Below are 57,671 nucleotides of genomic sequence, written 5' to 3' on the forward strand. Positions count from 1 at the left end.
ATCTTTGAACTTGTCAAGGTCAAGCATCATCACGGCAACCTTCTCGTTAAAGCGTTCAGCGTGGGCCATTGCCATAACAAGACGGTCATTAAAGAGTGAACGGTTGGGCAGGCCAGTCAGGGCATCATGGAACGCCATGTGTCTGATTGCCTCTTCCGTCCTCTTTCGTTCAGTGATATCACGAACTATCCCCTGGTATTGAGTAATCTTCCCTTTTTCGTCCCTTTTACATGTGACAGTTAAAAGACAGTCCATAACCGTCCCGTCCCTTTTTTTCAGTCTAATTTCAAAATCCCTTATAAAATCATTCTCTTTAATCACCTGTTTGAACCTTTCCCGGTCCTCATCTGTCAAATAAGCGGTTTTTACATTGAGTTTCAGGGTTTCATCCCTTGTATATCCAAATAGTTCGACAAACGCCTGATTCATATCTATAAAACTGCCCTTCCCTGTAACAATATAGATTGCATCCCGTGAGCTCTCAAAAAGGGAACGAAACCGCTCTTCGCTTTCCTTGAGTTTCCTTTCAATCTTTTTTAATTCGGTCACATCAGTTACTACCGTGACTGCACTCCCATCTTCCAGGTGTGTCGTCTTGAACTCTATGCCCTTTACCTGTCCATCCTGACATGCAACCTGGCATTCTAAACTCCTTCTTCTTCTTCCTGATAGTGCACCCTTTTTCCACTCATCAGTGACAAACTTCCTGTATGTGGAATCAGGATAGGCCTTCTGAAACCACTGTTTTCCATCGGGCACATCCTCTTTGGTATAACCCGTAATATGCGTAAATTCAGGGTTGACGTAATCAAATCTTCCCTGGCTGTCAACAAGCATAACACCGTCAGGGGAGTTTTCAATGATAGAGAAGAAGGTCTCCCGTTCTTTCCTCAGTTGTTCCTCGGCCCTCTTTAACTCTGTCAAATCCTCAACAAATATAAGCGCTTTTCGTTTACCATCCTCCTCAATGGGGATGCCGGTATATTTCCGTACCGTTTTCTTATCGCTGAGATGCGAGGTGTATTCAAAAGGTTCTGTTGAGAAGGGAGTTCCGTCCAAGGTGGATTTGATCTTTGCTGCTATCCCGAGGTTCAGATAGGTGGGGAGATTCAGGACATTAATGGTGTGAAACTGTTTATACTGTTCTATGCCGACACCTGATATCTTGCTCATCGGGAGGTTAGCATACTCAGCAAAGCCCTCCTCGTTGACGATATAAACCCCAAACGGCGCATTTTCAACGATGGAACGGGTTGTCTGGTATGCATTTTGAGTCGCAACTGCAGCCTCCTTGCGGCTCGTTATATCAACTATTGTGCCTTCGTAATGGCTTAATATCCCTGATTTATCAAAAATAGCCCGGGCGCTGATAGAAATCCAGATTTTAACGCCACCCTTACGATATACCTCGGCCTCAAAAGCCCGTACAAAACCATTTTCTTCAAGAAGCCTCCTGTATCTCATTCGTTCAGAAGGAATTACATAGTGTTGCCCGGCAATATCGGTGAAGGTTTTTACCATCTGGTCAGGTGAATCAAATCCCATCATCCCGGCAAGGGCGGGATTGACGCTGATAAACTGCCCGGCAGGTGTGGTCTGAAATATGCCTTCCACAGCATTTTCGAAGATACCCCTGTATTTTTCCTCACTCTCCAAAATGCGTGCTTCTGCATTTTTCCGCCCGGTGACATCACGGATGGATTCCAGGGCGCCGGTTATCTTGCCCTGAGAATCAAGGAGTTTTGAAGCTGATGCCCATAGATATGCACCCCTGCCGGCATACATGCCTGGAATAAAAATCTCCACAAAGTAAGTATTCCCGATCTTGTGCACAAAATCGTACTTTTTCTCAATCTCAACATCTGTTTCAAATAATAAATCAATAAGTATGGGGCGGCGCTCACCATAAAAAGGGACTGCATAGGCATAATTGCCTTTGCCAATCATCTCTTCCTTGGGTATTCCTGTCATCTCCTCAATTGCCCTGTTCCATGCAACCACCCTTCTGTCACGGTCAATCACGAGTGTTGCGTCAGGGAGAAAATCAATGATATCGAAAAGCTGTTTATGTGCTGAGCGTAATTCTTCATTAGCGTTTTTTCGCCCGGTGATGTCCTGAGAGGTGGTTTCATAGTAAAGCATGGTGCCTGACGAATCACGGATAACACGTGCATTCATGGAGACCCATATTTTATTGCCATCTTTGGTGTAATGCTCAACTTCTAAACCTTCAACAAATCCATTACTTTCTATCAGTTCTTTAAGCCGTTTCCGGTCTTCAGGGTGAACATATATCTGATGAGCCATGTCTGCGACTGATTGTATCATTTCTTCCTGCGATTTATAACCGTATAGCCTGGCTCCGGCAGGATTGGCACTTAAGTAACGACCATCAGGAGTGGTTCGGAAAATTCCCATGACAGCATTTTGAAAGATACCAAGGTATTTTTCTCTGCTCTCCCGCAGTGCCTCCTCCACCTGCTTGCGCTCGGTGATGTCGCGAACAGTAGACTGAAGGTAATATTTACCCATACTGCTGAAGGCGTTCAGACTGACCTCTGCATCAAATAGAGTCCCATCGTAACGACTGTGCGTCCATTCAACGAACTGCATCTGACCTCTGAGCGCCGCATCGATCTTCTCCTGTGCTTTATCCATGGATTTGCTTCCATCAGGCTGAACCTCCGGGGAGAACCGGTAAGGAGGCTGCCCGAGGATCTGTTCCCTGGTACAGCCAAACATCTCCAGGGTCTTTGTGTTGCAGTCAATAAAGATATCCTGATCCATCAAGAAAATAGCATCGTAGGCAGACTCGAAAAGGGTCCGGAATTTAAATTCGCTTTCCGAGAGCGCCTCCTCCGCCCGTTTAAAGTCAGTGATGTCGTAATCAGAACCACAGTAGCCGAGAAGCCTGCCGGTATCATCCAGGACAGGTGAGACGTTGGTTGAGACCCATACCTCCCTGCCATCCTTTGTTGCGATCGCATTACGAAGTTCACGGAACAGCTCTTTGCGCTCAAACACCTCGAAGGCTGCTCGTCTGAAAGCGTTCCGCCCTTCTTCCGGACAGAGATCGTAGAAGTGCATCTTTCCTGTAAGCTCTTCAGGGCTATATCCTGTAATCCGTTTACAGTTTGGGCTGACATAGGTATAAAGCCCATCTGCATCCACTTCCCATATCATCTCTCTGGATTGTTCAGCTATCCGGCTAAACCATTCTTTTTGCTCTCGGTCATCTTTCATAACAATAACCCCGTATTACTTGATAGCCACTATTTATTTCTCCCCGCTGTGACCGGCCGGCCCACTTTACCCCTGGCCAGCCTTAATTGAAAGCGTTTCCCCAGATTATCTACGGGCATGGATAAAAAACTCCTTGTTGCCGGCCGGCCCGGCCAGTTTTGACTCACAGACGCCGGCAACCTCAAGATCATTTTCCTGACAGAAACCGGTAATTTCTTCGATGACCCGGCGATGCAGGGCAGGATCATTCACCACCCCGCGCCGGCCCACCTCATTTTTGCCCACCTCGAACTGCGGTTTGATCAAAGCCAGTACCGAGGCATCGGCCGCGATAAGTTTCAGCACGGCAGGGATTACGAGCGTAAGAGAAATGAAGGAGGCGTCAATCGTGGCCAAACCGATGTTTTCCGCGATGCCTTCACCCGTAAAATAACGGATATTGGCCCTCTCGATGGGCACTACCCGGGGGTCATCTCTTAGTTTCCAGGCCAGTTGGCCGTAGCTGACATCCAGGGCGTAAACCTTGGCTGCCCCTTCCTGCAACAGACAATCAGTAAATCCGCCCGTGGAAGCACCTACATCGAGAACGACCAGATCGCGGACGGCGATGCGAAAGTTATCCAGAGCGCCCTTCAGCTTCACGCCTCCTCGGCTTACATAGGTAAGATCAGCTCCCTTGATCCGGATTGCTGCTTCCGGAGACACAAGAGCGCCAGCCTTATCCACCACGCTTTCTTTTACGAGCACGCTGCCGGCCATAATCAGCGCCTGCGCCCTCTCCAGGCTCGGCGCCATTCCTTTTTGCACCAGCAGGTTGTCTAACCTTACCTTGCTATTCATCGCGCATCATTTGCCGAATGGCAGCGCAGATCCCTTCTTCATCAATGCCGCACATGCTGCGCAATTCCCGCTGGGTGGCATGCTCGACAAAGGCATCCCGGATTCCCAATCGCCTGACCTGTACGTTGCGAATACCGCGGCTTTCGAAAAGTTCCAGCACGGCGCTGCCGAATCCCCCCATTAAAACATTTTCTTCCACCGTGAGGACGCGCGACACGGAAAGGGCGGTGTCGCAGAGCAACTGCTCATCCAGGGGTTTTACAAAGCGGGCATTGACGACTGTAATGCTGATGCCTTCTTTGAGGAGCGCCGCCGCTGCCTGCAAGGCCGGATAGACGCAGGCCCCGATCGCAAAAATAGCCAGATCGGAACCCGTGGCCAGAACCTCTCCCCCCCCCAGCCTCAATACCCGGGGCGCCTCGTCCATGGCTACACCAATGCCATGACCGCGCGGATAGCGAATGGAGGCCGGGTAGCCGCACTGCAAGGCGGTTATGAGCATGTGCTGGAGTTCATTTTCGTCCTTGGGCGCCATGACAACGATATTGGGAATGGAGCGTAAAAATGCATAATCAAAGATCCCGTGATGCGTGGCGCCATCTTCACCCACCAGGCCGCCCCGGTCCAGGGCAAACACTACCGGCAGCTTTTGCAGGCAGACATCATGGATGATCTGGTCGTAAGACCTTTGCAGAAAAGTGGAATAGATGGCCACGACGGGAAGCAAGGATTGGGTCGCCAGGCCGGCAGCGAAGGTCACCGCATGTTGTTCCGCGATCCCCACGTCAAAGAACCGCGCGGGGAATTTTTTCGCGAATTTATCCAGACCCGTACCTTCGCACATGGCGGCCGTAATGGCGACAATCCGCTCATCATCCGTGGCCAGCTTGACGAGGGTCTCGCCAAAAACCCTGGTATAGGAAGGTGGCACAGGGATAGTCCGGTCGGCAAGGTCCTCCCCCGTCTCGATATGGAAAGGCGCGATGCCGTGAAAGCGCAACGGATCGTTTTCGGAAAAATGATAGCCTTTCCCCTTCTTCGTGATCACGTGCACGAGGACAGGACCCCGCAAATGTTTAACGTTATCGAGGTTTTTGATCAGGTGATCCAGACGGTGTCCTTCCAGGGGACCCACATAGGTAAATCCCAACTCCTCAAAAAGTAGCCCCGGGACCACGAAGGCCTTCAAGGATTCCTCTATTTGCCGGGTAAACCTGAACATGGGCTCCCCGATGGTAGGAATGGATTTAAGAAAATTTTTAAACTCCGACTTCAACCTGGTGACCGTATGGCCGGTCATAATGCGATTCAGATAAGAAGACAGGGCGCCGACATTAGGGGAAATGGAAAGTTCATTGTCATTAAGGACGATGATCAAGTCTTTCTTGCGATCCCCGACCCAGTTCAAGCCTTCAAAGGCCATCCCCGCCGACATGGAGCCATCGCCAATGATGACCACCGTCTTAAAGTCACTGCCTTGCAGATGGCCGGCCTCCGCAATGCCGGCCGCCGCCGAGATGGAAGTGCCGCTATGTCCCACGTTGAAGACATCATAGACACTCTCTTCCCGCTTGGGAAAGCCGCTCAGGCCGTCTTTTTGCCGGAGAGTGTCGAACTTTTCCCTTCTGCCGGTCAATATCTTGTGGGCATAGGTCTGATGGCCGACATCCCAGATCAGCTTATCCTGCGGCGTATTAAATACATAGTGCAGGGCCATGGTCAGTTCCACCGCGCCGAGCGACGAAGCCAGATGACCGCCCCGGCGGGAAACAGTTTCAATAATCATGCTCCTGATCTCGGTGGCCAGGGCATTCAACTCCGGCAGACTCAAGTGTTTTATATCGTTGGGATAATTTACGTTCGGCAATAATTTTCTCTCGCTTGCCGTCTCTTTTAACAGGGGCGCCTTTTTCATTTTATGTTTTTCTCTCTATGATGTGCCTGACCAGCATGCGCAGCGGCTCGGTACGCCCGTCAAAGCCGGACAGTGACTGTAAAGCCTGCTCTGCCAGAGCGAGGGCTTTTTCCCGTGACCTGTCCAGTCCGAAAACGGCAGGGAAGGTTACCTTGCCGCGGGAAGCATCACTGCCGGTGCTCTTGCCGGTCGCGGATCTGTCGCCTTCCACATTAAGAATATCGTCGGCGATTTGAAATATCAGGCCGATATTGTAACCGTAGCGGGAAAGGGCAGCCAGCGCCTCCGGCCCGGCGCCCGCCAGTAATGCGCCCGCCCTGATTGAGGCCACGATCATCGCCCCCGTTTTATGGGTATGAATGTAATACAGGGTCTCCTCGTCCACCGCCATTCCCTCGGATCTTACGTCAACTACCTGCCCCCCGATCATGCCGAAACAACCCGCGGCTGTCGCGATTTCATGTATGACCGCCAGAATTCTTTCCGGAGGAATCCCGGCCATAAGTTCCCTTTTGGACAGGAGGCAAAAGGCCTCCGTCAGGAGGGCGTCTCCGGCCAGAATGGCAATATCCTCGCCGAACACCTTGTGGCTCGTCGGTATGCCCCGGCGGCGATCATCATCGTCCATCGCGGGCAGATCATCATGGATCAGGGAGTAGGTATGAATCATCTCCAGCGCGCAGGCCACGGGCAAAACCGAGCCCTGGAGACTTTCCGCTCCGAGGGCTTCCAGCGTGGCCAGGCACAGGACCGGCCGGATGCGTTTGCCACCCGCCATCAGACTGTACCGCATGGCTTCAAAAATTACGGGCGGGTAATTCGCCGGACCGGGCAGGTATTGTTCCAGGGCAGCGTCAATAATCTGCTTTTTTGTCTTGAGATAATCCTCCAGGCAAAAAGCGACCTCAGTCTTCACTTGCCTCTCCCGCAAAAGGTTTTATGACCGCCTTGTCATCTTCCCGGAGCAGAATCTCCACCCGCCGCTCCGCTTCGTCCAACCTTTCCGTACAAAGGCGGGATAGTCGGATGCCCTCCTCAAAGGCCTTCAGAGACTCTTCCAGGGCCAGATCCCCGCCTTCCATTTTTCTCAAGAGTTCTTCCAATTTTCTTAACGTATCTTCAAATTTTTCCCTGGCCATTCATCCTCACTCCCGTAGATTGCTGTAACCTGCGCCTCAAAACCACCCTTTGCCAGCGTGACGTCCACATTGGCGCCGGCCGTCAGCAGTTGCGTATCCTTTAAAACTATACCTTGCGGTGATAGTCTGGCAATACTGTACCCTCTGCTTAAAACTGCCAGGGGGCTTAATGTATCCAAGCCGATCAAGCCAGCTTCCAGACGTTTCTTACTTTCCGCCAAAATTGCAGCAGCCGCGGCGACAATATCTTTCCGCAAACTGACCAGGATGCCCCGCACCTTTCCGATCTGCCCCAGCGGACTTATATGTCGCAGACGCAACGAGGCCCGATCCATCTGCTGCCGGTGCCGCGCCTGAATCTGATCAATAACCGCCTGCATACGGTTCAGGCCGGCGCCGACCGTCAAGCACAGATCTGCTATCATTTTTCCGGGCGCAGGCAACCGCCCGGCAAGATAAAGCGCCTTTTCGCGGCGGCGTTCCAGCAGGCGTAACTGGTGATTTATTATCCTCGCCCGCGAGGCGGCCACAGTTGCCGCCAGGTCAATCTGCACCGGCACAACCAACTCCGCGGCGGCAGAGGGAGTAGGCGCCCGCAGATCGGCGACAAAATCAGCTATGGTAAAATCCGTTTCGTGGCCGACAGCGGAGACAATGGGGATACGGGCCTGGAAAATAGCCCGGGCCACTCCTTCGTCGTTGAAAGGGGCCAAGTCTTCCAGTGAACCGCCGCCACGCGCTAAAATGATCACCTCCACATCGCCATAGGCCTGCAAATCGGCAATGGCCCGGATAATCTCACCGGCCGCCTCGCTTCCCTGCACCCGGACGGGGGCGATTAAGATATCCACCGCGGGGAAGCGCCGCCGCGTAACATTCAGAATATCCCTGATGACGGCGCCCGTGGGCGAGGTAATCACTCCGATCCGTCGGGGCAGCAGGGGCGGCGTTTGTTTGTGAGCGGCATCAAACAATCCCTCGACCTGCAGGCGCGCCTTCAACTGTTCGAAAGCCTTCTGGAGGGCGCCTGTCCCCAAAGGTTCCAGATTATCAATCAGGAGCTGATAATCGCCCCGAGGCTGATAAACGGTCAGCCGGGCGCGGCAGATAATCCTCATCCCGTTTTCCAGATCAAACAACATCCCGGCCCGTGCAAACGGCCTGTTCCCAATGGCGGCGCGAAAGATGACGGCCCGGATCTGGCTGTTCTCGTCTTTCAGGGTAAAGTACACATGTCCCGAAGCAGGCCGATGCAGATTGGAAACCTCGCCTTCCACCCAGAAAAGATCAAAGCTTTCTTCCAGAAGCCGTTTGATCAGGCCATTTAATTCTGTGACGGAAAAAACTTTTTTCATAAAGGCTTAATTCTGCCTTTCACCTGAAATGCATATCAAATCCCCCCTTACTCTCCCTTTTCTAAAGGGGGACTCTATTGTTCCCCCTCTTTGGCAAAGAGGGGTTAGGGGAGATTTCCATTATCCTTTGTGACGCCGTACCGTCTTGAGTGTTTCATTGAATTACGGACCATAAAAAAATAGCCTTTGATTTATAGCAAGGGCCATATTAATTATCAAGGTTAAATGATCCAGCTATGGAAAATCTGGTCAGCTACATCATCCGGGCGTCCTTTTACCAAGAAAGAATGCGGGGATATTCCGGTGACATAATGCCATTATCATTGAATTTTATTTCTTTCTTCCCGCTTATTTAAGCTGCCTTTATTGAGGGTTGGCAATACTGCAAATACAAAGTTGCAATTTTGGCTATGAAGGTATATTTACCGGGCACCATTTGACTCATGAGATTGTATGGATATTTTTTTAATATGCTCACTCATCCAATTATAATATTCTAATCCTGACGAGGTGAAAACATGGATACTGGCACTATAGTAACTGGCTTCAATGGGCCCTTCATTTTTGCGTTCCTGAGCATTATCCTTATTAACTTGATCCTGTCGGGCGATAATGCGGTTGTCATCGCCATGGCGGTCCGTTCTCTTCCCGCTAAACAGCGGAGGCTCGGCATCGCGTTCGGCACCGCGGCGGCGGTAGTTCTAAGGATAGGTCTTACGTTTATTGCAGCAAAGTTGCTCACAGTACAGGGGCTTAAGCTCGGTGGCGGCATCCTCATCGCCTATGTCGCCGTCAAACTCTTCGTGGAGGGTGCACCTGACGAGAAGCTTTCAGAAGGAGCCGGCACGCTCAAACAGGCAATCATAACAATCATCATTGCTGACCTTGTCATGAGCCTCGATAACATTCTTGGTGTAGCGGGCGCCTGTAAGGGCAACCTGCCCCTTCTTATCTTCGGATTGGGGTTGAGCATTCCCTTTGTGGTTTTTACGAGTGGCCTTCTCACCACGCTTATGGACAAGTACTCCGCTATAGTCTATATCGGCGCAATGATACTGGGAAGAGTAGCGGGTGATATGATAATGACTGATCCTTACACCGAAAGGGTTCTTCATCCGGGTAAGTTTGCTGAATATGCCGTGCAGATTATTTTTGCGGTTGGTGTTATTATTGTGGGCAAACTCTGGATGAAGTGGAAGATAAAAAGAGAAGAACAACATTCTACCGAATGATATATAATTGTAATAAGGCTTTTTTAGTTGTGGGCGATCATATCTAATCAAGGAGGTCATATGCCAATTCTAACCATATCAAGGCAACATGGAAGTACCGGTAAAGAGATAGGGATGGAGATAGCCAAGGACATGGGTTACGAATACATAGCCCACGAGAGGATGATCCAGGATCTGCAAGAGGGCGGAAACGATTGGCAACAGCTGATCATGGAATTCGAGGAACACGATCCGACTATATGGGAAAGGCACGACTGGGGCTTCAAGGCCTTCATTGCCATTGTACACAGCCTTATTCTGAAATATGCGCTCAAGGACAACGTGGTCATAATTGGGAGAGGCGCCAATTTTCTCCTGGAGAACGTGCCGTATGCCCTTAGAGTCCGTTTTGAGGCCCCTCTGGACAAACGGATCAAATATATTATGGATAGAGAGGACATTGATGAGCGAACAGCAAAGTGGTTCATCCAAAAGATGGATAAGGAAAGCTGCGGATACGTGAAGGCCGTTTTTAGAAAGAGTTGGGATGACCCAAGATCATACGACCTCGTCATTAATACGGCAGCTCAATCTAAAGACTTAATTATAAAGGCGATAAAGGATGCCATAGCCGGGAAGAATCGGTACAACACAGAAGAAAACCGCAAAATCATGAAGCTATGGTCAGTTGCAGCAGATATACGGGCTGGCATCCTGACAAATGCAAAGATTCACTCCCCTACCCTGCAGGTCGAGCCTGTAGGAGAAGCCATAGTGCTGCGGGGTTTGACACACAGTCCGAAGGAACATAACGCAATCGAGGCGGAAGCCAAGAGGCTGGCCGGGAACATCCCTATAAAATGTTTGCTCTATTACCGCTGATTTAACGTTCCCCGATGGGGATTCTTCGAGCATTCCCTTGCTGCCTTATGGCAGGCACCGGCATAATGTCCGGTCTCGACAAAAGTTTCCATCAGGACCGAAATATTAGCTTGACATAGCTTGCGCAATAATGGTTATAACGCGGCCATGTAAATTATATGGAAGGAGCTTATTATGAGTTACAATGAAATTTGGGATTTGTTGGTCGGTACTTTTCAGACTACGGGTCTCCCCATGCTATTTGCGGCTATGGGGTGGAAGTATGTCATAATGTGGGTCATCGGTTGCTTTTTTCTGTATATGGCCATAGCCAAGAATTTTGAGCCGCTTCTCTTGCTGCCGATCGGTTTCGGTATCTTCCTGGTAAATTTTCCGAATACCCCCTTGATGGGGTTCAATGAACAAGGCGTCCCCCATCTGCTGCAATTCTTTTATAAGTACGGAATCTTGTGGGAGGTGATCCCCTGCCTGATCTTCCTCGGTCTCGGGGCCATGACGGATTTTGAGCCGCTGATCGCCAACCCGAAGATGCTCCTGATCGGCGCCGGTGCGCAACTCGGCGTCTTTGTTACCTTTACCGGAACGATTCTGCTTGGGTTCACCATTAAGGAGGCGGCCTCGGTGGGCATTATCGGCGGCGCCGACGGCCCGACGACCATCTACCTTACCGCAAAACTTGCCCCGCACCTTCTCAGCGCGAACACGCTGGCCGCTTACTCTTACATGTCCATGGTGCCGCTCATCCAACCACCGATTATGCGAATGATGACCAGCAGCAAGGAGCGGCTCATCAAGATGAAGGTATTGAGAAAGGTTTCCCCGACGGAAATAGTTCTTTTCCCCATCGTCTGTTCGGCCATCATCGCCCTGCTGGTGCCGGCCGTCATGCCGCTCATGGGCATGCTCATGTTCGGGAACCTGATGCGGGTAAGCGGCGTCGTGAAGCGCCTGGTTGATACCGCGGCCGGCCCCATGATGGACATGGTAACCATTTTTCTCGGCATCAGCGTCGGCGCTGCCATGCAGGCGGAGGTCTTTCTGACGTATAAACCCTTGGTGGTTTTCGGCCTCGGTTTACTCGATTTTGTCGTCTGCACGGCGGGCGGCATTTTGACCGTGAAGATTATCAACATCTTCGTCAAGGAAAAGATCAATCCGCTGATCGGCAATTCAGGTGTTTCTGCCCTCCCGATGGCGCCGCGGGTTTCCCAGTTGATCGGGCGGCAGTATGACAAACACAATTTCCTGCTCGGGCACGCAATGGCAGCTTGCCTGGCCGGTTCCCTCGGCTCGCCTGCTGCAGCAGGCATGCTTCTGTCCATGTTCCAGTAAACGAAGGAGGACCACATGAAGACAATAAAGTTCATATATGCGATATTCTTTAGTTTGATGGTTGTTGTTACCTTCTCAGCGGTTTTACTTGCCGCAGACGCTCCTCTGCAGGATAAGCAGTGGGAAGCGCCGGTGATGCCGGGGGGCACTCTCGTGAAGACCGAGGACACGGCGGTTTTAATATCTTATAACCTGACCTATGAGCAAGTGTTGGCGTGGTACAAGAAATCCCTGGAGAATTACAAGGATGAGAAGTACCGGGATTGGAAGGAACAGATGTACATAGAGGATCAGGGCGGTGCCAAGTGGCACTCGATCGGCATCTACAAGGATGGCGGAGCCAGTACTACCGTGAAAATCGTAACAGACAACTGGACGTGGATTTTCAGCACACTCTTTATCCGATTTGCCGGAGTTTTTGTTATCCTTATAATTCTGTGGATATTACTCAGTATCTCGAATGCTATTATGAAGAAGGCCTTCGCCAAGGAAGCGGTTAAACCTAAGGCCTGACGAGATGCATCACCTCTCATCCTCCGACAGGCTCAGGATGAGAGGGAACATACTTTATAAATTACCGCAATTAAAGAACTCCGTTCATGGTGAGCTTGTCGAGCCATAAATGGAGTTCTTTTTAATTTCGAAGCAGCCGTCATACCTTACTAAAAACCTTCATTCGAGTGTTCCGGTCCGCAGCAAGTGCTCCTGCTTTGCAGCTTTCTTTCGCCTCGATGAATCAATTCTTATGATTCCCATATAAACCAGGATTACTGTGACGACCAGGAAGAGCCTTAAAGGTATTTTATTAGGTATCAGTTTAGAAAAATTTGGCTTTCTCCAATTTATTTTACCAATTATTTTAGGTGGTTGATTTGCCGTATCGCTCTTTGTATCTTGCTTGATTTGAATACCTGCCTGGTAGAAGTTTTCAATAATGCCTTTATCCTTGGCGTATCCGGAAAGATACGGAAAGGTTGCAAGAGGGATGCAGATGCCGAGAATGATGAGTATAATACCTGTCTTTGTTTCTCTATCCATGTCTTTTATAACCCCACGTTAATATATTCTTTTTCAGTTATAATACCCTGTACCGCCAGATCGTATTTCTCCACCGGGGCTGTCGTAATGATCTGGCAGTCAAACGCCAGCCCGATCGTGGGAACATCCATGCCGGCCAGAAATCTATCGTAATAGCCGCCGCCGTACCCGACGCGGTATCCCCGCCTGTCAAATGCCACGGCCGGAACTGCCACAAGATCAATGACCTCCCTGGCGACAAGAGGGCGCAAGCCCCTTTTAGGTTCGCGAATGCCGAAATATCCCGTTTCCAGATCGGCAAAGTTGGCGATGGAAAAAATATCCATCCCCCGTGTCTCCGGTTTACACAAGGGGACCAAAACCCTTTTTTTCTGTTTCCACAACCACTCGATAATGTAATCCGTATTGATTTCACTGCCGAAACTTAAAAAAATCATGACAGACGCACAATCCGAGAGCGGCGACAAATTAGTAAAATTACTGCATATTATCCGGCTCATCGCTTCCCGCTCTGTCCGTGGCAAGGCATTTCTCACGGTCAGGATATCTTTTCTGATCTTTTTTTTATCCTCGTCCAGCATTCTGAGCCATGCCCCCTTGTTTTCCTTCTATAGGTATAGGAAAGAGCTCCGCGTATGTCAAGAAAAATGGACGCAGGATACCCGGTGATAAATTCTCGAAAAGATAGTCCATCAGGTGACATTATCATTGACATGTCACTACGCCTCTCATTATACTCGGCAACCCCGATAAACGGGAAAAGCGCGTTAACGGAGTTGCTTACTGCCGGTAAACAATTTCTAACTCACTAAGCACGCGGTGGAAAGGTTGGCTCATGGAATGGATTACCTGGTTAATTGATGTATTTCTACACCTTGATCGGTACTTGGACATGATCATTAAATATTTTGGCCTCTGGACGTATCTTATTGTTTTCTTAGTCATTTTTTGCGAAACTGGCCTTGTTGTGACGCCAATTCTTCCGGGCGACTCCTTCCTTTTTGCCCTCGGTACGATTGCCGCCCTGGGCAGCCTGGAAATCAGACTGCTCATGATAGTCCTGATCGTGGCGGCAATTGCCGGAGATTCGGTCAACTATACCCTGGGTAAATTTTTTGGTCCCCGCGTCTTTCATCAACCGGGCGGACGATTTTTCAAACGGGAATACCTCGATAAAACTCATAAATTCTATGAAAAGCACGGCGGCAAGACCATTTTTCTGGCCCGCTTCATCCCGATTATCCGCACCTTTGCCCCTTTTGTGGCCGGCATTGGGAGCATGCAATACCGTCGTTTCCTGTTTTACAATATTTCCGGCGGAGTCGCCTGGACTGTTTTTTTTGCCCTCGGCGGCTACTACTTTGGCAATATCCCCCTGGTAAAACGTAATTTCACGATAGTGATCATGGCGATAATAATTATTTCCATCCTTCCGGGGATCATTGAATTCTTTCGTCAGCGCAGGGCATCCGCAGTATCATAGCCCCCTGCACCAAGGAAGGACAGTTATTTTCTTATTTTTTAATTGAATAGAAAGGCAAACCGGGTATGAAAAAAGTTCTGTTCTGCGTATTAATCGCCGGGTGGTTAATCAGTTCCGGCGCTCCCGCCCGAGCTGAGAATAACAATATCGTGAAGATCGGCGGCGATGTCACGATTACGGAGGGCGTCAAGGTAAAAAATGCCGTCGCCGTGGGCGGACAAATCACGGTCCGGGGTACGATTACCGGTCACGTCATGTCCATCGGCGGTTCTGTCGTGTTGACCAAAACCGCCCTGGTGGAGGGTAACGCCATTTCCGTAGGCGGGGTCGTTATCATGGGAAAGGGCGCCCGGGTTTACGGCAGCATAAAGGAGATCAACGCCTCCGATCTCTCCCAGTCACTGGCCTCCGTGTTGAACGAGGATTGGGAAGGCTGGTCCTGGGTTTTTGCCATCCTTTCCTTGCTCGTTTTTATCGGTATTCTCCTCGTCGCCCTCCTCATCGTTACCCTGCTCCCCAGGCCTGTGCGCAGCGTGGCTGAGGCGATCAAATACTCCCTCTTCAAGGCCTTCCTGTGGGGCCTCGTGGTGCTAGTGTCGGTGGTGCCGCTGGCCATATTGTTGACCATTTCCGTCCTCGGGATCGTCCTCATTCCGCTGGAAATGGCTATCGTCGTCGGTTCGGCCCTGATCGGGTTCATTGCCGCCGCCCAGTTGGCCGGAGAAAAGTTTTTTGCCCTTCTGAAAAAGCGGGATCAGAGCGTAATCACCGATATTTTCTGGGGATTAGTCATATTTTGGGCCATCGGTTGGATACCCCAATTCGGCTGGACGATCAAGGTCATTGCCGTGGTAATCGGTTTGGGAGGCGTCCTGATCTCCTGTCTGGGCGCCAGACAAAAATGGAAGAAAACGCACAGCAGCGGGGGAGAAGCAGATGGAGGCGGAACGCTCAGCGCTTGAAAATCGCGCTCGCCCTTTTGCTCCACCAGAAACGCCAGAGCAAACCGTTAGCGGTGCAGATGTGTAGCCCCCCTTCCCGAAGCGGGGGCCAGCGTAAAATGACTCATTGCTTTACCACCTCAATCGCTTTGGCAAGAGCTGATTCCAGCATGCCCATATCTGGTTTCTTAATCAGACCATGCTCCATCATCAGGTCTATCCCCTGGCGGGCTTCCAGGATATCGTGCCGGGTTTGGTTGTAAACGGCATCCCTGGTGAGCTGAAGGCGTGCGACTCCGTTCTTGATAGCTTCCATGGCCACATCGGCGGCCACGTGGGCGAAGACATCGGTTTCATCCATGGTGGGCATGATGTAATCCGGGCTCAAACCTTTATTTTCGGCAAAACGCGCCACCGAATAGGAAGCTGCGATAGCCATTTCGTCGGTCACCTTGCGGGCGCGAACCAGAAGCGAGCCCTTCAGAATACCCGGAAACCCGATAGAGTTATTTACCTGGTTGGGGAAGTCACCCCGGCCGGTCGCCACCACGTATGCCCCGGCCTCCTTGGCGGCATAGGGGTAAATTTCGGGTATCGGATTGGCGCAGGCAAAAACAATGGATTTGTCAGCCATACTGCTGATCCAGGCGGGTTTTATCACATCAGGGCCCGACTGGCTGAGGGAAATAAGAACATCTGCCCCCCGGGAAGCCTCTTCAATAGCGTTTATTTTTTGCGGATTTGTGGCCTCACACAATTCCCATTTGCGGTAAAAACGGGCGTCGGCCTTGATATCCTCCCGTCCCGTATGTAAACCGCCGGTAGAATCGAACAGAATTATTCTACCGGGATCGCCACCGGCTTTGATGATCAGGCGGGCAATGGTGGCATTCGCTGCACCGGCCCCAAAGAAAACGATCCGTACCTTATCCAGGTCCTTGTGCACAATTTTCAAGGCATTGATAAGACCGGCCAAGGTTACGGAACCGGTCCCCTGAGCATCATCGTGCCAAACGGGTATTTGGCACTCTTCCCGTAAAACATCCAGTACTTTGTAACAGTTAGGCTGCGATATGTCCTCGAGGTTCACGGCGCCGAAACTGGGCTGAAGCATCTTGACAAAATCTATGATCTTGTCAGGATCGTGCTCGCCTTGTTTATTATAGCTGTCAATACAAAGGGCAACGGCATCTATACCTCCCAGATATTTCATCAAAAAGGCCTTCCCTTCCATTACCCCCAAACCACCGGACGGCGTACAATCCCCATCACCCAGAACACGGGTGGAATCGGAAACCACCGCCACCAGATTGCCTCGATTCGTTAAGTCAAACGAGGAGTCGCTGTGAGCGCGAATGTTGGTCGAAATCTCAGAAACTCCGGGGGTGTACCATACATTAAACCAGTTGAAACCATATACCCCGGCCTTAGGCATGGTTTGTATCTTGCCGCCGTAAAATTTGTGAGCCAGTAACGATAATTCTTTAAGAAAGACGGTTTGCGCCCGGGCAATCTGTTCCTGCGTAAAATTTTCCGGGAATAGCTCGTTGATGTTCTTGAGTGAAAAATCAATTTTCGACATAGTGCCTCCTAATAGATCATCTTTTAAGGTTCTGTTTGATTCTCTTGTTGATCTCCTGACTCGTCAATGCCCGTTACGTCCCGCCAGATTGTGGTGAGGATGGCGAAGAAAAGCGGCCCCAGAATCAGACCGATAAGGCCCATAGCAACCACTCCGCTCACCACTCCGAGGATGATAGCCAAAGCAGAAATATTGCTTTTCCCTCCGATGACCAGCGGACGAATCAAGTTATCGGAGAGACTAACAACAATAGCGCACCACAACAATAACGCCACCGCCTTGGCATAGGAAACGTTAATGGCAACAATGACGACGAGCGGCACCCAGATAATGGCCGTGCCCACGGTTGGCAAAACTGCCGCCACAGCCGTGAGGATGGCGCACAGAACCGGCGCCGGGACGTCGGCGAAAAAATAGCCGATTCCGGCGAGTGCCCCCTGCAAAAGGCAAGTCAGCAGGGTGCCGACAATGACCGATGTTGTTGTCTCTCGAATATTTTGCAGATAATGGATGATTTTTTTCTGGTGAGTGGCAAAGAGCTTGAGACCGGCAAACAAAATCTTTTCACCGTCACGGTAAATGAAAAAGAGGATAAACATCGACAGTACCAGCACAAAAAAAAGTTCTGCCATGTTTTTGGCTGTGCTGGTTGCCACATCGAGAAGAAATTGTGAGGCGTTGGCCGCATATTGTGCCGGATAACTGGTAAGGTCAATGCCAAGCTTTGTTCCCAAGGCGATGAGCTTGCCGCCCAGAGGAAGATGGCTGAGAAAGCTCGACACAGACTGAGTAAAAACCAGTACGAGCCGCTCGCTCTCGCTGTACCATTCGGTAGCGTTTTGAGCAATCATTACGAACGGGGCGGCTACCGGCAGCATGATACAGAGTGTTATGACAAGAACCATGATGCCGGCCGAACAATTGGGGTGACGGGGTAACTGGCGGGCCAGTTTCTCGTAATGGGGAATGGTCGCAATGCCGATGATGAGCGACCAGGCCAGCGACTTGCCAAAGGGCGCCACAAAAAAGGCGAGCAGCCAAAGGGCGGCGACCGTTGCCAGGGCAGCCATTATGCTCAGGTATATTTTCCTGTCCATGGATTTTGTCTCATAATCATAAAATAGTAGCGCACGCAACGGCGCTATCCCGGCTTTCGGTCCTTAGCCAGGAATAAGATAACCTCAGCATGATGGCTACCCCTATCCATACGGCCCCGGCAAGCAGCAGCAGAGCGCTTTTCGGCACACCCCGCTTCCAGGCTATTTTGGGATTATTGGCAGGCATCTCTTTACAGCAATGTTTTCCGACTTACTAAAAACGACGCCCGCCGCCACCGCCACGTCGTCCACCGCCTCTGCTACCCTCAACACGGGGACGAGCTTCATTGACGTCAAGGGCCTGGCCATTCATATCTTTGCCGTGCAGTTGACTCATCGCTGATTTGGCTTCCTCGGCGGAAGGCATCTCCACGAACCCGAATCCTTTCGACTGGCTGGTATACTTGTCTTTGATGATATTGACTGCATCAACCTTGCCGAAGGCCGCAAAGGCCGTGCGCAATTCATCTTCCGTGACACTCTGTGCCAACTTGCCTACATAGATATTCATTTGGGGCTCCTTTGGTAGCAAATTAAATGGTTATCGTTACTTAACATCACTTCTCTTAAATTTATTTACTGCAGCGACTCTAATTAGATATGCCGGCTCTGTCAAGCTTAATCGTGAAAATACTAAGTACGTTCAATCATGCTGATTGAAAATTTTCTCCTTTCCCTGCACGGGGTTTTTTATTGCCTGACAAGAAAAAAGGGATTGACCGTCAATCGGAAAATCCCTTTTAATTTCTTATGGCTGGGGGAGAGGGGCTCGAACCCCCATTCACGGAGTCAGAGTCCGTTGTCCTACCATTGAACGATCCCCCAGCAGTAATGGTCTGTTGCCGGCATCTATAACAAAAACTAATTTTATTATCAATAGTAAAAAACTCGCGGAATTTTACTTGACAAAAAGCTTAAATATTAAGAGAAAAACAGTATGAAAAAGAGAACTGTGGGGTTATTCTTTGGGGGCATAAGTAATGAGGCTGACATATCAATAATTTCGGCCAAGAATATAATTAAATATTTTGATTATAAAAAATATAATTTAGTTCTGGTTTATTGGCACAAAAATAATCAATTTTATATTTTGAAAAACGCAGAAGAAATAAATAGTATTTCTGAAAAAAATAATATTAATGTTGGAGATTTTTCAAGACTATTTGATGTCGCTCTGCCGATTACTCATGGTAAATATGGAGAAGATGGCGCATTACAAGGACTTTTAGAAATCCAGAAAGTGCCATATTGTGGCTGCCGGGTTTTGAGTTCGAGTTTATGTATGGATAAAGCTGTCTTCAAAACATTTTTGGCGGGATATAAGATCAATCAGGTAAATTTTGATTTTATAGATCTGCGGGACAAAACACAAAGCGATGTTGAAAAGTGGATAGCAAAAATAAAAAATAATTTTGAATTGCCAGTTTATATCAAGCCTTCAAATTCTGGTTCTTCAGTCGGTATTAATAAAGTTACTGATTTTAAAAATCTGAAAAAAGCCGTAAGGGATGCGGCTCGGCATGATGATAAAATATTGGTCGAGCAAGGGCTTGTAAACCCCAGGGAAATTGAGGTGGCAGTGTTAGGTAATGAAGAATTAACAATATCTGATCCAGGGGAACTTGTTTTGGATGGAGCTTTCTATGATTTTGATGAAAAATATGAAAAAAACAGGACACAGGTAGCAATTCCAGCCAAGCTTGATTCTAAAACTAAACAAGAAATTAAAAATCTGGCAGAGAAAGTTTATCATCTTTGTGACTGCAAAGGCTTTGCCAGAGTAGATTTTTTTATAAATAATAACAGAGTATATTTGAATGAAATAAACACACTGCCCGGTTTTACGGATATTTCTATGTTTCCGCTGCTAATGAAAAGTGCGGGTATCTATTATAAAAACCTGATAAATATAATTATCAAATTAGCGAATTAAGATTTGTTCCACAGACCCGCTATTTCTAACGGGTTTTGCACGGTATGAAACTGTGTTGGATTGTTAAATGGTGGCGGTGCAGGGAATCGGACCCCGGACACTACGGATATGAGCCGTATGCTCTAACCATCTGAGCTACACCGCCTTCCGAGCGTCCTTTATTATAGTTGGGGCTCCTTGTCAACCCCCGATTGACGCTTTTGGAAAGCAAAGCTAAGGCCGCAAAATTAAAGGATATTATTTCTGCCTGATAGTCGCCGCTGCAATTTGCCAATGAAGAAGACGGTTCGGCGAATTTTTGGATGGATACAAGGATTAATGAGCAAAATTAAAGGGAAACAATATCCATCCGTTACGCAGGCAACGAACGCCGAGCACATCGGCATGGTGAAGGAAATATTCGGCGCCATCACCGAGAGGTATGACTTTCTGAATCATTTCCTCAGCTTAAGACGTGACTTCTTTTGGCGGCGCTTTGCCGTTCAGCACATGCGTTTTTTCCAGACACAGCGGTTGCTGGATGTGGCCTGCGGCACCGGCGATCTGGCCATGGATGCCGCCATGCGCTACCCTCATATCGAGGCCGTGGGGCTGGATTTTGTGCGGGAAATGATCGTCAAGGCCCAGCCCAAGCTGGGCAAGGCCGGCCTTAACCGCCGCATCCGGCTGGTCCTGGGCGACGCCACCTGGATGCCTTTTGCCGATGACAGCTTTGACGTCGTTTCGACCGGCTTTGGCATCCGCAATATTCCCGATCGGCTCCGGGCGCTGCAGGAAATGATCCGGGTGGCGGCGCCAGGAGGGCAGGTGCTGGTCCTGGAGATGACCGTGCCCCGCAACAAAGTCTTCAGGATTTTGCACATTTTTTATCTGGAGCAAATACTACCCCGTCTGGCGAAGGCATTTACCGCCAACGCCAATGCCTATATTTATCTGGCCGATTCCATAAAAAATTTCCCGCCGCCCGATCAATTTGCCGCCCTGATGGCCGAGGCAGGCCTGATCGAGGTCAAAAAATACCCCTTGACCTTCGGCATTACCTATCTGTTTTCAGGCGTTAAACCCTCTGTTTGAGTTCGGCGGCATATTCGGCAATACTCTGGCAATGATCGGAAATTTGTTCCAGATAGATCATAATTTCCACAAATATCGGCCCCGCCTCGGCGTTGCACACCTTTTCGCAAAACCTCACCAGATGTGATTCTCGGGCTGATTTTACTCGGGCGTCAATCTCTTCTTCCAGCCGGAAAAGCAAGGCGCTCTCTGCTTCATCCGGCTTGGCCAGCAAGTGCCCGGCATGCGCCAGGTTGTCCGCCACCAGATGGGCGATCTCCTGCAACTGGATTTGGGCGACAGGAGAAAAATCTACGTTTTTCTCAGCCTTGTCCTTCATCAGCCCGACGACGACAACTATCTGGTCGCTGATCCGGGTGATGTCATCCACTAAGCCTGTGAAAGCAAATAACTTGGCCGAGAGCGCCGGTGTGAGGTGATAGGTTGACACCTGACGCAGGTACTGCACTATTTCCTTGCGTAAATGGCTGACCGCCCAGGCGATATAAAGCACCTTCCGGCCCTTGCCCTCCCGGTATTCATCAATCATATTGATCAGTTCGGCGTACATACTTTGAGTCAGCATCATTTCTCGCGCCAGCTCTTTATGAACGCAGTCCAGGGCCTCACCGGCGTTGGCTAAACATTTTTCGTCGAGATATTCGGGCCAGAGCGGCAGCACCTGGTCTTCACCCGGCAGATACTTTTCGACCATGCGGGCGAAGGGGCGCAAAAAAAAGATGAAAGTAAGGGCGATCAAGAGGTTGAATAAAAAATGCCCCAGAGCGATCTGTTGCGCCGGCTGGCTCGCCAGGAATTGTATCAGCCCGATGAAATAAGGCAGCGCTAAAAAACATATTATGGCCCCGGCTAACTTAAAAAGAAAGTGCGCCAGGGCGCTTTTTCTGGCGCTGAGGCTTCCGGAAACGGCGCCGGCCATCAACGCGGTGACAGTGGTGCCGATATTAGCCCCGATCACCACCGGCAGGGCATTGGGCAAGGTGACAAGGCCCTGTTGGGCCAGAATTACCAGGATACTGATCGGGATGGCCGAGGCATGGATAAGACCCGTAAAGAGCAGCCCGATGCCCAATCCCAGGAGGGGATTGTTCGTTTCCTGCAAAAACCGGATCAGGGCCGGATTGTCGCGTAAAGGCGCCGTGGCCTGAGCAGCCAGATGCAAACCAAAAAAAAGGAGTCCAAAGCAAAAAACCACCTCCCCGCCGGAAGCCCATTTAGTTTTTCCCGCTAACCAGAGCGTACCGCCGACAATGATAAAAAGCGGGGATAAATCGGTGACTTTCCAGACCACTAACTGTACGGTCAGGGTAGTGCCGATATCGGCGCCCAGGATCATCCCGAGGGAGTGGTAAAAACTGATCAAGCCCGCGCTGACCATGCCGATAATCAAAACGGTAGTGGCGGAACTGCTCTGCAGGGCGATAGTGGAAGCCACACCCGTAAGCAAACCATAGACCGGCTTCCGGACGGCGTATTTTATATAAGCGCGTATCCGGGCGGTAAAAAGCAGTTGCATCTTGGCGCTCAGCTTCATCATCCCGAAAAGGAACAAGACGATGCCGGTAGCGAGCAGCACTATCCCCTGCAGCACTATCCCCCCATCAAATTTGTTTTATTCCACTTTTTTAAAGGCCTTGCCCTTGGTGCCGCAGACGGGGCAGGTCTCCGGCGCCTCTTTTTCGGACGTGTAGCCGCAAAGAGGGCAGACGTAGTAAGCGTAGCTCTCCCCTGCTTTCCCCAGGTTGTCCAGCAGCGTCTGGTAAAGCGCGGCGTGAATCTTCTCCACTTCGTTGGCCCAATGGAAGGTTTGCCCGGCCTCCTTGTTGCTCTCCGCCTTGGCCGCAGCAATCATGTCGGGATACATGTGCTTGAATTCATGCGTCTCCCCGTTGACGGCGGCCTGCAAGTTTTCCTTCGTGCTTGAAATCCCCTTCAGCGCCTTCAAATGATTGAGGGCATGCACCGTTTCTGCCTCCGCCGCGGCACGAAAAAGTCTGGCTGCCTGCGGAAATCCCTCCTTGTCCGCCTTGGCGGCAAAGGCCAGATACTTCCTGTTAGCCTGTGACTCACCGGCAAAAGCCTCTCTTAAATTCTCCTCTGATTTTGACATGGCTGGTTTCTCCTTTCTGTTGATGAAAAATTTTCTTGTTTGCATCGCCTTTTTCATGATGGCACTAACTGGCGAAGATCATGACTGTTTTTCCCCAGACCTTGATCAACGTGGCCGTCACCAGAAAAGATGATCCTGCTTCCATACCGGAACTCATCCGGAGGCATTAAGGATGTGGACAATAAATTAGGCGCCGAGGGCCGGGTACTCGTCCGCTATTCGGGAACGCAAAATTTATGTCGCTTCATGGTCGAGGGGCCCAATGCCGATTTGACGGAGCGTCACTGCCGTCAGATCGCGGCTGTGGTGCAGGAAAAGCTTACCTGACGTCGTGGCGCTCGTCACGCTGGACCGGGCCATGGGAATAATGTATGACCCCATTCGTTAGCTCGGCAATATATAGCCGTCATCTTGAAATAGTTTCAGGCATGCATCCGCAACATCTCTATCATAGAGGATGCCCTTATCCTTGGCAATTTCACTCAGCGCCACGTCAATCCCAAGGGCAGGACGGTAGGGCCGGTGCGAAGCGATCGCCTCCACCACATCGGCCACTGCAATAATCCGGGATTCCAAGAGAATGTCATCTCCCCTGAGCCCACGCGGATATCCGGAACCATTCATCTTCTCGTGATGCTCCAGCACCATCCGTGCAACCGGCCAGGGGAAATCGATGTCTTTCAAAATGTCATATCCGGACTGGGAGTGAACTTTGATCAGGCTGAATTCAATCTTAGATAAAGTTGTGGGTTTGCTGAGGATCTCTGCGGGAACGGATATCTTGCCGATATCATGAATAGTGCCTGCCGTCCGGATGCCGTCAATCTGATCACTTCTGAGGCCAATCTTCGCCGCAATAGAGCGGGCAAGATCGGCTACTCTGCGTTGGTGACCGGCCGTATAGGGATCTCTGATTTCAGCAGTTACGGCCAGGGCCTGAACAGTTGCCCCCAAAGCCTTTCGCAAACTTTGAAAACTATCATCTCGATCTTTCTCTGCCTGTTGGCGCTTATATGAAATAGCGCGTTCCCGAAGAATGCGCTTCAATCTGATAATCAGCTCTGTGGGCCGCACGGGTTTTTCGATGAAGTCATTGGCGCCGTTCTCTATCGCCTGTTCATAGGTGAAATCTTCATAGTAGCCTGTAACGACTATAACTCCGGAATCATATTTTTCCTTGATAATCCTTGTCAACTCAAGCCCGCTCATATCGGGCATTTTAATGTCCGTTATAATCACATCGAAAACTTTCTCCTCCAAAGCCCGCAAGGCCTCTCCGGCGCTATTACAATAGATACAATCGAATCCGGTGCATTTGCTTATGAAATTCATAAGCATTTCCCCGAGCGACCTGTCGTCATCTACGATCAAAACATGAGCAGGATATAATTCGCTTTCATTTATGCTGAGTTTGTTCATGTTTCAGATTTCTCCGGAGATAAATTTTGGCTTGCGATCATAATTGTGTAGCATGAATGGGAGGAAAAGACAAATAAAGTACATTATTTCTGCAACCGGTACCGGATATCCTGCTTCAGCAGCGTCTCCAGAGAGGCATCAAAATATTCTTTTTTACAATCGAGTTTGTCGATGTTTCCGTCCCGAACATAGGTCATATACCGGCAACCGCCGAAACAAAGGGGCAAATACACGCAGGCGGCGCATTCCGGGTTTTTATAAATGCCCAGCTTAAGAGCTGCGTAATAATCACTGACTCCTGTTTCCAGATTTCCCGCGGCAAAATCTTTTTTACCGATAAAGGCCGGGCACTTATAGATAACCCCGTCATAATTGACCACATAAGCATCCGTGGTTTCGATCATGCAGGCCAGAGGGGTCGGCTTGGGCGTATGGTACCCCCGCTTGAGAATCTCTTCCCGCAAGAAGGCTCCCGCTTTTAGCAGCCAGGGTTCTTTAATGGAAACACAGCCGCTGGTATATTCGATGGGCGACATGCCGTCTTGCGGCCGGTTGACAACGGCGTCAAATTTCACATAGGCAATTTTATCCGGCGTAAGTCCTTCTGCCTCCAGATAATCGAGAAGCAGTACGAACCTTTCATAATTATGTTCCGTAAAATTTCCACCGATGCCGACCTTCACCAAGTCACAGGTAGCTTTAATATTCCTGATAATGGCGTCAAAACTGCCTGCGCCGGACTTAAAAGGACGCTGGGCGTTGTGAATTTCCGCCGGTCCATCTAGGGTGATCTTGACGCTTTTCAGGCCCAGGGGAACCAGTATGCCGGCCGCCTTTCTGGTAAAGAGCGATCCGTTGGTGACCAGCGTAAAAGAATACACCGCACCCCGGCTGGCGGCAAAAGATCTCGCTGCTTGAGAAATATATTGAATAAGATCAAGGCTGAGAAGGGGTTCTCCGCCGTAAAAATCAATGAGTAGCGTATCCTGATTATCTCTGAAATTGTCTTTGATAAAGGCAAGTAAGCGATCCGCCGTGGCCTCGGATAGGTATAGGTTTCCCTTGAGGCCTTCTTCAAAACAGTAGGGGCAGGCAAAATTGCAATCCAGGTTCAGGACGGCAATAATGTTTAACCCCCTATTGTGGGGATTCCGCTCATCCAAAAAACCGAGCATGACTCGTTTTTCCGCATCTCTATCCGCCACGACCATGCCTAATGATGCTAACTTGGCCTCAGCGGCGGGGGAAAGTGTTCCTCTCTCCATGGATTGATATGTTTCTCGATCCAGCAGAATTGCGGATGCTTTTTTGGTAGAAAAGACCAGGAGCTGACCGGGGTTATCCGGGTAGGGATATGTCTTCAGATAATAGGAGGGCTGCATATTCATTAAGAAAGGTTACATACCCGCATCAGCCTATAATACCCCGCCGCAAGAGGACGTATCCGCTCACGCACACTATACGCCACACAGGGCGGAGAGTAAAACCCCGGATGATTGAAAAAAGGGGCGCTTGATAGGCAGTTGCGCCCCTTTTTCCTTAATTCCCTCTATACGGCATGAATATCGACCAACAACATACCGACAGTGGCCCTATCAATGCCTCCATGTCGATCCCCTCATCGAGAACAATAATTTCCTGCTTGGTCTCTTTTTTTTCCTCTTTCATTTGTCCCTCCCGTTATAAGTGGTTAAGAGGCTGCCATGCCAAAATAGAAGTTATTCTGTCACGGCAAGTCCGATCCAATGTATAATTATGTACTCTTAGTAATTTACAGCATAAAAGGCAAGCTTAAAAGGTGGTTTTTATTCCTGCCTCGACCCAGCGTCCCGGATTCTTACTATCGGCCAGGGTATACTGATCGCCGTCAAAAATGTTGTGGGCCGTCAAAAAGAGTTGGGCGGCAAATTGCCGGGTATCTATAATCTTTCTCGCCAGATTCAGGTCCCAGATAAAGTCGCCATAATCGGCCTGAAAAGCCCCATCCAAGTCCCACCAGATATAGTGCCCGAACAACTGGGCCTGCCAGGATTTCCGGTCGTCATATTTCACCCCGAGGTTATAGGCGTACCTGCCTCGGGATTCTGTTTCACTGTCAGACTTGATCGCGACATAGGCGAACCCCGCGATCGCGGAGACGTTATGCCAGGGCAGCGTTTCCGCTTCCAGTTCCAGACCCTGTCGCCGGCTGTTGCCTTTATTGACGATCAGATCATTGTTGGTAGGCGGTCCGGCGGCGCCCGCTTCCCTCATCAGTTGATTATCCAGCTTGTGATAAAAGATGGTGCCCTTTATCCAGAGATAGTGGGTTATGGCGGATTCCAGGCCGGCCTGATAGGACCAGACGCTTTCATGCTGAAGGGCTGGGTTGGGCTCCAGAAACAAGCCGCCGGATGAAGTCGCCGATAGCGGCGGCAGCGTGAAGCCTCTGGCTACAGACGCCCGGGCCAGGGAATTTTCTCCCAGTTTGTAGGTAACACCCAGGCTCGGACTCACAAAGGAGCCGATAATGCTGTTGTAATCATACCGGATGCCCGGGGTTATGGTCCACCGGTCCAGGGCGATGGTGTCGTTGGCATAGAGGGCCCATTTGGTTATGGCCGGCTGGACAGCCGATGTTGCCGGAAGACCGAAGGATTGCAGAGTTGGCCCAGCCTGCAGCGTTTGATCAAGTGTCCCCCGGTCCGCATCAATCCCCAGCACGGCCGTGTGCAACCCCTTGGTCCACACCAGTTTACCCCTTGCCCCCGTGGTTCGCTCGTCGGCTGTATTCTCTAATAAAAACTGCGGCGTAGGGGATAAAATTCCCAGTCCCAATGTATCCGTGCTCAGACTGGTTTTCTGTTCCACCGTGTGCACCGAGAGGCTCAGGTCGAGATCCGGGGTCAGTGAGGCCCTAATCGTGGCAGCCAGGAAAGAGGAACGGGCATCCGATGACGTTGTTGTATCGCCGCTGGGAACATCACCAAAGTGGTTTTTCGGCTTGCTTATGCCCATGGTCAAGCCAAGGTCAATGCCCTTCGCCACGGGGATGCTGAACTTGGAAAAATAACTTTCGGAAGCAAATCCCTTGGAGGATTTCAGACCATCCGACTCCTGGCGACCGGCAAAGAGATAATACCCCACCGGCCCGGCCAGGCCGGAGACCTGGGCGCTGTAATCCTGGGTATTCCCCTTACCGTAGGAAGCTTTTACCATGCCGGTAGGTTTCTCCGTTGTTCCGGCGGACTTGGTCAGGATATTGATTACGCCGCCCAGGGAAGACCCCCAGGCCGACGACGCCGGTCCTTTAATGATCTCGATGCGCTCGATGATGCCGACGGGGATTGAATTGGTCTCGGCGCTGCCTTCGGACAGGAAATTCCAGGGGATGCCGTCAACGAGCACCAGGACGTGCCGTTGTTCGGAACCCTGAATACTAATCAGAGAATTTGCGCCGAAATCCTGGTTGAAATTGACGAAAAGGCCCGGTACCCGGTTCAATACCTCGGCCACGGTATGGGCATTCATCGCCTCGATGTCCTGGGCCCTGATCACGGTGACATTTTCCGCCACCTGGGAAACAGGTTTCGGATTTCTGGTGGCCGAGATCACCAGATCTTTTTCCTGATAAAAGAGGCGGAGGGTTTGCATCTCCTCCTGGGACTGGGCGGATGCGGTACGGCAAAAACCGATCCCCGTCAGAAAAAAAGCGGTTAAGAAAATACCGGTAGTTAATAAGCGACGCTGCACTATATTCCCCATGGAGAACAAGAGAAAAATTTTTATTTTCAGAACGATAAACTTGTGGTAGTTTATATAGCGTTCATTTAACTTTTTCAAGAGTTTATTTGCATCTGCATTTTTAAATTTTCAACACCGGTAACAAGGATTATAGTGGGAAAAAGGATCCTAACCCCGATAAACGGGATAAGTGCGTTAACGCATTTGCTTTCTGCTCGAAAGCAAATGCTAACTACTAATAAGTTTACAAAATTATTTTTTGCCGGAAAAACGCAAAAAATAATTTCTAACTTACTAATACTTCTGTTGCTTTTAGCATCCTTAATCGCGTCGGCAGAAGCCGGACAGAAGGTCCTGGCTATCCAGAGCGTCCCGGTTGCGCCCTATGAGCAAGCCATTAAGGGATTTGAGCATGTTTACGGCTCAGCGGTCGAACGGCTTCTTATCTCCGATTTGAAAGAAATAGATGTTCTTAAGAAGATTCGTGAGATCAGGCCGGATATGCTGCTTGCCGTGGGCAGGGATGCCCTGTTAAGTGTCAAACACCTTACAACCATACCGGTTATCTATTGTATGGTTTTGAATCCCCGCTCCCTCCTTTCCGATGAGAAAAATATCAGCGGCGTCAGCATGAATCTGCCGCCGGAGAAACAGTTGAGCGAGCTTTTAAAGATGCTTCCAGCCGCACGTGACATTGGCCTCCTCTATGATCCTGATCAAACCGGCATTTTCGTTCAGGGGGTGCGCAATGCCGCCGTCAGGATGAACGTCAATTTGACGGCAACGGCGGTGCACCGTTCCGGGGACGTCCCAGCGCTCCTCAATACGATGAAAGGCAAGGCAAACGTCTTTTGGATGCTTCCGGACATCACAGTGATAACTCCGGAAACACTTAAATCCATACTTCTCTTATCCCTGGAAAATAAAATGCCGATCCTCACATTTTCAGAAAAATACCTGGAACTCGGGGCCATGCTCTCTATCGGGATCGATCCCTTCGATGTGGGGTCCCAAGCGGGAGAGATGGCGCAAAAGATCTTTTCAGGCGGCAATTTTATGGAACCCCAGCATGTTGATGCCCGCAAGGCATCGCTGTCTATTAATGTAGGCATAGCCAGGAAATTCGGCATTGTTCTTGATCAACAAGTTATCAGAGACGTCAAGATCATCCGGTGAGGTATATTACATGCGGTTTAAGTTTATGAAGATCTTCAAGAAAAAATTTGGCGTTAAAATTTTCGTGATTTTTTCCTTATTCATGTTTGTCATCACATTCTCTTTTGCTGCCTTCTTTTATTATCATCAGAGTAAGTCGTTGACCGATGGGCTTGTACAAAACAACCTCTTGCTTACCGGCATCCTGGCCTACAATTCAAAAATCGGCGTGTTTTCTGAAAATGAAGAACTGCTCAAAACCCCTGTGGATGGGATATTTCAGCAGGAGGAGATCGTGGAAATATCCATCTACAATCAGCAAGGGCGTCTGCTCTTGAGGCGGGAAAGGTCCGGGACAGAGGCTGGGAAAAAACAGGCGCAAGCGGTGGAAAACGGTGGACGAGTTGAAGCCGGGATATTACTTAAGGCATCTAAGGCACCTTCCCCCTTTTATCTTGCCGGCGGGGATAAAATGGAATTCTGGTCGCCTGTCGTCGCAAGTTCAGGGTATAAGACCGCCGAATCCTTGTTTATAGATAAAGAATCGCTGGCAGGCGAGAAACGTATTATCGGATTTGTCCGGATAACTGTGGGTAAGGCGGCCCTTAATAAAAAGCTTGGCGCCCTTTTAGTGAAAAGCTCCTTGATCGGCATTGTCTTTTCGTTTGCCGGTTTTGGAATTATCTATTTCCTGGCGAAACGGATAGTGATTCCGCTTAACAGATTGATAGAAAAAGTGCAAATCGTGGGAAAAGGAAACTTTGGTGAAAGGGTCTCTGTCGAGATGGAGGATGAAATCGGCCAGTTGGCCATGGCCTTTAATCAAATGTCTGAATCCTTGCAGAGACGGGAGGAGGAAAAAAGGCGTCTTGAAGAACAGCTCAGGCATTCACAAAGGATGGAAGCGATCGGTACGCTTGCTGGAGGCATCGCCCACGACTTTAATAATATCATCGGAATTATTATGGGGTATGCGCAGTCGGGACTGCTGACTAATCCCGGGAAGACCGAGATGGACCATCATTTAAAAGAGATTTTCCAGGCCAGCAACCGCGCCAAAGACCTGGTAAAGCAGATCCTCACCTTCAGTCGTCAGGGCAAACAGGAACGAAACCCTATCCTGATCAGACCTATTGTCGAAGAAGCCCTGAAAATGGTGCGCACGGCATTGCCGGACACCATCGAGATACGCCCTGACTTCAAATCCGGTCTGTCCCCTGTTTTGTCCGATCCATCGCAGATCCATCAAGTGCTGATGAACCTGTGCACCAACGCAGGTCATGCCATGCAAGACAGCGGGGGGGTGTTGGAGGTGAAGCTGGACGAATGGGAGATCAATGCCGGCGATCCTGACCTGTCTATCGATATGAAGCCCGGACGATACCAGGCACTGACCATGAGCGACACTGGCCATGGCATGGATGCTTCCGTCAAGGAACGGATTTTTGATCCCTTTTTTACAACAAAAGGGCCGGGGAAGGGAACCGGCATGGGGCTGTCGGTCGTCCATGGAATCGTAAAAACCCATGGCGGCAACATTACCTGCCACAGCGAACCGGGAAAAGGGACGACCTTTAAAGTATTTTTCCCCACGATTTAACGAAGTTGCTTGCCACCGGCAAGCAACTTCTAACTTACTAAGAAACGAGGTAGCAGATGGGCAGATTGTTCGGGACAGACGGAATAAGAGGCCAGGCCAACTCCTATCCCTTGACGGTGGAGATGTTTATCAATATCGGCAGGGCCTTGGCCCACCTTTACCGTCAGCCCGGACAGCACGTTCCGCAGATAATCATCGGGCGGGATACGCGCCTCTCCAATGATATGCTGGAGAGTGCCCTCGCGGCCGGCATCTGTTCCGCCGGGGGCAATGCCTTGATAGCCGGTGTGCTGCCGACACCCGGGGTCGCTTTTTTGACCGGCAGACTGCCGGCTGATGCCGGGGTTGTCATCTCGGCCTCCCATAACCCCTTTGAGGATAACGGCATCAAAATATTCGGCCCGGGCGGATGGAAACTTGCCGATGAAAACGAGCTGGACATTGAATCGTGGCTGCTGGACCAGGATGCATCGTTCCTGAGCGTGGCGCCCGATCAGTGCGGCCGGATTTCCCGGCTTGTTGACGCCGAAACGCGCTATATGGATTTTGTCAAAAGATCCTTTCTGCCGACCACCAATCTCGACGGGGTCAACATCGTTCTGGATTGCTCCCACGGCGCCGCATCGTACATAGCGCCCGAGACTTTCCGGCAGTTAGGCGTGCGGGTCTCGACTCTCTTTAACACGCCCAACGGCGTCAATATTAATCTGCACTGCGGTTCTCAGCATCCGGAGGCCCTGGCCCGGGCCGTGGTGGAACAGGGCGCCGCCGCGGGTTTTGCCTTCGATGGCGACGCCGATCGGTTGATTGCCGTGGATGAAAAAGGGACCGTGCTGACGGGGGACCAGATTTTGACCATCTGCGCGGCAGCGCTGAAAAAGGCCGGGCGGCTCACAAACAATCTGGTTGTCCGGACAGTCATGAGCAATTGCGGCATGGGGGTTGCCTTGCAGTCCCTGGGCATTGATTCGGTCATGACCGATGTGGGAGATCGGGCGGTTCTCCTGGCAATGCAGAACCGGGGCGCCGTCATCGGCGGCGAAGATTCGGGACATCTCATATTTTTAGAACATCATAACACGGGGGACGGTATGATTACCGCGTTGCAGGTGCTGGCCGTCATGCTGCAGGAAGGCCGCCCCCTGTCGGAACTGGCGCAGGTCATGACTGTTTTCCCCCAGACCTTGATAAACGTGGCCGTCACCAGAAAAGATGACCCCGATACGATACCGGAACTTGTCAAAATCATTAAAGATGTGGAAAATAAACTGGGTGCGGCGGGCCGGGTGCTCGTCCGCTATTCGGGCACGCAGAATTTATGCCGTGTCATGGTTGAGGGGCCGAACGCCGATTTCACGGAACGTTACTGCCGTCAGATCGCCGCCGTGGCGCAGGAAAAACTGGCCTGACAACGCATAAGGAGGACACGCGTGCACTCATCCGGTTCCTGGAAGGAGCGGGCGCGGGTCTTGAAGCAAGAGACCTTCACGCTCGTCGTCGCCTGCCGTCACCCCCGCGTCCCCTGGTATGCAAAGGCGCTGGCCCTGCTCGTCGTCGGCTACGCCCTCTCCCCGATTGATCTCATCCCCGACTTCATCCCCGTCCTTGGCTATCTGGACGATCTGGTTTTGATACCGCTGGGAATCCTGCTCGTCATCCGACTGATCCCGGAGGAGGTCCTCGCAGAGTGCCGCCGGCAAGCGGAGGAGATCGTCGGACGGGCGACGCGGGCGGGCAAGATTGCGGCGGTGGTCATCGTAGCTATCTGGGTCGTGACTGCGGCCCTGCTCCTCTGGTTGATATTCCGGGCGCTAAATCGCCCCTGATCTTACCGGAAGCATATAAGCCATCCTGAAGATCATAATTTCCTTGCAATATAATGTGTTTAGGGGTAGCCGTAGCCATGGTAACGGAACGATTGCCGGCTAAGGCTGGAAGCGAACTATTTATCGTTGACAACAGCGATAAGGACTGGAAGGTCCGGAACTACTTGGAACAGTGGGCCGACCTGTCCGTCTCTTTCGATATTGCCACCGGCTACTTTGAGATCGGCGCCCTGCTCGCCCTGGACGGCCAATGGCAGAAGCTCGAAAAGCTGCGCATCCTCATGGGTGATGAAGTTTCACGGCGGACAAAGCAAGCCCTGATGGCCGGCGTCCAAACAGCCGGGACGATCCTCGACGCCAGTATTGAGAAGGAAAAGGAACGCGACGATTTTCTGTCAGGTGTGCCTCCCATTGTTGATGCCCTCCGGAAGCGGCAGATCGAATGCCGTATCTATACCAAAGAAAAATTTCACGCCAAAGCCTATATCACCCATGCGAAGCACGCCGTCGTCGGTTCGGCGGCCCTCGTTGGTTCCAGCAACTTCACCCATCCCGGACTGACGGACAACGTGGAGCTGAACATCCAGGTGCGGCGGGAGGTTGAGTTGCTTCAGGAGTGGTATGACCGGCACTGGAACGAAGCCCATGAAATAACGGAAGAAATCCTCCGGATTATCGAGCGTCACACAAGGGAATACAGCCCGTTCGAGATCTATGCCAAGGCCCTGCAGGAATTTTTCCGCGCTCATGAGATGACGACGGGCGAATGGGAAAATGGCACTTCCCGCATGTATCCCGTCCTCGACCAATATCAAAAGGAAGGCTACCAATCCCTGATGAAAATCTCCGGCCAGCACGGCGGCGCCTTTCTATGCGACGGCGTCGGTTTGGGGAAGACCTTTATCGGCCTGATGGTCATCGAGCGGCTTGTCGTTTACGAGCGGAAACGGGTTATGCTGCTCGTGCCGAAGGCGGCGCGCAAGCCCGTCTGGGAGAGCGCCATCCGTCGCTACCTGCCCCATCTTGGCGGCGGGGATTTTAGCAATCTGGCGATCTACAACCATACCGATCTGCTCCGTGCGGGTGAATTTCCGGCCCGTCTCGAACGCATCAAGGAGATGGCCGATGCCATAGTCATTGACGAAGCCCATCACTTTCGCAATCCGGGTGTCAAAGGGGAAAAATCAGGCAGGATCACCCGTTATCGCCACCTGTACGATATTGCAGATGGCAAAAGCATGTTTCTGCTGACGGCCACGCCCATAAACAACCGCCTCCTTGACCTCCAGCACATGATCGAACTATTTACCCGCCTCAAACCCGATTTTTTTAAATCTACCCTGGGAATCCACTCCCTCGCCGGCCACTTCCGCAAGATGGAAAAAGATCTGGAACAGATCGTTTTTGGGCAAGCGGCAGAGAATGACGGCATGGAAACCAATGCCGTGGAAGCGGAGAGGGTTCTGCTGAACGACAATCTATTCCGAGCGCTCGTTGTGCAACGCAGCCGTGCCTACGTGAAGGCCAGCCAGCTCCAGCAAGGCGGCTATGCAGCCCTATTCCCCCGGCGGGGAGATCCCCAGGTTGCTCACTACTCCATCAAGAAGACGTACGGCCGGCTCCTGTCCATGCTGGAAGAGGCTTTCTCCAGGGAGAAACCTCTGTTTTCACTGGCGATGTACTATCCCCTGGCCTATTACAAAGGCCCCGACACCACGATTGATCCCCTGAAGGCAGGGCGGCAGCGGGAAGTGGTGGGACTGATCAGGACTCTGTTCCTCAAGCGCTTTGAGAGTTCCGTCTATGCTTTCAATCTATCATGCAACGCCCTGCTGGTTAAGCTCCTGGCCTTCGCCACGAAGAACAGCAAAACCTCCTCGGAATCCAACCGTCTGGACCGCTGGAAGGCCCAGCATGGGGATTCTATCCGTCATGTAAGCGAACAACGGAATGACTTCTTCGGAGGGGATCGGGAGGAACTGGGCGAAGATGAACTCGTCACCGAGGAGATGCTGGAGGACGTGGAAGAGCTCAACCGGGATGAATACCGCGTGGAAGAGATCCTGACCGAGATTTTTCTCGACATGGATCAGCTCACCGAATTTATTAAAGAACTTGAGAAATTCAAGCCCTCTCACGATGACAAGCTCCTCGCCCTGATTCGCCTGCTTAAAAACGATGCCGTCCTCAAGAAACATAAGGTCATGATCTTCACGGAGTATCTGTCCACGGCGCGCTATCTGAAGAAAGAGCTCCTGGAAGCCGGAATAGAGGGCATTGACGAGGTGGACAGCGCCACGTCGCGTGATCGGGGCGAGATCATTCGGCAATTCGCGCCCTATTACAATGATGCCTCGTCTGCCACGCTAAAAGAGGAAAGCCTCACTGAATCCAGAGTTCTCATCGCCACGGATGTGCTTTCCGAAGGCCTGAACCTGCAGGATGCAACGCGCCTGATCAATTACGATATTCACTGGAACCCGGTCCGCCTCATGCAGCGCATCGGCCGTGTTGATCGGCGGCTGAACCCGGAGATCGAAGAAAAAATTCTGACCGACCACCCCGACCAGAAAATGATCCGGGGCGCCGTGGCGTACTGGAACTTCCTGCCGCCTGATGAACTGAATATCCTGCTGAGCCTGTACAGCAGGGTCACCCACAAGACATTGCGGATATCCAAGACCTTCGGCATCGAAGGCAAGAAGCTTCTAACCCCGGAAGACGATTACGATGCCCTGAAGGATTTCAATCATGCCTATGAAGGAACGACATCCATTCTCGAGGGTATGCACCTCGAATACCAGCAACTCCTGAAGGACTACCCCGATCTCGCGGCGCGCCTGGCGCTTCTGCCCGGCCGGGTCTTCAGCGGCAAGGCCCACCCCCAAACCGATGCCAGAGCGGTCTTTTTCTGCTGGGCGCTTCCCGCCCTGAGCAAGAAACCGGATGGATCGGAGACCTGGAGCGAAGAAAACGGCACAACGGGCTGGTACCTCTACGATCTCATCGGAGAGCGCATCATTTCGGAGCCGGCGGACATCATTGGCCTGATCCGCAGCAAGCCGGAAACACCGCGTAAGCGGGCAATACCGGACAAAACTCTCGCTGAAATAAGAACATCCGTGGAAAAGCACATCAAGAATACCTACTTCAAGCGGGTGCAGGCCCCTATCGGCGTGAAGGCCATCCTCAAGGCCTGGATGGAGCTGGGATGAAGTATTGCGAACCTTGGCCTGACAGATGATAAAGAAAACTAATTTTGATCAATACTTGGAGGAGAAGCTCCAGGACGAGGACTTCAACGATCGCTTTCGGAAGGCAGATAAAAATTGGGATAAGATTCTGAAGGTGAAGTCTTCCCCTGAAAAGGATATTCAGGAACCCGGAGGCATTGATGACCCCTGACCCTCTCGACCGCATCCGTTCCATCCGTGACATTCCCGCCCTGATCGCATATCTCCGCGACGAACTGGACTGGCCCATCGAAGCGGACGATTTTGATAAGTTTACTTTCGACTATGAGCCTGAAGAACTGGGTATTGATGCTTCAACCGCCACGCAAATCGAAGAGATCAAGCAACTGCGCCCCCTCGTTTCAAACCAGCCCTGGGGTATTTTCTTTATCCGCTTTGAACCAAAACGCCTGCCGGTCGTTGTCCTCCGCCGGATACTGAGCCAACTGGTTGTCCGGAAGCGCGCCTCGGCAAGTAAATCAGATCTGGCCACCTGGAACCTCCATGACCTTCTCTTCATTTCCAATTACGGGGAAGACGACCAGCGCCAGATCACCTTTGCCCATTTCACTCAGGATGCCACCTCCGGCGATCTGCCTACCCTGAAGGTGCTCGGCTGGGACGATGCCGCCACGGCCCTCCACATTAGCAACGTTCACCACGAACTGAAGGAAAAGCTCCACTGGCCGGAGAATGAAAAGGACCTGGACAGCTGGCGGGAGAGATGGTCATCCGCCTTTACCCTGCGTCATCGGCAGGTCATCACGACGTCGAAAGATTTGGCCATCCGTCTTGCCGACCTGGCCCGCCGCATCCGCCGCCGCGCCGGTCAGGTGCTGGCCGTGGAAACGGAACGCGGCCCGCTGCGCAAGCTGCACAAAGCCTTCCGCGCTGCCCTGATTCATGACCTTTCGGAAGACGACTTTGCCGACATGTACGCCCAGACCATCGCCTACGGCCTGCTGGCGGCCCGCGTCTCCCGCCCGATGGGTATCATCGCGGAAAACGTGACCGACATGGTCCCGGTGACCAATCCTTTTCTTCGGGAGATGCTGGGGACATTTCTCACCATCGGCGGCCGGAAGGGCAAGATGGATTTCGACGAGTTGGGCATTCAGGACGTCGTTGATCTCCTCAACAGCCCGGACACCCATATGGAGGCGATCCTCCGCGACTTCGGCAATCGCACCCGACAGGAGGACCCCGTCATTCACTTTTACGAGCTCTTCCTGGCCGAATACGACAAGAAAATGAAAGTTAAGCGGGGCGTCTTCTACACCCCGCAACCCGTGGTCTCCTATATCGTCCGCAGTGTCCACGAACTCCTGCAAACTGAATTCGGTCTCGCCGACGGCCTGGCCGACACGACTACCTGGGGCGAGATGGCAAAAAGAAACCCTGCCATCAAAATCCCGGAGGGCGTATCCGAGGAGGAACCTTTTGTTCAGATCCTTGATGTTGCCACCGGCACGGCCACCTTTCTCGTGGAAGTGATTGATATCATCCACAAAACAATGACGGCCAAATGGGAAAGGGAGAAACGTCTGGAGCTGGAATTCGATCGGCTCTGGAATGAGTATGTGCCGAAACATCTCCTCCCCCGGCTCTACGGCTACGAACTGATGATGGCTCCCTACGCCATTGCCCACATGAAGATCGGCCTGAAACTCTTTGAAACGGGCTACCGTTTCGGCTCCAACGAACGTGCCCATGTCTACCTGACCAATGCCCTCGAACCGCCGTCAATACTGGCTGAGCAGGCTGCCGCGAACTTGTTCGAGGCGCTTGGCCACGAGGCACAGGCCGTCAATGCAATCAAAAGCAACAAACGCTTCACCGTCATCATCGGCAATCCGCCGTATTCCAATTTATCAGCTAATCTAAGCCCTGAATTACGTGTTCCTGTTGAAAAATACAAGTTTATTGATGAGGAACGTATTAGAGAACGTGGTGCATTGTCTCTTGAGAAAAACATTAACGACGACTACGTGAAATTTGTCCGCTATGCACAATTAGCTGTTCAGCAGATGGGAATTTATGGCCTCGTTACAAACAATGGATTTATGGCTAACCCAACATTGCGGGGCATGCGTTACAGCTTGATCAACTCGTTCCCAAAGTTCTATATTTTGAATCTTCTCGGATATGCAGGCACAAGTACACGTAGAATGAGCGAAACGCCTGATGTAAATATTTTCGATATAGCAAACGCCGGCGTTGCTATTCATTTAGGATGTCGCGGGCCAAAGGAGCACGCTTTTGTCGGGTATGCAGAGATGATAGGTTCAAGAGAAGCAAAATATAGATTTCTCTCTGATCACACGGTACAATCAACACCATTTGTCTCTGTTAACCCCGAGCTACCTTTCTTTTTGATGGAACCAACAGATACAATAACAAAGAAAGAGTACGAAACTGGCATGCCTCTTCTCCAACTTTTTAAAGTTAACAGCACAGGCATAAGAACGCTTAGAGATGATTTTGTAGTAGACTTTGAGGAAAAACCAATTCTTGACCGAGTATCGAGATTTAGAGACTCTAATGCATCGGATAAGGATTTATGCGGCGAACTAGGGCTTGAAATGCCCGGATGGTGGAACATCGCGAAATCACGGCAAAGTATTCGCCGGGAAAGTGGCCCAAAGCAATTTATTCGGCTCTTCAACTATCGCCCTTTTGACGTTCGGCGGTTATTCTACCATGATTCTCTTGTTGGCTCTCCAAGGCGACCTATTATGCAGCATATGGAGCCAAGAAGTAAGAATTTAGCCCTTCATATATGCAGACAGCTTTCAAGCCCAACGTGGCAGCATGTCTTTATAACACGAGGGTTGACAGATGACTGCTACGTTTCAAACCGGACTAAAGAGCGCGGTTATACTCTCCCACTTTACTTGACTTCAGCAACCGGACAACTTGGATTAGGTGATATAGCGACGAATTTTAATCTAGAATTCTTTAAGAACAAACTGCCACATGAGTTTAGCGAAGCCTCAGAAAAGACAATCCTATATTATGTGTACTGCATTCTTTTCAGTCCATCTTACCGTTGCCGGTATTCCGATTTTCTTAAGAGAGACTTCCCCTGCCTGCCACTAACAAGCAGCATAGAACTGTTCAATTCGCTTGCAGAACTCGGCAGCGAGCTTGTCGCCCTCCACCTCGTCGAAGCCCCGGTGCAGACGGGCATTTCCATCCAGTATGATAAGATCGACGGCTGGACCTTTGCTTACACCACACCGCCACCTGTTTGCATCGCCTTCGCCGGCCCGGCGGAACCGGTGGTTGACAAGGTAGGCTGGTCCGACAGTACCGTCTGGATCAATGCCATCAAGCCGAAGAAGGGCGCAACTGACATAAAAGTCACCGGCACGGTCGGCTTCCGCGGCGTGCCGGAGGAGGTCTGGAACTTCCATATCGGCGGCTACCAGGTCTGCCAAAAATGGCTCAAGGACCGGAAGGGAAGGACGCTCGGCGCCGACGATCTCGTCCATTACCATCGCATCGTCGTGGCCCTCCACGAAACGATCCGCCTCATGGCCGAGATCGACCGCGTCATCGACGCCCACGGCGGCTGGCCGATAAAATAACGCTGGAGTCTGACGGTGTTTTATAGGAAACTTGATTTAAACCACTTCAAATTGGGGATAGACTAAATGATTACAAAACTGACTCTGCGCAATTTTAAGAGCATAAATGAACAATCATATGAATTTACAAAATTTGATTTGCTGGTGGGAAGAAATAATTGTGGTAAAAGTACCATTCTGCAGGCCCTTGCCATATGGCAGTTTTGTCTCGATGAATTTCATCGATCCAATCGGAGCGGATCGAAAGGTATCCAGGTTATTTTACCCAACTTTACTGCATTACCATTACCGGAATTCAATTTATTATGGCGCAATCGCACGGATCGTGAATGGCCACCTGATGAAAAGGGTGTAAAACGTCAAAAATACATTCTTATTGAGATTCATGTGGATTGGCAGGGTATAGATGGAAAGTCAGATACATTTGGCGTTCAACTGAGATATAGCTCGCCCCAAACCATATATGCCATCCCCACAGAGGGTTGGGAAAAATTCAGGGATTTAGAAAAAAAGGGATCCCTACCAATTATTGCATATGTCCCCCCATTCTCCGGTCTTGAACCTTCTGAGGAATGGCGCGACGATGGCCCCCTGAGGAAACAAGTGGGTAAAGCCCAGCCCGGCAGCGTCCTTCGCAATCTTCTCTTACGTGTGGCACAAAAGGATGTGGCTGATCCTTCAACGCCCACAAAAAAAACTTACAAAGCGCCACCCGACTGGAATGAAATCAAAGAAATGATTTTAAAATGGTTTTCCGTTAAATTGAGAGAACCAAAGTATATACGTGGAGTTGATACGCAGATCACTTGTGAGTACATTCAAAATGATAAAGCTTATGACTTGATAGCAGGCGGCAGCGGTTTTCATCAGACCCTGACCCTGCTGGCATTTCTCTACGGATATTGTCCAACTACAATACTTCTTGATGAACCGGATGCACATCTGCATGTAAATCTACAGAGAGAAATTCTCGATTATTTCAAACGCAAATCGAATGAACGAAACGTGCAGTTCCTGATTGGTACGCATGCTGAGGAATTTGTCCGAGGTGTTGATGTCAGCCAGTTAATCTCCATGCTTGGTCAGATCCCCAAACGGGTGGAATCCACCCCTCAAGTTCTTCAAGCGATGGCTGAAGTGTCCAATGCCGAATTAGCTCAATTATGGTCTTCTCCAGTTATCCTATACGTTGAGGGAGAAAGTGATGAACGCATCTTACGTGGATGGGCAAAAACATGCGGAGCGGAAGAGGCCTTTGATAAGGTTTGCTTTAGATCAATGGGTGGCGGCAGCAAAAGCCAAATGAAAGACAATGCGGACAGGCATTTTAATGCTTTAAGACAAATTATCCCCAAGGTGCAGCGTATAATGCTGTTTGATTATGACGACAGCGAAAGCGCATTTCACCCAGATACTGATAACCTTGCATTATACGAATGGAAACGTAAGAATATTGAGAATTATTTACTGGTACCCGATGCATGGATACGAGCAACGGCCAAACAACTTGGCATTGAAAATGATGATCTCTTTGTCCAACCTTTCATAGATCGAATACGTGATTTTTTTAGTAGTGAAAACCTAACCCTGCCTGAAGGTAAAAGTTGGGGAAATCTCAAGGCGAATATTTTTATGGTTGTAGATGGGAAAAAAATACTATTTGAAAACAAAGACGCTCTCTTTCAGCAACTGCGCAAAGAAAATCCATCAGTAGAATTAATCAGAGAAGCCGTAGCAACAAACATGAACTTTAATGAAATTCATGAGGACGTCAAAGTTTTTTTTGAAAGGCTTAAAAAAGTGGTCGAAGAAATTTCATAGACATAAGGTTTCCGGGTGTGCCGGAGGAGGTCTGGAACTTCCACATTGGCGGCACCAAACATTTTTTTCAAGTAATAGACAATGGATTCGGTGGCTGCAATATCGCCGCCAAGTGTGTGAAGAATTAAGTCGAGGCTCAGATAAAACTTTGTTCCAAGTTGGCATATTCTCCGCCTATTTAAAGCCGAAGGGGGGGTTGGTTGGGTGGTATAGGGAAAAAATTTTTGTATGTCAATGCAAAACTGGATTTTGTTCAGGTCAAAATGTCTACGCCATCAGGGACGGATGCCTATCTGGCCCTCTTAATTTCATCGGGAAGCTTAAAAAGCTGAACTGTTTCCTACTTCTGACAGCCCGGACAAAAAAAGGTGCCCCTCCCTCCCAACTTGAGCCGCGTTACGGTACCCCCACAATGTGAACAAGGCTCCCCGGCCCGCCCATAAACCTGCAGGTGGTGCTGGTATTCCCCCTGCTGTCCAAAGAGGTCGCGCCAATCCGAGACGCTTGTGCCGCGGCAGACTATGGCCTTCCGCAAAATCGCCTTGGCCGTCTTGGCCAGCTTCTGCCATTCCGCGAGCGACAAATCGCTGGTGGGTCGCCAGGGATTGATGGAGGCGCGGTGGAGGATCTCACAGGCATAAATATTGCCGATCCCGGCAACGGCGCGCTGATCCAGGAGAAATGATTTAATAGGCAGTCTTTTACTGCGCACACTTGACCACAAAAGGCGGGGCGAGAATTTCTCCAGGGGATCAAAGGGCGCCCGCGTAGGAGGAGTATCGTCCGTCAAGGCCAGCGTGGCAAAGCGACGCGGATCAATCAAGGCCAACCGGCCGTGGCTGAAGGTCATTACGAAGCGGGTATGGGGCAGTTCGGGGGGTGGCTGGTCCGCCGACTGATTCGGCAGCCACAGCAGCCGGCCCGTCATGCGCAGATGCAACCGGAGCGCCTTTCCGTCGCCCAGAGGCAGATTGAGACCTTTGCCGGTGCGATAGGGCGCGGCCATAGTTCGGCCGGCCAATTTTCCCAACCGGCCCAACTTGGAGTCAAGTATGCGTGCTGACAGGATTATCTCCCCGGATACAACCTCTTGCAGTTGTCTGCATAACGTCTCAACTTCGGGCAGCTCAGGCACCTGTTTTCCTCCTATTTTGCTCTTTTGACCTCCTTTCATTTTCCCCCGGTTCATGTCAAGAAATTTTCTTTAAAAAAATGCAAAATATATATTGACACGCCGATTCAATGAGAGTAGAGCGACGCAAAGAAAACGATGAGTTATGAACGGTAGCCGGTGCTCTATTTCAAGTCCGTTCATAAGAAAAAAGCGGCATCGTGTAGGGGTGGTTTAACAAGAGGAGGTAGAATTTTACAATAACATGGTAAAGGAGGTAAAATAATGGAAGAAGACCCCCTGTTTGTAGAAGAGGCAGAGCCTCCAGGTAGGTCAACCAGTTCGCAAGATTTAATAAACTCCGGGGCAGATTTTTTTCCAACTCCACCTGTTCTGTCCCATCCCCCCGCTTTTCTTATGAAAACTAAGGGTAAGCCCGTAGTTTTCCAAGAAAACCCCGTATCTCGCAGCTTTCGTAAACGTTTTTACCCCACCACCACTTACCAGGCCTGGAATGATTGGCGCTGGCAATTACGAAACCGCATCACCAATGTAGCCAAGTTAGCAGAATTGATAAGCCTCTCCGGCATGGAACGATTTGCCGTGGCGAATGGCACGTCACTGCCTTTAGCGATTACGCCTTACTATGCCAGTCTGCTCAGTGTCTCCGAGGCCGATGATCGCCTGCGTCGCACGGTCATCCCCTCCCTGGAGGAAGGCACGTTAAGCAGCGGAGAGCAGGATGATCCGCTGGCAGAAGAACGTGACAGCCCCGTCCCCGGCATCGTCCACCGCTATCCCGATCGCGTCCTGTTTCTGGTCACTGATTACTGTTCAACTTATTGCCGCTACTGCACGCGCTCGCGGATGGTGGGCGGCAGCCATCAGTACCATGACGATGCCCGGCAGTGGGAGCAAGGCCTCGCCTACATAGCGGGCAATCCCGATATTCGTGATGTGCTGCTTTCCGGCGGTGATCCGCTGACTTTAAGCGATGAAAAGCTGGATTGGCTTTTGTCGCGTCTGCAAATGATCCCGCATGTGGAAATAGTGAGGATCGGCACCAAGGTACCGGCCGTAATGCCGCAGCGCATCACGCCGGACTTGATTCGCGTCCTCAAACGTCATCATCCGTTGTGGATGAGCATCCACGTAACCCATCCCGATGAGTTGACGCCCGAGATGTATCGGGCCTGCAAGCGCCTGGCCGATGCCGGTATTCCGCTCGGCTCGCAGACGGTCCTTTTGGCCGGAATCAACGACGATGTAGAGACGATGAAGCGCTTGATGCGCGGCCTGCTTCAGTTCCGGGTCAAGCCGTACTATCTCTACCAGTGCGATCCCATTCCCGGTTCGTCGCATTTTCGCACCCCCATCAGTAAGGGGTTGGAAATAATCGAGGGATTACGCGGACATACGACCGGTTATGCCGTTCCCTCCTATGTGATTGACGCTCCCGGCGGCGGCGGCAAGATCCCCCTGTTACCGGAATACTTAGTGGGCAGGGAGGGTAATGATTTGATCCTCCGGAATTATGTCGGCGGATTTTACCGTTATACGGACTGCATCCAGCCCCAGGTGATTGTTCATTGAGGAACATCGGCATCACCTATGACCTGCGCGACGATTATCTGGCTGCTGGATACTCTAAAGAGGAAACCGCGGAATTTGATCGCGTGGATACGATTGATGCGCTGGAAGGATCTCTTTTGGAGCATGGTTACTCCGTGCAGCGCATCGGCAATATCAGAGCTCTCGTAGAACATCTGGCGGCCGGTGAACGCTGGGATATGGTCTTCAATATTGCTGAAGGTCTGCACGGCTTCGGCCGGGAGGCCCAGATACCGGCCTTGCTGGAGGCTTACCGCATCCCTTATACTTTTTCCGATTCCTTGGTGCTGAGTCTGACACTCCATAAAGGGATGACCAAGGACGTTGTCCGCGCCCTGGGCATTCCCACGCCTGATTTTTTCGTTTTGCATACCCTTGATGACCTTCCGCTGGTGCAGCTACCCTTCCCGCTCTTCGCCAAGCCCGTGGCGGAAGGAACAGGGAAGGGCATCAATGCCGCGTCCAGGATATCTTCGCCCGCAGACCTGGAGATGATTTGCCGGCAGTTGCTCGAAAAATTCGATCAGCCGGTCCTGGTGGAGACTTACCTGCCCGGACGGGAATTTACCGTGGGCATCGTGGGTACAGGCCCTGAGGCGGTGGTGCTGGGCGTGGTGGAGGTTATGCTCAAGGACAATGCCGAGCAAAACGCCTATTCCTACGTTAATAAGGAACGTTACGCAGAGCTCGTGGAGTACCGTCTTGTTGATGATGAGGCCGCCGGGCGGGCGGCGGAGATTGCCCTCGCGGCCTGGCGCGGGCTCGGCTGCCGTGATGGGGGCCGGGTAGACCTGCGTGCCGACGCTGAGGGACAGCCCTGCTTTATCGAAGTAAATCCATTAGCGGGCTTGCATCCCCGGCATTCTGATCTGCCCATTATTTGCACCCTGAAGGGCATCAGTTACCACCAGTTGATCGGGTTTATCATGGATTCGGCCTGGAAGCGCCAGGGTATGCTTAGGGGCAATGCTGCGTGAAGGTCGCCGTTCTACATGGCAAGGTTATGGCCGGCGCCGCCCAGGACGAGCAGGATGTGCTGGTGCAAGTTGCCTGCGTTTCCCAGGCCCTGGCCCAATTGGGATATGAGCCTGTCCCGGTTGCCCTCTCCCTGAACATGACCGAGGCGGCCGATAATTTGCTGGCCGTAAAACCTGCTTTTGTCTTTAACCTAGTGGAGGCAATCGAAGGCCGGGGCAACTTGATCCCCTGTGCGCCTCTGCTCCTGGACGCCCTCCAGTTGCCCTATACGGGGGCCCAAGCCGAGGCCATGTTCTTGAGCTCGGGAAAAATCACGGCTAAAAACATCATGCGCATGGCCGGAATCGCCACACCGGACTGTTTATCTGTTGACGGCCCCTGGCCGGCCGCGCTGAAGATGACCCGGTACATCATTAAGTCAGAGTGGGAGCATGCCTCCCTGGGGCTCGATGAGAGCGCTGTATTCTATCCCTCTGACATCGAACAATTACGGAGTAAAATCCTGGCCTTGCGTGAGCGTCTCGGTGGCGCCTGCTTTGCAGAGGCCTTTGTAGACGGCAGAGAGCTGAATATTGCCCTGCTGGCCCGTGCAGCAGGCGTCGAGGTTTTGCCCCCGGCCGAAATAATCTTTGCCGATTATCCCCCCGACAAGGTGCGCATGCTTTGCTACGACGCCAAATGGACGCCTGATTCTTTTGAATACGAACACACCCGGCGCACGTTTGATTTCCCCCCGCAGGATGAACCATTGTTGAGACAACTATCCGCTATTTCCACTCACTGCTGGGAAGTATTTAAGCTGCGCGGTTATGCCCGCGTTGATTTTCGGATTGACGAGGCCGGCCAACCCTGGGTACTGGAGATAAACGCCAATCCCTGCCTGTCGCCCGACGGCGGTTTTGTGGCGGCCGCGGCGAGGGACGGCCTGGACTATAACGGACTGATCGGCAGGATCATCCAGGATATCCCGCAGAAAGAAGGGGCATGAAGGCATCCGGTTTAACTTATCGCGAGGAAGTTATTGCCGCAGACCAGGAGGCCGTCCGCGCCATCGTCAAGGCCAGCGGCTTTTTTTCGGACGACGAGGTCGCCATTGCCGCCGAGTTAGTGGAAGCACGATTGTCAGAGGGCGAGGAGAGCGGCTACTATTTTCTCTTTGCCGAACAGGCGGGCAAAGTGGCCGGTTATACCTGTTTCGGACCCATACCGGGCAGCCTCCATAGCTATGATTTATACTGGATCGCCGTAGCCAACCATCTTCGCCAGCGCGGCATCGGAAAGGACCTCCTGTCACGGAGTGAAGCCCTGATCCGGAAGCGGGGCGGCAGCAGGATTTACATCGAGACCTCGGCCCGCCCGCAATATGAAAAGACGGTGGCCTTTTATCTCGCCTGCGGCTACCGTCAGGAGGCCTTTCTGGAAGATTTTTACGCCCCCGGCGATAGCAAGATTATCTTTGTGAAGGCCCTTTAAGCGCCATCAAACAATTATCCTGTGGAGTCCCTCGGCACAAAAACATATTGCTTTTTTTAGGATAATTGGATAGAAATCACCCTATATATTTGGCACAGATTATTTAATTACCTGCCGACGATTACCAACAGTTTTTGCAAATGAGAAGGAGATAGGGGATGCGTTTTATACCCAAAGAGGAGAAGTTTTTTGATCTTTTTGAGGAACTGGCCGCGAAGATCGAAGAAGGGGTAAAATTCTTTCTGGCCATGGTAGAGAAGTACGAATATTCCGATGAGGATATTGCCCGCCTGAAGCAGATAGAGCATGAGGCCGATAGTATCACCCATAAAACGTACGAGAAGATGCATAAAACCTTTCTCACCCCGTTGGATCGCGAGGATATTTACGCCCTGGTCAACAAGATGGACAGTGTAATAGATATGATCGAGGCATCCGCCATGCGGCTGAACCTTTATAAAGTCAAGCGTCCGTCGGAAGCGATTATCTTGCTGGCCCGGATACTCGACAAGGCCGTGCAAAAGATAATAATCATTGTCCATGGCATGCGAGACATGAAGAATGCGCGAATGATTCTGGATGCCTGCGTGGAAGTCAATACCCTGGAAAACGATGGCGATGTAGTTTTAAGAACGACTATTGCCGAATTGTTTGAAAAGGAAAAAGACGTCTTTGAGTTGATCAAGTGGAAGGAAATCTACGAAAGGCTCGAAGAAGCCATTGATGTCTGTGAAGATGTTTCCAACATTGCCGAGGGTATCGTTCTGAAAAATGGATAACTCCCTGCTGTTCGTCATTTTTGTGGTTCTGGTGGCCTTATCCTTCGATTATATCAATGGCTTCCACGACTCGGCCAACTCCATTTCCACGATAGTTTCCACCCGGGTGCTGTCCCCCCGGTATGCCGTCATCTGGGCGGCTTTTTTTAATTTTGCGGCTGCCTTTCTCGTCGGCACCAGCGTGGCCGAGACCATCGGAACCGGCATCATCCATCCCGACATGATTGAAGATCATCTGATCCTGGCTGCCTTGGGCGGCGCGATTATCTGGAACCTGTTGACCTGGTACTTCGGATTGCCCAGTAGTTCGTCCCACGCCCTGATCGGGGGCCTCATCGGCGTCGGGCTGGTCAAAGGCGGCACGGGGGCCCTCGTTTTTGCCGGAATAGCCAAGACGACCATTTTTATTATTCTTTCCCCTGCGATAGGTCTTGTTCTGGGCCTGTTGATGATGGTTGCGGTTCTGAATCTCAGTCGTAATTCCAACGTTGCCAAAGCGGATAAACTGTTCCGCAAGCTGCAGTTATTATCGGCGGCGATGTACAGCCTCGGCCACGGCATGAACGACGCCCAGAAAACCATGGGTATCATCGCCATGATTCTCTTCAGCCGTGGTTACCTGGGACCCAAGTTCTATATACCTTTCTGGATTGTGCTGCTCTGCTATGTCTTTATTGCCCTGGGAACGATGGCCGGCGGCTGGCGGATTGTCAAAACCATGGGTACAAAAATCACCAAGCTCCGACCCATGGGGGGGTTCTGCGCCGAAACGGCGGCCGCTGTCGCCCTCTTCGGGGCATCATATGCCGGCATTCCCGTCAGCACGACCCACACCATTACCGGCGCCATCATGGGGGTCGGTGCTACCCATAGACTTACCGCCGTCCGCTGGGGAATAGTCGGCGCCATCATCTGGGCATGGGTGTTAACCATTCCCGTCTGCGCCATGCTTGCCGCTTCTCTTTTCCTGATCCTGGAAAGCTTCTTTTAATAATCCGATAATCATGTCGCAGGTTGTTTCAGATATGAGGCTCCGGGTGGTCAAACATGTATCCGACGGAGCGGAGGCTCTTGAAATAGACTGGGTTTTGCGGATCCGCTTCGAAATATTTGCGGAGCCGGACGACGAAGTTGTCCACGGTACGGGTGGTGACGATCCCCGTGTATCCCCAGCCTATTTCCAGGATCTGCTTTCTTGAGAGCGGCTGGCCCCGGTGGGAAATGAAGAGCTTTAAAAGCTTCACTTCCTGTTCCGTAAGTGCGATCTGGCTGCCGCGGACATAGGCCGTGGCAGTGCTGAAATCAATCCGGTTGCTGCCGAAGTTGTATTCGGGGGGTGTCGAAATGTTTTTGTCCCCGTTGTCGGCCCAGGAGGCGCGGGCCAGGAGTCTTTCCACGCGCAGCAAGAACTCTTCCAGATTGAACGGTTTGGCCAGATAGTCGTCCACGCCGCAGGTCAGGCCCTTGACCCGGTCTTCCAGGCTGCCGCGGGCCGAGAGAATAAGGACCGGCAACCGCTCATCCTGCAGTCGGATGCTCTGCAAGACAGAAAAGCCGTCCATACCGGGCATCATGATGTCGAGGATAATCAAATGGGGCTGGCCGGTCTGCCATTTCTGCAAGCCTGCGACCCCGTCCGGGGCGATATCCACCTCATACCCCTGCAGCAGGAGATTCAGCTTGATGCCCTCGGCAATATGGCTGTCGTCTTCAATGATGAGGATACGTTTTTTGCCTGAAGATTCCATGTTTTCAACCCCTGTTATATTTCGTGACGCAACCGACCCCCACGACCAATCAGACCCGCTGAGCAGGCAGGATGAGGGTAAACACCGCCCCCGCTTCCGGCCGATTGGCCGCGATGACCTTTCCCTTGTGCATCCGGGCGATATTCTGGACCAGATAAAGACCCAGCCCGCTGCCCCTGGGCAACAAACTTTCCGGCCGACCGGCGGCGGCCTGGTAAAATTTCCGAAAAATCTTTTTTAAGTCCCCCTTTTCTATGCCGATGCCGTTATCTTCAAACCGGATGTGCAGTTTATTTTTTATCCGCACAAAACGAATATCAATAACGGGCTGCTCACTGTCGTTGTATTTAATGCCATTAGTGAGGATATTCATCACGAGCATCTCAAAGAGGGGTTGGTTAATCGGGTATAAGAAAGCCTTACCAGGATCGTGTATCCGGATAATGCAATTCCTGAAGAGATGAATGTTGTGCTGTTGGAATTGCTGCACCGTTTGCACCAGGTCGGCAGTGACAAACTCCCCCCCGTAGGTCTTCGTTTCGATCTTGGCTAGATTCAGGATCCGGTTGATATGTTCCGCCAGACGTTCCGTATCCTGAAGCATATAACGGATGTATTTGATCTGTTCTTCTCGCGTCAGTTCATGCTTTAAAAACGTTTCTAAATAGAGCTTCAGGGAAGTGACCGGAGTTTTCAATTCATGCGTGAAGTTATTGATGAATTCGTGCTGCAGCCAGTTAAGACGCACCATCTTCTGGCTGTAAATAAAGATGATGAGGGTGCCGGTCAGGATGATAGCGACCAGGATCGAGAGGACGAGAATGACCACCCAAGTTTGGGCCTCCAGGAACTGGCTGGCGTCAAGATTGTAACGGCGCACCAGGGCCTGCAGCCCCGTGCTGACTCTGATGTACCAGTAGATATAAAGAAAGAGAGAAGTCGCCAGCGCCAGGATGGAAAAAATAAAAATAAAAACTGGGTGTAAAAACCATGGAAATCGCTTGACCATGGTTTATTTTTACACAATCGAAAAAAAGAGTCAACTGGTAACCCGATAATCTGATTTGTAAAACTTTTGTAAAACGTAAATTACCGCTTTCATTAGATAATCACTCCTTGTAGGATGTCCGAAAGTCACCAGGGAATATTCGGCGCCTCCCTTTAGTAGTAAATGGGGGAGGCGGTATTGGCAGGTTGAACAGACAAGCGATCAGGAGGCAAACATGAATTCGGAGGTAACCATTTCCCCCCGGGGGAAAGAGACGCGTATTTTACTGGCGAGTGTTTTCGGGCCTTATGCCCGGGATGACGAATATGGCAGCCGTGCCATCAACCCCATGGAACTCTATCAGAATCAGGTCACCAGGGAGCAGGGCGGCTTTTCGTTGCGCATGTTTCATCGCACCTTTGGACTGCTAATGATCCAGGCCAACATTGACGCCCCCTGTACGCTGCTGGATTTTCCTTCCCAGGAACGTTTTATCCAAGAAATCAGAGAACATGAGTATGATGTCATCGGTATTGGCGCCATTATTCCCAATGTGGGGAAGGTGCAACGGATGTGCAAACTAATCCGGCAATACAGCCCGCAGACCCTGATTGTGATCGGAGGCCATATTGCCGGTAAGGACGACATCGGCCAGATGATTGACGCCGATGTCATTGTCAAGGGCGACGGCATCCGCTGGTTCCGCCGTTTCTTAGGAGAAGCGGAAGACGCTGCGATTCGCCATCCAGCGGTCATTTCCGGTTTGGGCGGCCGGATGATGGGCATTAATCTTAACGCGAGACCGGGCGGAACAGCGGCCATCCTCATCCCTTCCGTCGGCTGTCCGGTGGGCTGTAATTTCTGTTCCACCTCGGCCCTCTTCGGCGGCAAAGGCAATTTCATTAACTTTTTTGAAACGGGCGACGAGCTTTTTGCCACTATGTCCCGGATTGCCGACGAACTGAAAACCAACTCCTTTTTTGTTCTCGATGAAAATTTTCTGCTCCACAAAAAGCGGGCCCTGCGTCTCCTGGAATTGATGGCCAGCCATCAGAAAAGCTGGTCTCTATACGTTTTCAGTTCCGCGCGAGTTCTGGAATCATATACCATCGAGCAATTGGTAGAGCTGGGGATCGGCTGGGTCTGGATGGGGCTGGAAGGCAAGCAGAGCAGTTATCAGAAGCTCAGCGGGGTGGATACGCATCAGCTCGTGCAGCGTATGCAGGCGCACGGGATCCGGGTGCTCGGCTCCTCCATCATCGGCCTGGACGATCATACCCCGGAGAATATCGAGGCCGTTATCGAGCATGCCGTGAGCCACAACACGGTCTTTCACCAGTTCATGCTCTATATGCCGAACCCGGGGACGCCCCTCTACGAAACACGCCGCCGCGAGGGCACGCTTTTCCCGGAGACCGAATTTCCTCTGGCCGACGGACATGGTCAATATCGTTTCAGTTATCGCCACAATAATATCAAAAACGGAGATGAAGAACGCTTCCTCCTCGCCGCCTTTAAGCGGGATTTTGCGCTGAATGGTCCCAGTCTGGCCCGTCTGATTGACGTCCTGCTGCGGGGTTGGCAGCGGTATAAAGATCATCCGGATCGGCGGGTGCGGCAGCGTTTTGCACGGGAGGTCTTTCCCGTCCGTTCGACCTATGCGGGCGCCGTCTGGGCCATGAAAAAGTGGTATCGCGGCAATGACCGTCTGGCCGGCAAGATGGATGCACTGCTGCAGGATATCTATGCCACCTTTGGTTTGGTAACAAGAATAGCCGCTCCACTGATCGGGCGCTTTGCCTACTGGTCTTTGAGAAAAGAGGAGGCCCGTCTGGCTAAAGGTTTGACCTATGAGCCTGCTTGCGCCTATGAGAAGAATGCCGCCGCCCTGACGCTGGAAAATCGTCACCCCGGGCGCGTAAAAATACCCGTGCCGCAAACAACCTGGGATTCCGGAAGCCCGGCGCCGGTGCTGGAAAGCTCCACATGAGCAGTTTGCCGATCGGCCCGGACCTCTTAAAAAAAAGTATTGGCTTGGTATTTTTACAACTTTACCTATAGGATAGACGTAACATCATGCGAGACGAATGGCCAAGGAAATGGGACCGCTCGTGAGCGGCTGTATAATTTCCTTAACCAATCGCATCGCCAACCCCTGCTTTTTGATACCAAAATATCCCTTGACAAGCCAAAACGGCCGCCCTATACTCGCCAAACAGCGAAAGCAATACCTTATTAGAAAAACAGAACATTTAACGGAATAAGAAAGGGGTGAACGAAAAATGATTGAGTATCCAAAGTACAAAAAAGTGCTCTTCTGTACCGATTTTTCTGAAAATTCGGATTGTGCCTTTGATTATGCTTTCGGTATTGCCAAGAGAGATGAGGCTGTCCTCTATATCCTTCACATTATATCCGTCAATCCCCATTCGAGCTATGTAGACAATTACATGACCAGGGATTATTGGGACAAATTAAAGGTAACCATTCAGGAAGATATTGATAAAAAATATAACGATCAATATTTGAATAAGATCAAAGATAAGACTAAAGTCAAATTTGTTTCCAAATCCGGTCGAGAAGATGAGGAAATCCTTAAATTCTGTCGGGAGGAAAATATGGATATTATCGTAATAGGCACGCACGGGAGAACGGGAGTGGACTATCTCTTTATTGGAAGCGTAGCCGAAAAAATCGTCAGACGCAGTCCCATCCCGGTCTTTATCATCCCCTGCAAAAATAAAGCTTAACCTCGACTCATCCAGATGAACACCCCTATTTTAGGGCGGATTGAGTAAGAAACAGGGCTCCCGGTTGGCATGCAGACCAACAAGGGAGCCTTTTTTTGAGACAGGATGGTCAAGTTAGAAAAATACGGATGGAATGAAAACGCTTGGCCCTGTTTTTTCTTCAAAACCGATCTTACGCCGTGTTTTCAACGACGGCAACTCATGATAAGAGATTCCTCCGCTTCGCAAAATGGAAACGATGCAAGATGGCAGACAATATCATGACCGACGCAGATTTGCAGCAGCTTAAAAAAATAGGCATATCCCCCGACCAGGTGCGCACCCAGGTTGCCCTGCTGAAAAGCGGGTTGCCGCCGCTCAGGCTGAACCGGCCCGCCACGCGCGGCGACGGGATCGTTGTCATTTCCGAGGCCGAGCAGGCGGAGTTGGTTAAGCTCCATGACGCCGCCGCCAGTCGCGGCAGGTTTATGAAATTCGTACCCGCTTCCGGGGCGGCCAGCCGCATGTTCATCAATTGGCAGAGCGCCATGGTCCGGGGCGGCTTTGGAAAAACAACCGGGGCGGCTGAATTTGCCGGCAATTTGCCCAGGTTTGCCTTCTTTCCGGAACTGCAGGAAGCAGTCGCGCTCCGGGGCGAAAACATGGAAACCCTGCTCCAAGACGGAAATATGGCGCAGATTCTGCGATATATCCTGACCCCGCAGGGGCTAAACTATACCAAGCTGCCAAAAGCACTGATTAAATTCCACGCCTATGATCACGGCCGCCACAGCCGCACGGCCCTTGAGGAGCACTTGGTCGAAGCGGCCCTGTACGCGGCCGACAACCGCAAGGAATGTAGCCTCCATTTCACCGTTTCCGAAGAGCATCTGTCCGTCATCTCCCCTTTCCTGGAAGAGATAAGGCCCGGCTACGAACAGCAATTCGGCGTGACATTCCATTCAGAACTTTCCTGTCAGTCCGGCGCCAGCAACACGGTTGCCCTCGAGGGGCAGGAACTTTACCGCGACGGCGCGGGACGTCTCATCCTGCGGCCCGGAGGACACGGGGCGCTGCTTTCGAACTTGCAGGCCCTCGACGGGGATATCGTTTTTATAAAAAACATTGACAATGTTGCGCCGGACCGGTTGAAGCCTGCCATAATATTACACAAGAAAATTCTGGGGGGATATTTTATCCGTTTGGAAGAAGCAATTTTTCGCCATCTGCGGAATCTGACGGGGGGAGATATTGCGGAGGCACAGGTCCTCCGGGAAGCGCTGCTTTTCTGTCGGCAGAAGCTCCAGTGGAACTTGCCCGTGGCGTTTACCGGGTCGTCGCTGCCGCAACAGCGTGAGGCGATTATCCAGAAACTAAACCGCCCACTGCGCGTCTGCGGCATGGTGAGAAACGAGGGGGAACCAGGCGGCGGGCCCTTCTGGATTGACGGCGAGGAGGGGCAGTCCCTGCAGATTGTCGAGGCTCAACAGATAGATGCGGGCAGCAAGCAACAAAAAGCCGTCTGGTCGGCGGCCACCCATTTTAATCCTGTTGATCTGGTTTGCGGTTTGCGGAATTATCGGGCGCAAAAATTTGATCTGCCCCGCTTTTCCGATCCACAGACGGCGACCTTGACCCAGAAAACGGAAGGAGTAAGAAAGATTACGGTGCTGGAGCATCCCGGCCTCTGGAACGGTTCGATGGCCCGCTGGAATACCGTTTTTGTAGAAGTGCCCATCGCCACCTTTAATCCGGTCAAGATCATCGCCGATCTGCTGCGCCCCCAGCACCTGCCGGAAGGCTGAGAGCTTACCGGAGAAACTTCTTCAGTAACCACCCTGACTTAGTAGCGCATCATGTTCAATTTCCAATGCCCCGTCAGAAGTTCATATATTTCCTTGCCGATCTCATAGTCTATTAAATAGGTGGAGCCTTTTTCTCCGACAACTTGCAGGGCAGGGAAAGAAACATTGACTCTGGTCTTTTCTTGCGGTGGAGGCAAAGAAAAAATGGCAAATTGGGACGGAATATCGAGGGCGGCCAGAACGCCTTGCAGGATGCTTATTTTCGTTGCCCCCGGAGCCGGGGAAAAGGATGTCATCCCCTCCTGCTTCAATCTCTCGCTGAACTGCTGCGGCAATTTGTTTTTCGTAATCAAGATGGTTTTGCCGCCCATCTGCATCATGTATTCGGCTTTGATGGCCAGATCGAAGCCATCCTTCCGGCTGTCGAATATCTTCACTTCCCTGTTCGGCAGGGGACCCAACCCGAGATAAACAAGAAAATTATAGAGTAGTTCATCATTGCTGCCCCCCTTGATCTGCGGGAGTGGCGGGATTTCAGCGGTGTCCGGGGCGCCGGCCTGCACCTTATCCCCCAGAATCTCGCAGATACGGATGCCTTTTTTCAGTGCGTACTTAAATATTGCCGGACTTGGCAGCAACTGTGATTTGTCGGCAGCAAAAATCAGGCCCAACTGAGAAAACGCACTTCCGGCGGCAGACTTCCTGGTGATTAGCCAGTCCAAAGATAGCTTGACCTGCGGGAGATCATCAAAAGATAACGGCGTCCCAACCTTCACCATCTGGAAGGATGGGGAAGAAAGTATTATTTTCTGCAGGACAGAGGCAAAATCCTGACCGCCAGCAAACTTCACTATGTGATAATTTTTCCAGTGCACCTGGATAATGCTTGCCAGAGCATCCGGCAGACGTCCCGCAAAATCCAGCAGAATCGTCGTCCCATCGCCCAGTTCTACAACCGGTATGGTAGCGCAGTCTATGGAAACCTGACCGGATTCGGGCAGGGGAATATAATGGTTGCCATTAGTAATTACCTTGCCATTTAATTGCTCAATTACATGACGGATAATGGGTAAATATTTCTCCGTAGCAGGGGCTTTCATGGCTAGGACTTTCTCTTCTTTAGCGTCTGCCGGGGTGGAAAGAGGGAGATGGTCACTATCACCGCCACGAGTGAATTTTATAACCTGTCCGGGATAAATCTTATTTAAATCATCAACTTCCGGGTTCGTCTGTTTAATCAATCTTAATATTTTTGCCAGCTCCGTTGGCCTGGCTTGCAGCTCGGAGATGATGATGCGGGTTAGGGAATCACCTTTTTTAGCCGTGTAATTAATCACCCCCGGCGCATCGCCCGTGGCGCCTTCTTGTTGTTCCGGATGCGGCAGGAGGAGCTTCTGTCCGGGATAAATCCGGTTTAAATCAGGGATGTGAGGATTGAGCTGCTTGATCTCCTTGTAACGCCGCGTGGCTGGCCAGCCCAGTTTGCGGACGATGCGGGCAATCGTGTCCCCGCTTCTGATAATATAGACTTTTTCATTATCCTTACTGAGAATCGCCTTGCGAAAGGTAAGATGAGCAGTACCCTCGGTCGCTCGAAGTGATACGGCCGGCAAGACAAGCAGCAATGACAGTACCCAAAAAAACAGGGAAAACTTGCGGCTGCGCAAGGGATAACAACCTTCTCGGGAACAGATTTCAAATCTGCCCCCGCCTGCTTCCACTTTTTTTATTGCCTGACACATATATTCCCCCTGATGGAATCTCCCTCCATAGGTCTACATTATTCTTCTTGGGATATAAAATTACCATCAACAGTATCATAGGTCAACCTAAAATACTTGTCCGCAGGGCGCTTTTTCTTCACACATACCCCTTTTACTACAACCTTAAGGATTCTTTATTTTTGCATTATTTTCTTAATCTGCCCGGGTATCATTTCCGGATAATCAACAACCGGAATGCCCGCATTTTCAAGCGTTGCTATCTTTTGCGCCGCTGTGCCCGAACCGCCGGAGACGATCGCGCCCGCATGCCCCATGCGCCGGCCGGGAGGCGCCGTCTTGCCGGCAATGAAGGCTACGATCGGCTTCTTCATGTTCTTATTGAAGAAGGCGGCCGCATCCTCTTCGGCCGTTCCCCCGATCTCACCGATCATGACCACCGCTTCTGTCTGCGGATCCGCTTCAAACATCCCCAGCAGATCAACGAAATTGAGCCCGATGATGGGGTCGCCGCCGATACCCACGCAGGTGGACTGTCCGAGGCCGCTCTTAGTCAAAAAGTCCACCGCCTCGTAGGTCAGGGTTCCACTCCGCGAGATCACGCCGATGCTGCCCTGCTTATGGATGTAGCCGGCCATGACGCCGATCTTGCACCTCCCCGGCGAGATAATGCCTGGCGTGTTGGGACCAATCAGCTTGATATCTTTCCCCTTCAGATAGATCTTCACCTGCATCATTTCCAGGGTGGGGATGCCCTCGGTCAGGCAGACGATATTTTTCACCCCTGCATCGGCCGCTTCCATGATGGCGTCGGCCGAAAAGGGCGGCGGGACAAAGATGACCGACGTATCGGCCCCCGTTGCCTGCACCGCTGTAGCCACGGTATTAAAAACAGGGATATTTTCCACTGTTTGTCCGCCCTTGCCGGGGGTTACGCCACCAACTATTTTCGTGCCGTATTCCACCATCTGCCGGGTGTGAAAGAGGCCTTCATTGCCCGTCATGCCCTGTACCACAACTTTTGTTTTTTCATCTATGATTATGCTCATTGGCTTTCCCTCAGTTCTTGGGTTAATTGCGAATCGCGGCGATCACTTTTTGCGCCGCTTCCTGCATGGTGGCCGCAACCATCAGTTTCAACCCCGATTCATTCAACAGCTTCCGGCCCTGCTCCACATTGGTGCCT

50 protein-coding genes, 2 tRNA genes and 2 pseudogenes (1 of these 54 running past the window's edge) are annotated in these 57,671 nt (G+C 51.2%); 26 read left to right on the top strand and 28 right to left on the bottom strand.

Annotation, left to right across the window (positions count from 1 at the left end):
- The 7 genes and pseudogenes from NT140_02855 to xseA form a co-directional block, all read right to left on the bottom strand.
- A partial coding sequence (locus tag NT140_02855; GenBank protein MCX5830824.1) for a GGDEF domain-containing protein occupies nucleotides 1-549 on the bottom strand: 549 nt, incomplete at its 3' end.
- Nucleotides 529-3,243, bottom strand: a pseudogene (locus NT140_02860) (PAS domain S-box protein). The pseudogene NT140_02860 and the gene NT140_02855, both read right to left, overlap by 21 nt.
- A gap of 105 nt (nucleotides 3,244-3,348) precedes the next feature.
- Complete coding sequence (locus NT140_02865; protein ID MCX5830825.1) at nucleotides 3,349-4,083, bottom strand: TlyA family RNA methyltransferase; 735 nt, start codon at nucleotides 4,081-4,083, stop codon at nucleotides 3,349-3,351.
- Complete coding sequence (gene dxs / locus NT140_02870; protein MCX5830826.1) at nucleotides 4,076-5,998, bottom strand: 1-deoxy-D-xylulose-5-phosphate synthase; 1,923 nt, start codon at nucleotides 5,996-5,998, stop codon at nucleotides 4,076-4,078. The genes NT140_02865 and dxs overlap by 8 nt, the downstream gene beginning before the upstream one ends.
- A 1-nt stretch (nucleotide 5,999) precedes the next feature.
- Entirely contained in the window at nucleotides 6,000-6,914 is a 915-nt protein-coding gene (locus NT140_02875; GenBank protein MCX5830827.1) for a polyprenyl synthetase family protein, read from the bottom strand.
- Entirely contained in the window at nucleotides 6,904-7,137 is a 234-nt protein-coding gene (locus tag NT140_02880; protein ID MCX5830828.1) for an exodeoxyribonuclease VII small subunit, read from the bottom strand. Before NT140_02880 ends, NT140_02875 begins: the two co-directional genes overlap by 11 nt.
- Nucleotides 7,107-8,492, bottom strand: coding sequence for an exodeoxyribonuclease VII large subunit (gene xseA, locus NT140_02885; protein MCX5830829.1), 1,386 nt, complete (start codon nucleotides 8,490-8,492; stop codon nucleotides 7,107-7,109). Before xseA ends, NT140_02880 begins: the two co-directional genes overlap by 31 nt.
- A gap of 518 nt (nucleotides 8,493-9,010) precedes the next feature.
- Between xseA and NT140_02890 the strand changes: the two genes are divergently transcribed.
- The 4 genes from NT140_02890 to NT140_02905 all read left to right on the top strand — a co-directional run bounded on the left by NT140_02890 (nucleotide 9,011) and on the right by NT140_02905 (nucleotide 12,430).
- Nucleotides 9,011-9,724, top strand: a complete 714-nt coding sequence (locus tag NT140_02890; protein MCX5830830.1) for a TerC family protein — start codon at nucleotides 9,011-9,013, stop codon at nucleotides 9,722-9,724.
- Nucleotides 9,725-9,784: 60 nt separating this feature from the next.
- Nucleotides 9,785-10,585: a cytidylate kinase-like family protein gene (locus NT140_02895; protein ID MCX5830831.1), complete on the top strand. Its 801-nt coding sequence runs from the start codon at nucleotides 9,785-9,787 to the stop codon at nucleotides 10,583-10,585.
- 174 nt (nucleotides 10,586-10,759) lie between these two features.
- Entirely contained in the window at nucleotides 10,760-11,917 is a 1,158-nt protein-coding gene (locus tag NT140_02900; protein ID MCX5830832.1) for a sodium ion-translocating decarboxylase subunit beta, read from the top strand.
- A 15-nt stretch (nucleotides 11,918-11,932) separates the two neighbouring features.
- On the top strand, nucleotides 11,933-12,430 hold the full coding sequence (locus NT140_02905; protein ID MCX5830833.1) for a hypothetical protein: 498 nt from the start codon (nucleotides 11,933-11,935) through the stop codon (nucleotides 12,428-12,430).
- A 159-nt stretch (nucleotides 12,431-12,589) separates the two neighbouring features.
- Here the strand turns inward: NT140_02905 and NT140_02910 are convergent, their stop codons facing one another.
- Together NT140_02910 and NT140_02915 are read right to left on the bottom strand one after the other, a co-directional pair.
- A complete protein-coding gene (locus NT140_02910) occupies nucleotides 12,590-12,955 on the bottom strand; it encodes a hypothetical protein (GenBank protein MCX5830834.1) in 366 nt (121 codons plus the stop codon).
- A gap of 5 nt (nucleotides 12,956-12,960) precedes the next feature.
- Entirely contained in the window at nucleotides 12,961-13,536 is a 576-nt protein-coding gene (locus tag NT140_02915; protein ID MCX5830835.1) for a 5-formyltetrahydrofolate cyclo-ligase, read from the bottom strand.
- Nucleotides 13,537-13,790: 254 nt separating this feature from the next.
- On the opposite strand from NT140_02915, the gene NT140_02920 reads away from it, so the two are divergent.
- Complete coding sequence (locus NT140_02920) at nucleotides 13,791-14,438, top strand: DedA family protein (GenBank protein ID MCX5830836.1); 648 nt, start codon at nucleotides 13,791-13,793, stop codon at nucleotides 14,436-14,438.
- Between the two features lie 65 nt (nucleotides 14,439-14,503).
- Nucleotides 14,504-15,400 carry a hypothetical protein gene (locus tag NT140_02925; GenBank protein ID MCX5830837.1) on the top strand — a complete coding sequence of 299 codons (897 nt, stop codon included), beginning with the start codon at nucleotides 14,504-14,506 and terminating at the stop codon, nucleotides 15,398-15,400.
- A 103-nt stretch (nucleotides 15,401-15,503) separates the two neighbouring features.
- Here the strand turns inward: NT140_02925 and NT140_02930 are convergent, their stop codons facing one another.
- The 5 genes from NT140_02930 to NT140_02950 all read right to left on the bottom strand — a co-directional run bounded on the left by NT140_02930 (nucleotide 15,504) and on the right by NT140_02950 (nucleotide 18,883).
- Entirely contained in the window at nucleotides 15,504-16,961 is a 1,458-nt protein-coding gene (locus NT140_02930) for an NADP-dependent malic enzyme (protein MCX5830838.1), read from the bottom strand.
- 23 nt (nucleotides 16,962-16,984) lie between these two features.
- A complete protein-coding gene (locus NT140_02935; protein MCX5830839.1) occupies nucleotides 16,985-18,058 on the bottom strand; it encodes an AI-2E family transporter in 1,074 nt (357 codons plus the stop codon).
- A 16-nt stretch (nucleotides 18,059-18,074) separates the two neighbouring features.
- Complete coding sequence (locus tag NT140_02940; GenBank protein MCX5830840.1) at nucleotides 18,075-18,206, bottom strand: hypothetical protein; 132 nt, start codon at nucleotides 18,204-18,206, stop codon at nucleotides 18,075-18,077.
- 66 nt (nucleotides 18,207-18,272) lie between these two features.
- Nucleotides 18,273-18,569, bottom strand: coding sequence for an RNA-binding protein (locus NT140_02945; GenBank protein MCX5830841.1), 297 nt, complete (start codon nucleotides 18,567-18,569; stop codon nucleotides 18,273-18,275).
- 240 nt (nucleotides 18,570-18,809) lie between these two features.
- Nucleotides 18,810-18,883: transfer RNA gene (locus tag NT140_02950), tRNA-Gln, on the bottom strand.
- A 112-nt stretch (nucleotides 18,884-18,995) separates the two neighbouring features.
- Here NT140_02950 and NT140_02955 point away from each other — a divergent pair.
- Nucleotides 18,996-19,991: a D-alanine--D-alanine ligase gene (locus NT140_02955; protein MCX5830842.1), complete on the top strand. Its 996-nt coding sequence runs from the start codon at nucleotides 18,996-18,998 to the stop codon at nucleotides 19,989-19,991.
- Between the two features lie 68 nt (nucleotides 19,992-20,059).
- Here NT140_02955 and NT140_02960 read toward each other — a convergent pair.
- Nucleotides 20,060-20,136, bottom strand: a tRNA-Met gene (locus NT140_02960).
- A gap of 173 nt (nucleotides 20,137-20,309) precedes the next feature.
- Between NT140_02960 and NT140_02965 the strand changes: the two genes are divergently transcribed.
- Nucleotides 20,310-21,065, top strand: coding sequence for a ubiquinone/menaquinone biosynthesis methyltransferase (locus NT140_02965; protein ID MCX5830843.1), 756 nt, complete (start codon nucleotides 20,310-20,312; stop codon nucleotides 21,063-21,065).
- Here the strand turns inward: NT140_02965 and NT140_02970 are convergent.
- Nucleotides 21,049-22,656 (bottom strand): Na/Pi cotransporter family protein, encoded by a 1,608-nt coding sequence (locus tag NT140_02970; protein ID MCX5830844.1) that lies wholly within the window; start codon nucleotides 22,654-22,656, stop codon nucleotides 21,049-21,051. The genes NT140_02965 and NT140_02970 overlap by 17 nt on opposite strands.
- A 21-nt stretch (nucleotides 22,657-22,677) precedes the next feature.
- Nucleotides 22,678-23,175 carry a rubrerythrin family protein gene (locus tag NT140_02975; GenBank protein MCX5830845.1) on the bottom strand — a complete coding sequence of 166 codons (498 nt, stop codon included), beginning with the start codon at nucleotides 23,173-23,175 and terminating at the stop codon, nucleotides 22,678-22,680.
- Between the two features lie 174 nt (nucleotides 23,176-23,349).
- Here NT140_02975 and NT140_02980 point away from each other — a divergent pair, with 174 nt between their 5' ends.
- Nucleotides 23,350-23,502, top strand: a complete 153-nt coding sequence (locus NT140_02980) for a hypothetical protein (GenBank protein ID MCX5830846.1) — start codon at nucleotides 23,350-23,352, stop codon at nucleotides 23,500-23,502.
- Between the two features lie 57 nt (nucleotides 23,503-23,559).
- On the opposite strand, the gene NT140_02985 is transcribed toward NT140_02980, so the two are convergent.
- The 4 genes from NT140_02985 to NT140_03000 all read right to left on the bottom strand — a co-directional run bounded on the left by NT140_02985 (nucleotide 23,560) and on the right by NT140_03000 (nucleotide 28,416).
- Nucleotides 23,560-24,594, bottom strand: a complete 1,035-nt coding sequence (locus NT140_02985; GenBank protein MCX5830847.1) for a response regulator — start codon at nucleotides 24,592-24,594, stop codon at nucleotides 23,560-23,562.
- 83 nt (nucleotides 24,595-24,677) lie between these two features.
- On the bottom strand, nucleotides 24,678-25,982 hold the full coding sequence (gene gptM / locus NT140_02990) for a geopeptide radical SAM maturase (GenBank protein ID MCX5830848.1): 1,305 nt from the start codon (nucleotides 25,980-25,982) through the stop codon (nucleotides 24,678-24,680).
- A gap of 151 nt (nucleotides 25,983-26,133) precedes the next feature.
- A complete protein-coding gene (locus tag NT140_02995; GenBank protein ID MCX5830849.1) occupies nucleotides 26,134-26,262 on the bottom strand; it encodes a hypothetical protein in 129 nt (42 codons plus the stop codon).
- Between the two features lie 123 nt (nucleotides 26,263-26,385).
- Nucleotides 26,386-28,416, bottom strand: a complete 2,031-nt coding sequence (locus tag NT140_03000; GenBank protein ID MCX5830850.1) for a TonB-dependent receptor — start codon at nucleotides 28,414-28,416, stop codon at nucleotides 26,386-26,388.
- A gap of 207 nt (nucleotides 28,417-28,623) precedes the next feature.
- Here NT140_03000 and NT140_03005 point away from each other — a divergent pair, with 207 nt between their 5' ends.
- The 8 genes from NT140_03005 to NT140_03040 all read left to right on the top strand — a co-directional run bounded on the left by NT140_03005 (nucleotide 28,624) and on the right by NT140_03040 (nucleotide 41,542).
- Nucleotides 28,624-29,493, top strand: a complete 870-nt coding sequence (locus NT140_03005) for an ABC transporter substrate-binding protein (GenBank protein MCX5830851.1) — start codon at nucleotides 28,624-28,626, stop codon at nucleotides 29,491-29,493.
- Nucleotides 29,494-29,503: 10 nt separating this feature from the next.
- Nucleotides 29,504-31,072 (top strand): ATP-binding protein, encoded by a 1,569-nt coding sequence (locus tag NT140_03010; protein ID MCX5830852.1) that lies wholly within the window; start codon nucleotides 29,504-29,506, stop codon nucleotides 31,070-31,072.
- A 56-nt stretch (nucleotides 31,073-31,128) separates the two neighbouring features.
- On the top strand, nucleotides 31,129-32,481 hold the full coding sequence (gene glmM / locus NT140_03015; protein MCX5830853.1) for a phosphoglucosamine mutase: 1,353 nt from the start codon (nucleotides 31,129-31,131) through the stop codon (nucleotides 32,479-32,481).
- 21 nt (nucleotides 32,482-32,502) lie between these two features.
- A complete protein-coding gene (locus tag NT140_03020; GenBank protein ID MCX5830854.1) occupies nucleotides 32,503-32,898 on the top strand; it encodes a YkvA family protein in 396 nt (131 codons plus the stop codon).
- Nucleotides 32,899-32,975: 77 nt separating this feature from the next.
- Nucleotides 32,976-36,113 (top strand): helicase-related protein, encoded by a 3,138-nt coding sequence (locus NT140_03025; protein MCX5830855.1) that lies wholly within the window; start codon nucleotides 32,976-32,978, stop codon nucleotides 36,111-36,113.
- A gap of 25 nt (nucleotides 36,114-36,138) precedes the next feature.
- On the top strand, nucleotides 36,139-36,303 hold the full coding sequence (locus NT140_03030; GenBank protein ID MCX5830856.1) for a hypothetical protein: 165 nt from the start codon (nucleotides 36,139-36,141) through the stop codon (nucleotides 36,301-36,303).
- Nucleotides 36,293-39,721, top strand: coding sequence for an N-6 DNA methylase (locus NT140_03035; GenBank protein MCX5830857.1), 3,429 nt, complete (start codon nucleotides 36,293-36,295; stop codon nucleotides 39,719-39,721). The genes NT140_03030 and NT140_03035 overlap by 11 nt, the downstream gene beginning before the upstream one ends.
- Before the next feature lie 66 nt (nucleotides 39,722-39,787).
- The gene (locus NT140_03040) at nucleotides 39,788-41,542 is read left to right on the top strand and encodes an AAA family ATPase (GenBank protein ID MCX5830858.1); all 1,755 of its coding nucleotides are present in this window, start codon (nucleotides 39,788-39,790) and stop codon (nucleotides 41,540-41,542) included.
- 53 nt (nucleotides 41,543-41,595) lie between these two features.
- Here NT140_03040 and NT140_03045 read toward each other — a convergent pair.
- Together NT140_03045 and mutM are read right to left on the bottom strand one after the other, a co-directional pair.
- Nucleotides 41,596-41,676, bottom strand: a pseudogene (locus tag NT140_03045) (S49 family peptidase).
- Nucleotides 41,677-41,882: 206 nt separating this feature from the next.
- Nucleotides 41,883-42,677, bottom strand: coding sequence for a bifunctional DNA-formamidopyrimidine glycosylase/DNA-(apurinic or apyrimidinic site) lyase (gene mutM, locus NT140_03050; GenBank protein MCX5830859.1), 795 nt, complete (start codon nucleotides 42,675-42,677; stop codon nucleotides 41,883-41,885).
- 261 nt (nucleotides 42,678-42,938) lie between these two features.
- Here mutM and NT140_03055 point away from each other — a divergent pair, with 261 nt between their 5' ends.
- The 6 genes from NT140_03055 (at nucleotide 42,939) to NT140_03080 (ending at nucleotide 48,485) form a co-directional block, all read left to right on the top strand.
- Nucleotides 42,939-44,246 (top strand): KamA family radical SAM protein, encoded by a 1,308-nt coding sequence (locus NT140_03055; GenBank protein MCX5830860.1) that lies wholly within the window; start codon nucleotides 42,939-42,941, stop codon nucleotides 44,244-44,246.
- A complete protein-coding gene (locus NT140_03060) occupies nucleotides 44,243-45,241 on the top strand; it encodes an ATP-grasp domain-containing protein (GenBank protein MCX5830861.1) in 999 nt (332 codons plus the stop codon). Before NT140_03055 ends, NT140_03060 begins: the two co-directional genes overlap by 4 nt.
- Nucleotides 45,238-46,230 carry a D-alanine--D-alanine ligase gene (locus NT140_03065; GenBank protein MCX5830862.1) on the top strand — a complete coding sequence of 331 codons (993 nt, stop codon included), beginning with the start codon at nucleotides 45,238-45,240 and terminating at the stop codon, nucleotides 46,228-46,230. The genes NT140_03060 and NT140_03065 overlap by 4 nt, the downstream gene beginning before the upstream one ends.
- Nucleotides 46,227-46,715, top strand: coding sequence for a GNAT family N-acetyltransferase (locus NT140_03070; GenBank protein MCX5830863.1), 489 nt, complete (start codon nucleotides 46,227-46,229; stop codon nucleotides 46,713-46,715). The genes NT140_03065 and NT140_03070 overlap by 4 nt, the downstream gene beginning before the upstream one ends.
- 158 nt (nucleotides 46,716-46,873) lie before the next feature.
- Nucleotides 46,874-47,494, top strand: a complete 621-nt coding sequence (locus NT140_03075) for a DUF47 family protein (protein MCX5830864.1) — start codon at nucleotides 46,874-46,876, stop codon at nucleotides 47,492-47,494.
- A complete protein-coding gene (locus NT140_03080) occupies nucleotides 47,487-48,485 on the top strand; it encodes an inorganic phosphate transporter (GenBank protein MCX5830865.1) in 999 nt (332 codons plus the stop codon). The genes NT140_03075 and NT140_03080 overlap by 8 nt, the downstream gene beginning before the upstream one ends.
- A gap of 28 nt (nucleotides 48,486-48,513) precedes the next feature.
- On the opposite strand, the gene NT140_03085 is transcribed toward NT140_03080, so the two are convergent.
- A complete protein-coding gene (locus tag NT140_03085) occupies nucleotides 48,514-49,242 on the bottom strand; it encodes a response regulator transcription factor (GenBank protein ID MCX5830866.1) in 729 nt (242 codons plus the stop codon).
- 49 nt (nucleotides 49,243-49,291) lie between these two features.
- The gene (locus NT140_03090; GenBank protein MCX5830867.1) at nucleotides 49,292-50,251 is read right to left on the bottom strand and encodes a HAMP domain-containing sensor histidine kinase; all 960 of its coding nucleotides are present in this window, start codon (nucleotides 50,249-50,251) and stop codon (nucleotides 49,292-49,294) included.
- Nucleotides 50,252-50,465: 214 nt separating this feature from the next.
- On the opposite strand from NT140_03090, the gene NT140_03095 reads away from it, so the two are divergent.
- The 3 genes from NT140_03095 to NT140_03105 all read left to right on the top strand — a co-directional run bounded on the left by NT140_03095 (nucleotide 50,466) and on the right by NT140_03105 (nucleotide 54,764).
- Nucleotides 50,466-52,220: a cobalamin-dependent protein gene (locus tag NT140_03095; GenBank protein ID MCX5830868.1), complete on the top strand. Its 1,755-nt coding sequence runs from the start codon at nucleotides 50,466-50,468 to the stop codon at nucleotides 52,218-52,220.
- A gap of 292 nt (nucleotides 52,221-52,512) precedes the next feature.
- Nucleotides 52,513-52,980 carry a universal stress protein gene (locus tag NT140_03100; protein MCX5830869.1) on the top strand — a complete coding sequence of 156 codons (468 nt, stop codon included), beginning with the start codon at nucleotides 52,513-52,515 and terminating at the stop codon, nucleotides 52,978-52,980.
- A 245-nt stretch (nucleotides 52,981-53,225) separates the two neighbouring features.
- Complete coding sequence (locus NT140_03105; protein ID MCX5830870.1) at nucleotides 53,226-54,764, top strand: DUF4301 family protein; 1,539 nt, start codon at nucleotides 53,226-53,228, stop codon at nucleotides 54,762-54,764.
- 38 nt (nucleotides 54,765-54,802) lie between these two features.
- On the opposite strand, the gene NT140_03110 is transcribed toward NT140_03105, so the two are convergent.
- The 3 genes from NT140_03110 to sucC all read right to left on the bottom strand — a co-directional run.
- Nucleotides 54,803-56,506, bottom strand: coding sequence for a LysM peptidoglycan-binding domain-containing protein (locus NT140_03110; GenBank protein ID MCX5830871.1), 1,704 nt, complete (start codon nucleotides 56,504-56,506; stop codon nucleotides 54,803-54,805).
- A gap of 155 nt (nucleotides 56,507-56,661) precedes the next feature.
- A complete protein-coding gene (gene sucD / locus NT140_03115; protein MCX5830872.1) occupies nucleotides 56,662-57,534 on the bottom strand; it encodes a succinate--CoA ligase subunit alpha in 873 nt (290 codons plus the stop codon).
- 22 nt (nucleotides 57,535-57,556) lie between these two features.
- Nucleotides 57,557-57,671, bottom strand: partial view of an ADP-forming succinate--CoA ligase subunit beta gene (gene sucC, locus NT140_03120; protein MCX5830873.1) — the 3' portion only. It continues 1,049 nt past the right edge of the window; 115 of the gene's 1,164 nt are visible here — the last part of the coding sequence; its start codon lies beyond the right edge, outside the window; the stop codon is at nucleotides 57,557-57,559.

The organism is Deltaproteobacteria bacterium, assembly GCA_026388415.1.
Lineage (GTDB): Bacteria > Desulfobacterota > Syntrophia > Syntrophales > JACQWR01 > JAPLJV01.

Bases quoted from the DNA above. Each gene is read 5' to 3' on its own strand.
- NT140_02865 (MCX5830825.1), bottom strand. From the start codon at position 4,083: ATGAATAGCAAGGTAAGGTTAGACAACCTGCTGGTGCAAAAAGGAATG.
- dxs (MCX5830826.1), bottom strand. From the start codon at position 5,998: ATGAAAAAGGCGCCCCTGTTAAAAGAGACGGCAAGCGAGAGAAAATTA.
- NT140_02880 (MCX5830828.1), bottom strand. From the start codon at position 7,137: ATGGCCAGGGAAAAATTTGAAGATACGTTAAGAAAATTGGAAGAACTC.
- xseA (MCX5830829.1), bottom strand. From the start codon at position 8,492: ATGAAAAAAGTTTTTTCCGTCACAGAATTAAATGGCCTGATCAAACGG.
- NT140_02890 (MCX5830830.1), top strand. From the start codon at position 9,011: ATGGATACTGGCACTATAGTAACTGGCTTCAATGGGCCCTTCATTTTT.
- NT140_02895 (MCX5830831.1), top strand. From the start codon at position 9,785: ATGCCAATTCTAACCATATCAAGGCAACATGGAAGTACCGGTAAAGAG.
- NT140_02900 (MCX5830832.1), top strand. From the start codon at position 10,760: ATGAGTTACAATGAAATTTGGGATTTGTTGGTCGGTACTTTTCAGACT.
- NT140_02905 (MCX5830833.1), top strand. From the start codon at position 11,933: ATGAAGACAATAAAGTTCATATATGCGATATTCTTTAGTTTGATGGTT.
- NT140_02910 (MCX5830834.1), bottom strand. From the start codon at position 12,955: ATGGATAGAGAAACAAAGACAGGTATTATACTCATCATTCTCGGCATC.
- NT140_02915 (MCX5830835.1), bottom strand. From the start codon at position 13,536: ATGCTGGACGAGGATAAAAAAAAGATCAGAAAAGATATCCTGACCGTG.
- NT140_02920 (MCX5830836.1), top strand. From the start codon at position 13,791: ATGGAATGGATTACCTGGTTAATTGATGTATTTCTACACCTTGATCGG.
- NT140_02925 (MCX5830837.1), top strand. From the start codon at position 14,504: ATGAAAAAAGTTCTGTTCTGCGTATTAATCGCCGGGTGGTTAATCAGT.
- NT140_02930 (MCX5830838.1), bottom strand. From the start codon at position 16,961: ATGTCGAAAATTGATTTTTCACTCAAGAACATCAACGAGCTATTCCCG.
- NT140_02935 (MCX5830839.1), bottom strand. From the start codon at position 18,058: ATGGACAGGAAAATATACCTGAGCATAATGGCTGCCCTGGCAACGGTC.
- NT140_02945 (MCX5830841.1), bottom strand. From the start codon at position 18,569: ATGAATATCTATGTAGGCAAGTTGGCACAGAGTGTCACGGAAGATGAA.
- NT140_02955 (MCX5830842.1), top strand. From the start codon at position 18,996: ATGAAAAAGAGAACTGTGGGGTTATTCTTTGGGGGCATAAGTAATGAG.
- NT140_02965 (MCX5830843.1), top strand. From the start codon at position 20,310: ATGAGCAAAATTAAAGGGAAACAATATCCATCCGTTACGCAGGCAACG.
- NT140_02975 (MCX5830845.1), bottom strand. From the start codon at position 23,175: ATGTCAAAATCAGAGGAGAATTTAAGAGAGGCTTTTGCCGGTGAGTCA.
- NT140_02985 (MCX5830847.1), bottom strand. From the start codon at position 24,594: ATGAACAAACTCAGCATAAATGAAAGCGAATTATATCCTGCTCATGTT.
- gptM (MCX5830848.1), bottom strand. From the start codon at position 25,982: ATGAATATGCAGCCCTCCTATTATCTGAAGACATATCCCTACCCGGAT.
- NT140_02995 (MCX5830849.1), bottom strand. From the start codon at position 26,262: ATGAAAGAGGAAAAAAAAGAGACCAAGCAGGAAATTATTGTTCTCGAT.
- NT140_03010 (MCX5830852.1), top strand. From the start codon at position 29,504: ATGCGGTTTAAGTTTATGAAGATCTTCAAGAAAAAATTTGGCGTTAAA.
- glmM (MCX5830853.1), top strand. From the start codon at position 31,129: ATGGGCAGATTGTTCGGGACAGACGGAATAAGAGGCCAGGCCAACTCC.
- NT140_03025 (MCX5830855.1), top strand. From the start codon at position 32,976: ATGGTAACGGAACGATTGCCGGCTAAGGCTGGAAGCGAACTATTTATC.
- NT140_03030 (MCX5830856.1), top strand. From the start codon at position 36,139: ATGATAAAGAAAACTAATTTTGATCAATACTTGGAGGAGAAGCTCCAG.
- NT140_03035 (MCX5830857.1), top strand. From the start codon at position 36,293: ATGACCCCTGACCCTCTCGACCGCATCCGTTCCATCCGTGACATTCCC.
- NT140_03040 (MCX5830858.1), top strand. From the start codon at position 39,788: ATGATTACAAAACTGACTCTGCGCAATTTTAAGAGCATAAATGAACAA.
- NT140_03055 (MCX5830860.1), top strand. From the start codon at position 42,939: ATGGAAGAAGACCCCCTGTTTGTAGAAGAGGCAGAGCCTCCAGGTAGG.
- NT140_03070 (MCX5830863.1), top strand. From the start codon at position 46,227: ATGAAGGCATCCGGTTTAACTTATCGCGAGGAAGTTATTGCCGCAGAC.
- NT140_03075 (MCX5830864.1), top strand. From the start codon at position 46,874: ATGCGTTTTATACCCAAAGAGGAGAAGTTTTTTGATCTTTTTGAGGAA.
- NT140_03080 (MCX5830865.1), top strand. From the start codon at position 47,487: ATGGATAACTCCCTGCTGTTCGTCATTTTTGTGGTTCTGGTGGCCTTA.
- NT140_03085 (MCX5830866.1), bottom strand. From the start codon at position 49,242: ATGGAATCTTCAGGCAAAAAACGTATCCTCATCATTGAAGACGACAGC.
- NT140_03090 (MCX5830867.1), bottom strand. From the start codon at position 50,251: ATGGTCAAGCGATTTCCATGGTTTTTACACCCAGTTTTTATTTTTATT.
- NT140_03095 (MCX5830868.1), top strand. From the start codon at position 50,466: ATGAATTCGGAGGTAACCATTTCCCCCCGGGGGAAAGAGACGCGTATT.
- NT140_03100 (MCX5830869.1), top strand. From the start codon at position 52,513: ATGATTGAGTATCCAAAGTACAAAAAAGTGCTCTTCTGTACCGATTTT.
- NT140_03105 (MCX5830870.1), top strand. From the start codon at position 53,226: ATGGCAGACAATATCATGACCGACGCAGATTTGCAGCAGCTTAAAAAA.
- NT140_03110 (MCX5830871.1), bottom strand. From the start codon at position 56,506: ATGTGTCAGGCAATAAAAAAAGTGGAAGCAGGCGGGGGCAGATTTGAA.
- sucD (MCX5830872.1), bottom strand. From the start codon at position 57,534: ATGAGCATAATCATAGATGAAAAAACAAAAGTTGTGGTACAGGGCATG.